Annotated in this window: 48 protein-coding genes and 1 pseudogene; 7 read left to right on the top strand and 42 right to left on the bottom strand. The window is 36.3% G+C overall.

Annotation, left to right across the window (positions count from 1 at the left end; translation table 11 throughout):
- Nucleotides 1-115 precede the first annotated feature (115 nt).
- From J7E16_RS00005 to J7E16_RS00020, 4 genes are all read right to left on the bottom strand, one after another.
- Nucleotides 116-1,273, bottom strand: a complete 1,158-nt coding sequence (locus tag J7E16_RS00005; protein WP_251005987.1) for a cation diffusion facilitator family transporter — start codon at nt 1,271-1,273, stop codon at nt 116-118.
- Nucleotides 1,274-1,297: 24 nt separating this feature from the next.
- Nucleotides 1,298-1,615 carry an ArsR/SmtB family transcription factor gene (locus J7E16_RS00010; protein ID WP_214887273.1) on the bottom strand — a complete coding sequence of 106 codons (318 nt, stop codon included), beginning with the start codon at nt 1,613-1,615 and terminating at the stop codon, nt 1,298-1,300.
- A 151-nt stretch (nt 1,616-1,766) separates the two neighbouring features.
- The gene (locus J7E16_RS00015; RefSeq protein ID WP_214887274.1) at nt 1,767-2,483 is read right to left on the bottom strand and encodes a hypothetical protein; all 717 of its coding nucleotides are present in this window, start codon (nt 2,481-2,483) and stop codon (nt 1,767-1,769) included.
- A 118-nt stretch (nt 2,484-2,601) separates the two neighbouring features.
- On the bottom strand, nt 2,602-3,513 hold the full coding sequence (locus J7E16_RS00020) for a competence protein ComK (protein WP_214887275.1): 912 nt from the start codon (nt 3,511-3,513) through the stop codon (nt 2,602-2,604).
- A gap of 233 nt (nt 3,514-3,746) precedes the next feature.
- On the opposite strand from J7E16_RS00020, the gene J7E16_RS00025 reads away from it, so the two are divergent.
- From J7E16_RS00025 to glmS, 5 genes are all read left to right on the top strand, one after another.
- Entirely contained in the window at nt 3,747-3,950 is a 204-nt protein-coding gene (locus tag J7E16_RS00025; protein WP_214887276.1) for a DUF1659 domain-containing protein, read from the top strand.
- 54 nt (nt 3,951-4,004) lie between these two features.
- Nucleotides 4,005-4,229 (top strand): DUF2922 domain-containing protein, encoded by a 225-nt coding sequence (locus J7E16_RS00030; protein ID WP_034545192.1) that lies wholly within the window; start codon nt 4,005-4,007, stop codon nt 4,227-4,229.
- A 95-nt stretch (nt 4,230-4,324) separates the two neighbouring features.
- Nucleotides 4,325-5,428: a peptidoglycan-binding protein gene (locus J7E16_RS00035; RefSeq protein WP_214887277.1), complete on the top strand. Its 1,104-nt coding sequence runs from the start codon at nt 4,325-4,327 to the stop codon at nt 5,426-5,428.
- A gap of 118 nt (nt 5,429-5,546) precedes the next feature.
- Nucleotides 5,547-6,215 carry a deoxynucleoside kinase gene (locus J7E16_RS00040; RefSeq protein WP_214887278.1) on the top strand — a complete coding sequence of 223 codons (669 nt, stop codon included), beginning with the start codon at nt 5,547-5,549 and terminating at the stop codon, nt 6,213-6,215.
- A 480-nt stretch (nt 6,216-6,695) separates the two neighbouring features.
- Nucleotides 6,696-8,504: a glutamine--fructose-6-phosphate transaminase (isomerizing) gene (gene glmS / locus J7E16_RS00045; protein WP_214887279.1), complete on the top strand. Its 1,809-nt coding sequence runs from the start codon at nt 6,696-6,698 to the stop codon at nt 8,502-8,504.
- A 145-nt stretch (nt 8,505-8,649) separates the two neighbouring features.
- Here glmS and J7E16_RS00050 read toward each other — a convergent pair whose 3' ends face one another.
- The 22 genes and pseudogenes from J7E16_RS00050 to J7E16_RS00155 all read right to left on the bottom strand — a co-directional run bounded on the left by J7E16_RS00050 (nt 8,650) and on the right by J7E16_RS00155 (nt 34,215).
- Nucleotides 8,650-9,198 carry a dihydrolipoamide dehydrogenase gene (locus J7E16_RS00050; protein WP_214887280.1) on the bottom strand — a complete coding sequence of 183 codons (549 nt, stop codon included), beginning with the start codon at nt 9,196-9,198 and terminating at the stop codon, nt 8,650-8,652.
- Nucleotides 9,199-9,305: 107 nt separating this feature from the next.
- Nucleotides 9,306-10,697 (bottom strand): dihydrolipoyl dehydrogenase, encoded by a 1,392-nt coding sequence (gene lpdA, locus J7E16_RS00055; RefSeq protein WP_214887281.1) that lies wholly within the window; start codon nt 10,695-10,697, stop codon nt 9,306-9,308.
- A gap of 118 nt (nt 10,698-10,815) precedes the next feature.
- Nucleotides 10,816-11,766: a glycosyltransferase family 2 protein gene (locus tag J7E16_RS00060; RefSeq protein ID WP_214887283.1), complete on the bottom strand. Its 951-nt coding sequence runs from the start codon at nt 11,764-11,766 to the stop codon at nt 10,816-10,818.
- Nucleotides 11,767-11,860: 94 nt separating this feature from the next.
- The gene (locus J7E16_RS00065; protein WP_214887285.1) at nt 11,861-13,687 is read right to left on the bottom strand and encodes a polysaccharide biosynthesis protein; all 1,827 of its coding nucleotides are present in this window, start codon (nt 13,685-13,687) and stop codon (nt 11,861-11,863) included.
- Nucleotides 13,688-13,745: 58 nt separating this feature from the next.
- Nucleotides 13,746-14,468, bottom strand: coding sequence for a CpsD/CapB family tyrosine-protein kinase (locus J7E16_RS00070; protein WP_214887287.1), 723 nt, complete (start codon nt 14,466-14,468; stop codon nt 13,746-13,748).
- Between the two features lie 2 nt (nt 14,469-14,470).
- Nucleotides 14,471-15,220, bottom strand: coding sequence for a YveK family protein (locus J7E16_RS00075; RefSeq protein ID WP_214887289.1), 750 nt, complete (start codon nt 15,218-15,220; stop codon nt 14,471-14,473).
- A gap of 81 nt (nt 15,221-15,301) precedes the next feature.
- The gene (locus tag J7E16_RS00080) at nt 15,302-16,762 is read right to left on the bottom strand and encodes an oligosaccharide flippase family protein (RefSeq protein ID WP_214887291.1); all 1,461 of its coding nucleotides are present in this window, start codon (nt 16,760-16,762) and stop codon (nt 15,302-15,304) included.
- 91 nt (nt 16,763-16,853) lie between these two features.
- Nucleotides 16,854-17,900, bottom strand: coding sequence for a glycosyltransferase family 2 protein (locus tag J7E16_RS00085; RefSeq protein WP_214887293.1), 1,047 nt, complete (start codon nt 17,898-17,900; stop codon nt 16,854-16,856).
- A 27-nt stretch (nt 17,901-17,927) separates the two neighbouring features.
- Nucleotides 17,928-18,761 (bottom strand): glycosyltransferase family 2 protein, encoded by an 834-nt coding sequence (locus J7E16_RS00090; RefSeq protein WP_214887295.1) that lies wholly within the window; start codon nt 18,759-18,761, stop codon nt 17,928-17,930.
- Nucleotides 18,730-20,052: an O-antigen ligase family protein gene (locus tag J7E16_RS00095; protein WP_214887297.1), complete on the bottom strand. Its 1,323-nt coding sequence runs from the start codon at nt 20,050-20,052 to the stop codon at nt 18,730-18,732. The genes J7E16_RS00090 and J7E16_RS00095 overlap by 32 nt, the downstream gene beginning before the upstream one ends.
- A gap of 38 nt (nt 20,053-20,090) precedes the next feature.
- A complete protein-coding gene (locus tag J7E16_RS00100; protein WP_214887299.1) occupies nt 20,091-21,308 on the bottom strand; it encodes a glycosyltransferase family 4 protein in 1,218 nt (405 codons plus the stop codon).
- A 40-nt stretch (nt 21,309-21,348) separates the two neighbouring features.
- Nucleotides 21,349-22,548, bottom strand: a complete 1,200-nt coding sequence (locus J7E16_RS00105) for a DegT/DnrJ/EryC1/StrS family aminotransferase (RefSeq protein WP_502756774.1) — start codon at nt 22,546-22,548, stop codon at nt 21,349-21,351.
- Between the two features lie 47 nt (nt 22,549-22,595).
- On the bottom strand, nt 22,596-23,339 hold the full coding sequence (locus J7E16_RS00110) for a sugar transferase (protein WP_214887301.1): 744 nt from the start codon (nt 23,337-23,339) through the stop codon (nt 22,596-22,598).
- 318 nt (nt 23,340-23,657) lie between these two features.
- Nucleotides 23,658-24,626: a GNAT family N-acetyltransferase gene (locus J7E16_RS00115; RefSeq protein ID WP_214887303.1), complete on the bottom strand. Its 969-nt coding sequence runs from the start codon at nt 24,624-24,626 to the stop codon at nt 23,658-23,660.
- A gap of 545 nt (nt 24,627-25,171) precedes the next feature.
- Complete coding sequence (locus J7E16_RS00120) at nt 25,172-26,140, bottom strand: GNAT family N-acetyltransferase (RefSeq protein ID WP_214887305.1); 969 nt, start codon at nt 26,138-26,140, stop codon at nt 25,172-25,174.
- Nucleotides 26,141-26,869: 729 nt separating this feature from the next.
- Nucleotides 26,870-27,838 carry a GNAT family N-acetyltransferase gene (locus J7E16_RS00125; protein ID WP_214887307.1) on the bottom strand — a complete coding sequence of 323 codons (969 nt, stop codon included), beginning with the start codon at nt 27,836-27,838 and terminating at the stop codon, nt 26,870-26,872.
- A gap of 603 nt (nt 27,839-28,441) precedes the next feature.
- On the bottom strand, nt 28,442-29,254 hold the full coding sequence (locus J7E16_RS00130) for a Cof-type HAD-IIB family hydrolase (RefSeq protein ID WP_251005988.1): 813 nt from the start codon (nt 29,252-29,254) through the stop codon (nt 28,442-28,444).
- Nucleotides 29,255-29,305: 51 nt separating this feature from the next.
- Nucleotides 29,306-29,563: a hypothetical protein gene (locus tag J7E16_RS00135; RefSeq protein WP_214887309.1), complete on the bottom strand. Its 258-nt coding sequence runs from the start codon at nt 29,561-29,563 to the stop codon at nt 29,306-29,308.
- Between the two features lie 165 nt (nt 29,564-29,728).
- Complete coding sequence (locus J7E16_RS00140; protein ID WP_214887311.1) at nt 29,729-30,595, bottom strand: MurR/RpiR family transcriptional regulator; 867 nt, start codon at nt 30,593-30,595, stop codon at nt 29,729-29,731.
- A gap of 134 nt (nt 30,596-30,729) precedes the next feature.
- Nucleotides 30,730-32,226: pseudogene (locus J7E16_RS00145) on the bottom strand (PTS transporter subunit EIIC).
- 17 nt (nt 32,227-32,243) lie between these two features.
- A complete protein-coding gene (gene murQ / locus J7E16_RS00150; RefSeq protein ID WP_214887313.1) occupies nt 32,244-33,134 on the bottom strand; it encodes an N-acetylmuramic acid 6-phosphate etherase in 891 nt (296 codons plus the stop codon).
- Between the two features lie 4 nt (nt 33,135-33,138).
- Complete coding sequence (locus J7E16_RS00155; RefSeq protein ID WP_214887315.1) at nt 33,139-34,215, bottom strand: DUF871 domain-containing protein; 1,077 nt, start codon at nt 34,213-34,215, stop codon at nt 33,139-33,141.
- A 282-nt stretch (nt 34,216-34,497) separates the two neighbouring features.
- Between J7E16_RS00155 and J7E16_RS00160 the strand changes: the two genes are divergently transcribed.
- Nucleotides 34,498-35,121, top strand: coding sequence for a histidine phosphatase family protein (locus J7E16_RS00160; protein ID WP_214887317.1), 624 nt, complete (start codon nt 34,498-34,500; stop codon nt 35,119-35,121).
- Between the two features lie 360 nt (nt 35,122-35,481).
- On the opposite strand, the gene J7E16_RS00165 is transcribed toward J7E16_RS00160, so the two are convergent.
- The 8 genes from J7E16_RS00165 to J7E16_RS00200 all read right to left on the bottom strand — a co-directional run bounded on the left by J7E16_RS00165 (nt 35,482) and on the right by J7E16_RS00200 (nt 47,786).
- Nucleotides 35,482-36,102, bottom strand: a complete 621-nt coding sequence (locus tag J7E16_RS00165) for a VanZ family protein (protein ID WP_214887319.1) — start codon at nt 36,100-36,102, stop codon at nt 35,482-35,484.
- A gap of 1,173 nt (nt 36,103-37,275) precedes the next feature.
- Nucleotides 37,276-38,037, bottom strand: a complete 762-nt coding sequence (locus tag J7E16_RS00170) for an alpha/beta hydrolase (protein WP_251005989.1) — start codon at nt 38,035-38,037, stop codon at nt 37,276-37,278.
- Nucleotides 38,038-38,053: 16 nt separating this feature from the next.
- A complete protein-coding gene (locus J7E16_RS00175; protein WP_214887626.1) occupies nt 38,054-39,007 on the bottom strand; it encodes a LacI family DNA-binding transcriptional regulator in 954 nt (317 codons plus the stop codon).
- Between the two features lie 74 nt (nt 39,008-39,081).
- Nucleotides 39,082-42,414 carry a GH36-type glycosyl hydrolase domain-containing protein gene (locus J7E16_RS00180; RefSeq protein WP_214887320.1) on the bottom strand — a complete coding sequence of 1,111 codons (3,333 nt, stop codon included), beginning with the start codon at nt 42,412-42,414 and terminating at the stop codon, nt 39,082-39,084.
- Between the two features lie 19 nt (nt 42,415-42,433).
- Entirely contained in the window at nt 42,434-44,578 is a 2,145-nt protein-coding gene (locus J7E16_RS00185) for a glycoside hydrolase family 3 N-terminal domain-containing protein (RefSeq protein ID WP_214887322.1), read from the bottom strand.
- A gap of 21 nt (nt 44,579-44,599) precedes the next feature.
- Nucleotides 44,600-45,430 carry a carbohydrate ABC transporter permease gene (locus tag J7E16_RS00190; protein WP_214887324.1) on the bottom strand — a complete coding sequence of 277 codons (831 nt, stop codon included), beginning with the start codon at nt 45,428-45,430 and terminating at the stop codon, nt 44,600-44,602.
- Nucleotides 45,431-45,462: 32 nt separating this feature from the next.
- Nucleotides 45,463-46,347, bottom strand: a complete 885-nt coding sequence (locus tag J7E16_RS00195) for a carbohydrate ABC transporter permease (RefSeq protein ID WP_214887326.1) — start codon at nt 46,345-46,347, stop codon at nt 45,463-45,465.
- A gap of 188 nt (nt 46,348-46,535) precedes the next feature.
- Nucleotides 46,536-47,786 carry a sugar ABC transporter substrate-binding protein gene (locus J7E16_RS00200; RefSeq protein WP_214887328.1) on the bottom strand — a complete coding sequence of 417 codons (1,251 nt, stop codon included), beginning with the start codon at nt 47,784-47,786 and terminating at the stop codon, nt 46,536-46,538.
- A 264-nt stretch (nt 47,787-48,050) separates the two neighbouring features.
- On the opposite strand from J7E16_RS00200, the gene J7E16_RS00205 reads away from it, so the two are divergent.
- Nucleotides 48,051-49,565: an AcpB/EbpR/MafR family transcriptional regulator gene (locus tag J7E16_RS00205; protein WP_214887330.1), complete on the top strand. Its 1,515-nt coding sequence runs from the start codon at nt 48,051-48,053 to the stop codon at nt 49,563-49,565.
- Nucleotides 49,566-49,768: 203 nt separating this feature from the next.
- Here J7E16_RS00205 and J7E16_RS00210 read toward each other — a convergent pair whose 3' ends face one another.
- From J7E16_RS00210 to J7E16_RS00245, 8 genes are all read right to left on the bottom strand, one after another.
- Nucleotides 49,769-50,704: a D-ribose ABC transporter substrate-binding protein gene (locus J7E16_RS00210; RefSeq protein ID WP_034545264.1), complete on the bottom strand. Its 936-nt coding sequence runs from the start codon at nt 50,702-50,704 to the stop codon at nt 49,769-49,771.
- Between the two features lie 14 nt (nt 50,705-50,718).
- Nucleotides 50,719-51,684, bottom strand: a complete 966-nt coding sequence (locus J7E16_RS00215; protein ID WP_251005990.1) for an ABC transporter permease — start codon at nt 51,682-51,684, stop codon at nt 50,719-50,721.
- Nucleotide 51,685: 1 nt separating this feature from the next.
- Nucleotides 51,686-53,167, bottom strand: coding sequence for a sugar ABC transporter ATP-binding protein (locus J7E16_RS00220; RefSeq protein WP_214887332.1), 1,482 nt, complete (start codon nt 53,165-53,167; stop codon nt 51,686-51,688).
- Between the two features lie 12 nt (nt 53,168-53,179).
- Nucleotides 53,180-53,578, bottom strand: coding sequence for a D-ribose pyranase (rbsD, locus tag J7E16_RS00225; protein ID WP_214887334.1), 399 nt, complete (start codon nt 53,576-53,578; stop codon nt 53,180-53,182).
- Nucleotides 53,553-54,458, bottom strand: coding sequence for a ribokinase (gene rbsK / locus J7E16_RS00230; protein WP_214887336.1), 906 nt, complete (start codon nt 54,456-54,458; stop codon nt 53,553-53,555). Before rbsK ends, rbsD begins: the two co-directional genes overlap by 26 nt.
- The gene (locus tag J7E16_RS00235; RefSeq protein ID WP_214887338.1) at nt 54,451-55,434 is read right to left on the bottom strand and encodes a LacI family DNA-binding transcriptional regulator; all 984 of its coding nucleotides are present in this window, start codon (nt 55,432-55,434) and stop codon (nt 54,451-54,453) included. The genes rbsK and J7E16_RS00235 overlap by 8 nt, the downstream gene beginning before the upstream one ends.
- A 546-nt stretch (nt 55,435-55,980) precedes the next feature.
- Entirely contained in the window at nt 55,981-56,502 is a 522-nt protein-coding gene (locus tag J7E16_RS00240; RefSeq protein WP_214887340.1) for a dihydrofolate reductase family protein, read from the bottom strand.
- A gap of 20 nt (nt 56,503-56,522) precedes the next feature.
- Nucleotides 56,523-57,416 (bottom strand): VOC family protein, encoded by an 894-nt coding sequence (locus J7E16_RS00245; protein WP_214887342.1) that lies wholly within the window; start codon nt 57,414-57,416, stop codon nt 56,523-56,525.
- Between the last annotated feature and the right edge of the window lie 255 nt (nt 57,417-57,671).

The raw sequence follows: 57,671 nt of genomic DNA on the forward strand, positions 1-57,671 counted from the left end.
AGCATACATTTATGATAGAACTCCTTCTTTCTTTTTGCTAGTAAAAAATAAAATCATCTCGAGAACTATTTTACACATACGCCTTTGTTTGTAGTATGAAATAAGTACAACTTTTTTATTGGATGAAAAATTCTTCGTCAACAACGATTTCAATAGTAGAGTGAGTCACATTTGCATCTTTGATTAAGTAGCGAATATCTTCTTTAACTTGTTCTTGTTTTTGGGTATCCTCTGAGTCGAGATAGACTGTAACTACCAGAGCATTTTCTTCTCCATCGATCGACCACATGTGCAAATGTGAAACGGCATGAACATCTGGAATGAACTTTATTTTGTCTTCTAATGCTTTCATATCAACTCCTGTTGGCACAACTTCAAGAAAAACTGCTGCACTTTCTAAAAAATTTGGAATGGCTTTCGATAAAATATAACTCGCTATCACTAGTGATAAGATTGGGTCTAAAATAAACCAATTGGTATACTCTAACGCGATGCTGACAATTAAAACACCTACCCAACCTAAAACATCTTCTAACATATGCAAGTTGAGTACTTTTTCATTTTTCGATGTACCCTTGCTGATCAACCATGCGGCATAACCATTGATTCCAATTGCTACTATTGAAAGCCAAAACATCCCTCTTGAATTGACAGGCTGAGGATCAAACAACAATGGAATACTATTCATGATAACTAAAATAGATCCCCCTATTAAGATGATCGAGGTGATCAATGCACCCAGAAGTGAAAAACGCCTATGTCCAAAACTGTAACGCTCATTTGCTTCTTTCGCAGAAAAATTTTGAAAAAATAAAGCTGATCCGATAGACAAAGAATCGCCTAAATCATGGACGGCATCAGATAAGATAGCTGCACTATTAAATAGGGCTCCCAAAATAAATTCAACTACTGAAAATGTTAGATTTAAAATAAAAACAAATTTTATATTTTTGACTGCTTTACTACTGCCGGTAACAGGATGATCATGAGAATGATGATGATGCTTTTTTGTGATTTCTCTTACTGAATGGTGTTGGGCCTGTTCCTTTTCAAAACCCGATTTCCGGTCGGTTGCATCATTTTCTAAAATTTGTATTTTATCAGATAATAAAATCTTTTTGACAGCTTTGAGATCGATTTCTTCTGGAAGATATATCTGACTAGTAGCATAATTTAAACGGATAGTATCACCATTTTTTAGTTGGTGCAATTTAGCTTCCATAATTTTAGTACAATTAGCACAATGTAATCCCTGAACAGTATAATTGTTCATTTTGATTCCTCCTCATCATAAAACCTATTGATTTTCTTCCTGCGAGTGCAAAATTACTTGTTTTAGAATACTGTGAACATGATCATCTGTTTGACTGTAGAGCATCATTTTTCCTACTCTTCTAGACTTTACTAAACGAGCAGCTTTCAAAATCTTTAACTGATGAGAGATCGCAGATTGCTCAATGGATAGAATCGAAGCCAATGTTCCCACGTTTATTTCTTTACTTTCTAGTAGATACAGGATTGAGAGTCGCGTAGGATCACTTAATACTTTAAAAATTTTGCTAACCGTTGCAAGAGTCTCGTCATCTAGCAATACATCTTTATCGTTATTTAACATGTACTGTATTCTCCTTTCATATCCATTTTTATTCATATGAACATTTTATCATATGTTGAACAATAAAAAAAGTCGGAATCTTTTCTTCCGACGGTTTAACTTTTTTAAAGGGTCACTCATTTTCATCCGTTTCACTTATGATCGTCTCATCTTATTTGTTTTTCTTGGTAGATTCTATTGTAATAATGATCTCATCTTTTTGTTCTTCTAAATACACTTTATTGTTAATAAATTCAGCAACTTTAAGGACGACTTTTTGACTGTAAAAATCAACGGCAAATGCAATAAGTTTATCCGCCTCTAAATGATATTTATTCATATGATGAGTCAGTGTATAGTTATATTGAATATTGTCTCCTTTGATCAAATCATTTTTTATTAGGTCCAATATTTGCAAATAATTATAATTTTCATTCGTTACAGTTGTCGGAGGATTGACCAACTTAAAGTTCATATCAGCCGATTCAACATTCCCATTCCGCTTTTCATTTGTTGCTATGACGATCTCGCTTGGATTATTTCCAATCAATCCTAGCTTATGTAAATAAGCTTCACCTGTTAAATAGCCATAGACATTCCCTATTTTGTCCTCTACATAAGTTCTCTCGATCAACTCGACACTATCAATACCTGATTCTTCTGTCTGATCTGTGTCGTCACGATAATAGACACCCGTTCCAAAACGCTTTAAACACTTGTCTTTTTTTACCATTCTCATTAAAATTACATTCACATTTTTTCTTATTTGTTGGTGATCTTTATCTTCGTCAGCATGCTCTTCTATGTATTGCATAATGTCAGAAATGAAGATTGGACTACCAACGTTTTGACTCAAAATATATAGTTGCACTAGTTTCTTTAAATTCATAAGGACCTCCATATTCATTCGTCTGATTTGAAAATCATAATCGCTATAAAAATCCTAAATAAAGAACGCTTTTTTTATTTTACATAAATAAATTGCATTCTGCAAGAAAAAGTAGCTTTTATTCATTTGAAAATGTAAGCAGAATGTCATTTAAACTAGGATGTTCCTCACCTAAGAGTGCTATTAAGGACTGCTTTTTTATGATTGTTTTAAGATCATTGCACTGACTTCGGATGAAAAGTGCATATCGTCTTAGTGTTGATGGGTCAATTTGGTTAAGGAATAGTTCGGTTTCTTTAAAATTAAACAGATTTTGTCCAGTGTTTTTATCAAGCACCATCTCTTCTGCAAATAGCTGTTGACAAAAACTTAATGCGGTCCCTTTTTTTGCTTGACTCAAAAAACACGTTCGTTTAGTCATTACACTGATATTTGACTGGTTCTTAAAATATAAACGGATAGTATTTGATCGCTCGACCACTTCATATCGACTGACATGATGCAACGCAAACCAGCTGCTGGTCCCCTTCAGTGAACTTTTTTCAGGTATAAAGACTAATTCGCCTAATACGTAAGGGATTTTATAATGAAAGCCCATCGATTGGCTGATCAATCGTATTTTTTCATACGGAACACCTTTATGATCAATAAAACGTTGCATTAGATCCTTTGACGTTTCTTTGGTCTTAAGTGGGTATAGATCGGACTGAAAAACGATCGTATTGAACGGTGTTGATGAATGCTGACTAATATCCATCACATAAAATGTATGGTAATTGAGCAGAATTTGATTTTGCTCGATACTCCTTTTCAGCCATTCCTCTATCGTATTCGTTGTTGTGCTCATTTTTTCTGATATGTTTGTCATAATAGTATCAACTAATTCTTCTTCATCAAAATAATTTTCTTGTAAACGATTCTCTCTTTGATGCTGCAATTCTTCTAAGAAATTACAAATTATATCCTCTACTTCACGGTTCCAAGTCATTTTATTGAAAAAACAGTTATCTTGAATAAAGGAATCTTTCAAGCATGCATCCTCACTTCCATCACCCTTTTTTATATGTATAACAATTGTAATCGTTATCAAACTAAAAAGCACTATCATTTGGTTGAATTCAAAAAAAATTTATCGATTTTGTGTTATTTTCTTCACTTTTCCAATACTAGGTAACACTCTTTGCTTTCTAGACGTTATTAAAAGTGTAAGACGTCATGACAAAAAACTTACACAGCAACTTATTTTACAAGGAGGAATTAATTATGCAAAAAGAATGGACAAAAGGGTCAATCGAAGTACATTTTGAAGATGCTGCAAATGAAAAAATACTATCACGCGGCTATTCTAATACGATCAACAATGTCACTCCTGAACAAGTTGAAGGCTTTACAGCTGCTTTAGAATCTTTAACTAGTTTCCCTTATTTAGAAACAGTCATGGTGGAAGAATATACCTATACTCGTTAAGCACTAAAAGCACGTTATCTTTACTCAGTTTGACCATTAAAGGAGGAAAATAGTATGGCAAAATCACTAGAATTAAGATTTGGAACAAGTTTAGGAAAAACAAAAACGATGAGCGTGAAGGATCCGATCCTTAACTTAACAACAGAAAAAGCTCAGCAAGCAATGAATTCCATCATCTCATTAAATATGTTTCAAATCGAGGGTGCTAATCCCTACGCTACTGTGGTAGGCGCACGCTACGTTGAGCGAGTCGTAGATGATATCTTCGAAGCAGAATAGAATGTGACAAAAGTTAGGTAGACTAATTATTCGAATATACAAATGGGATGAGACAAAAGTCTTATCCCATTTTATTTTTCAAAGGAGGAATACAAATGAAATATCCGATTGAACAGCAACTATTGCCGATCACTCAAAAAAATTTGATCAGTGCTAGTCTGATCATCGCTCATGAATCTGGCAACGCCAAAAATAGTGGTCCGCTTTCTTTAGAAAACGAGGTAGCTTATATGAAACGACAAGCTCAAGCAAATGGCGCCTTCACAAGTCATTGGGTCGGTGGCGGCGGAAGGATCATCCAAATTGCTCAGTCAGGAAAAATGCAATATGGTGCAGGGGAAAATGCAAACCCACATGCATATGCCCAAGTAGAGTTAGCTCGGACATCAAACTTGGATTGGTTCCAAAAAGATTATCAGGCTTATGTTTGGCTTTTACAAAAACTGGCAGCTGAAGCGGGTATCCCTAACACGTTAAATTCTGGTACTACTCTCGCTTCTAAAGGTATCAAAACCCACCATTGGATTTCTAGTAATTTAGGAGGCACTAACCACACAGATCCTGATGCTTACCTTTCGCAGCAGAATATTTCACTTGAACAATTTTCTAAAGATTTAGGTTTTACCGATCAAACTACCCTTATACCTATTCCCAACTCTTCTGAGCCGCATCATTTATACCACAGTGTTTTAAAAGGCGATTCTTTATGGGGTATCGCCAAAAAGTATCATACTACCCTTACTTGGCTAAAAATGATCAACAACTTGTCCTCTGAAACGATACTGATTGGCCAAAGACTGATCATTTCGATAGAACAACCAAAAGCAGCTGCAACCTCTCAAATCGAACTGATCAAACTAGTTCAAAAAAAACTTGGCATCAAGCAAGATGGACTCTTTGGAACAGTAACAAAACAAGTCTTAATAAAACTAGTCCAAAAAGAAGTTGGTTCTAAAATAGATGGCTTTTGGGGACCTAAAACGGCTTCTAAAATGAGGATCCTAAAAAGTGGATCGACCGGATGGGATGTCTATGCCGTCCAAGTCTTTTTATTAAGTAAAAAAAACTACTTGATGTATAACCCAGATAATTTTTTTGGACCTAAAACAGTTCAAGCAGTCAAAAAATTCCAGACCACTTATGACCTTCTACCTGACGGCATTGTCGGTCCAAAAACATATCAAAAATTATTTTCCTGAATATCTTAGCCATATGGTTTAGAAAATTCACAGAACTGACACCTTAAAATATGGTATACTAGCATTCGAAAAGAAACCAGAAAAGGACATCGGTCTTTGATAGGAGTGTGACCGTTATATGGAAGGGGAAAATAAAGCTGTGATTGTTTTAGCTGGTATGATTGGTGCTGGAAAAAGTACCTATACAAAATTTATTTCAGACGCATTAGGAAGTGAACCTTTCTATGAAAGTGTCGATGATAATCGGATTTTAGAAAATTTTTATGAAAATCCTGAACGATGGGCTTTTTCCTTACAGATTTATTTTTTAAATACTCGTTTCAGAAGCATAAAGGCAGCTTTTAAACACGAAAATAACGTATTGGATCGTTCTATTTATGAAGATGCTTTATTCACTCGTATCAATTATGAAGAAGGAAACATGAGCGATGCTGAGATGGATACTTATTTAGACTTATTGGACAATATGATGGAAGAACTTGACAATATGCCTAAAAAATCTCCGGATCTTTTGATCTATTTACGCGGTTCTTTAGATACTGTTTTAAACAGGATCGAAAAACGTGGCCGTACTTTTGAACAAATTGATGGAAACAAAGGTTTATTAGACTATTATACTCATCTTCACGGTCAATATGACGGCTGGTTTAACGAGTATGATAAAAGTGAAACGCTCATTATTGATATCAATCAGTATGACTTAGAGAAATTAGAGGATGCTGAAAAAGTGATCAATATGGTTACCGAAAAATTAGCAGAAGTTCGAAATAAAGCGTCTATCAAATGAAAAACAGAGGTCGAGGATCTTTAGCTCGACCCCTGTTTTTTTGTAATTAGTTGGATAAAAGAAAAACATTCGCTTTATTATACAGTATCTTCTCCTCCAAATTTTTTTGTTACATTAAAGTAATTTCCATTTGTATTCGGTTACAAAAAATGCAACATTACGTTTAGTAACATGCTATTTATCAAGAGCATCGCTAACATTTCATTGTTGATTCAAATCAGTTGACATTGTCTTTAAAAACACTATTTCCCAACTGATATAGACCATTAGACCACTTCATACAAAATCGTTGACATTTCTTTTTCATTCCTTTATTATTAACCTGCTTGATAGATTAAAAATTTTTTTTGATGTCTATACCAATTTTAATTACACCAAAAAAATCAACCTAAGTATTCTTTACTCTTCCTGGATGATAAAATTTAAGAAGTTAACTTCACTATGTAACACTATAAAGAAAAAGAAAGTAGGAATTTAAAAATGTGCGGAATCGTAGGCTATATTGGAAGACAAGATGCAAAAGATATTTTATTACAAGGGCTTGATAAGTTAGAATACCGTGGATATGACTCTGCTGGTATTTATGTGATGGATGATCAAAATGAAGGACACTTATTTAAAGAGAAAGGACGTATTGCTGCTTTAAGAGAAAAAGTAGACCATAACGTTCCTGCAAAAACAGGTATTGGACATACTCGTTGGGCTACTCATGGCGTACCAAGTATCGAAAATGCTCACCCTCATCAATCAACTAGCGGTCGTTTTACAATCGTGCATAACGGAGTAATTGAAAACTACAAGGCTGTAAGAGATGCTTTTCTTACAGATACTATGTTACACAGTGATACAGACACTGAAATTATTGTTCAATTGATTGCATGGTATGCTGAAGAAGAAGGTTTAGATACAATCGATGCTTTCAGAAAAGCAATTGTTGCCTTGAAAGGTTCTTATGCACTAGCTTTAATTGATAATGAAAAACCTGATGTCATTTTTGCAGCGAAAAATAAGAGTCCTTTGTTATTAGGCACAGGAGACGGCTTTAATGTTATCTGTAGCGACGCTATGGCAATGATCCAAGAAACGAATCAATTTATCGAACTGATGGATGGCGAAATCGCTACTTTAACAGTAGACGATATCAAAATTGAAACATTAGCTGGCGATGTGATCATTCGTGCTCCATACACTGCATTACTAGATTTAAATGATTTAAGCAAAGGTACTTACCCTCATTACATGATAAAAGAAATTGATGAACAACCTGCCGTTATTCGTAAAATCGTTCAAAATTATCAACATGATAATGGCGAATTAGAGATCGATGCAGCTATTCTTGAAGAAATGACAGCTAGTGATCGTATTTATGTCGTGGCTTGTGGTACAAGCTACAATGCTGGTTGGGTCGGCAAACAGATTATTGAAAACTTAACGAATATTCCAACAGAAGTTCATATATCTAGCGAATTCGGCTACAATATGCCTTTATTAACTGAAAAACCATTCTTCATTTTCTTATCTCAAAGTGGAGAAACAGCTGACAGCCGTCAGGTGCTAGTAAAAATCAATGCTTTAGGCCACCCTTCTCTAACTTTAACAAATGCACCAGGATCAACTCTTTCTAGAGAAGCAAAATATACCTTGTTATTACATGCAGGTCCAGAAATTGCTGTTGCTTCAACAAAAGCTTATACAGCACAAATTGCCGTTCTTGCTATACTTGGAGAACTTGCAGGCCGCAAAAAAGGGTTTGCTCTGGATTTAGACATTGCACACGAATTAGGTATTGCAGCTACAGCAATTGAATCGATCATTGATGAAAAAGAGATTTTCGAACAATTATCTGTTACACATTTAAGCACTAGTCGTAACGCCTTTTACATCGGACGTAGTATTGATTACTATGTTGTGATGGAAGCTGCTCTTAAATTAAAAGAAGTTTCATATGTTCAAACTGAAGGCTTCGCAGCTGGAGAATTAAAACACGGAACGATCGCATTGATTGAAGAAGGTACTCCTGTTATTTCGATCATTACTGATCCAACAACAGCTGGCCATACTCGTGGAAATGCACAAGAAGTTATCTCTCGTGGCGCACACAGCATGATCATTTCTTTAGATGGTTTAGACCAACCTGGGGATGCATATGTATTGCCAAAAGTACACCCCCTATTGACTCCATTAGTGAGTGTAGTACCAACTCAATTGATTGCTTACTATACAAGTTTACACCGTGGAAATGACGTTGATAAACCAAGAAACCTAGCTAAGAGTGTAACAGTCGAATAAAACTTAATCTATTCAAAAGCCCTCAATCTTATGAAGAATTTCCTTCATAAGATTGAGGGCTTTTTTTAGTTATCATTTGAGCTACTCGAACTAAGGCCTGTTGTGCACTTATTCAAATGCAAATGGCAAATGCTAAATGAAATTTTTAGACTGTTGCTTCTATCCATACACAACCAATTGTTTGTGATGCTGGTATAATTGCTTTATATCTCCCGTGATTATCATAAGCTTTAAAAAACAGCTTCCCCTCCTCATTGTATCCATAAGCATAAACGACTAGCCAATGATTTTTATAAGGGCTGCCAAATAAAGTTGCTGTGCCGACTGCAACTGGGATAGGTTTCTTTCTGTTTAATAAAGCTACTACTTTTCGTTCAGGAACAAAGTGCATTTTCACTTTAAAATCCTGGTTTCCTTTTAATACCCAATTCAAACCATGCCAAACATCCCAAGGAAATGTACCTTTGTAAACAAAGGTATCATCAATGATCGTCTTTAATCCGGTGATCAATTTTTCTTTAGATAAATCGATGCCGTACTTTTGGTTAAAAGCATCATGTAGAATCACTGCACCTACATAAGTACCACATATTCCTGGTTTAACAGCATTGATCCAAGTTCTGTATTTTCTAAAACGAGCTGGTTTAAGCCCAATCCAACTTACTGGGTAAGCATTTTTCATTTGTTCAGACATGTTATCACCCTTTATATATCTGCCATCTTTTGCTTTACTATCATTTAAATACAAAAAAGCTTGTAAGTAAAGGGTTTCCTTTACTTATAAGCCATTAGCTTATTGCTTCATATGTGGATAGGTAACCCCAGGGCTAATTCAGCTGTATCCATTACTGATTCTGCAATTGATGGATGTGCGTGGATCGTTAATGAAATATCTTCGGCAATCATTTCTAACTCAATAGCTAATGCTAATTCAGCAATAACATCTCCAGCACTTACACCAACAACTTGTGCTCCAGCAATTTTACCTGTTTTTTCTTCGGTAATCATGCGAATAAATCCTTCATTTGCATTTAGAGATAGTGCACGACCATTACCTGCTAACGAAAACTTACTGACTTTGTAGTCTTTATTGCCTCTCACTTCGTCTGCTGCTAAGCCCACTTTTGCGATTTCAGGTTCAGTATAAGCAGCAATCGGCAACGTTTTATAATTCACCACTGCTTCTTTACCCGAAATAACTTCTGCCACGACTTTTGCATCATGACTTGCTTTATGCGCAAATGCTGGACCTGGAGTGATATCACCAATAGCATAAATGCCTTCTACATTAGTTCTCAATGAAGCATCCACATCAATTCTGCCGTTTTCTAATCGTTTGACACCAGCTGCTTCTAAATTTAATTTAATTGTATTAGGTACTCGACCTGCCGAAACTAAAACAAAGTCAGATTTAATTGTTTCTTCTTTACCGTCTTTTATATAAGTAATCATCACTATTTCATCTGTTTGCATCGATTTAATGATTTCAACACTTTCTATAACATCAACACCCTTGTCTGCATAATTTTTCTTAACTAATTTCACTATATCCTCGTCAAAAAAGTTGATGATACTAGCTTCTTTTTCAAGAATCGTTACTTTAGAACCAAAATTACTGAAGGCAAATGCTAATTGACTAGAAATATACCCGCCACCGATGATCACTAAATGTTTGGGAATTTCTTTTATACTTAATCCGCCAGTTGTATCTAAAACGCGTCCGACCATTGGAACCTCAGCAATTTCAAGTGGTGAACTTCCTGTAGCGATCACCACATTTTTGAACGCGATATCTTGAGAGCCTTCTTTCGTTTCAACAATCAAATGATTTCTATCTTTAAAAATAGCTGTTCCGTGAATAATTTCTACTTTATTTTTTTTCAGTAAAGCTTCAATACCACTTGTTAACCTATTTACTACTTTAGTCTCTTTCCATTTTTGCATTTTTATAATATCCAACGAAACCTTTGAAGCTGTGACACCAAATGTTTCAGAATGCTGTATATTGTAAAAGTGATGTCCAGCAGTGATCAATGCTTTAGAAGGTATGCAACCGACATTTAAACATACCCCACCGATAAATTCTTTTTCAATGATGGTTACTTTTCGTCCTAATTGTGCTGCTCTGATTGCCGCAACATAGCCTCCTGGACCAGCTCCAATTATAACGATTTCTTTTTGATTAGTTTCCAAAATAGTTCAACCCCTCTTTTATTTTCATCTATAAGTATAAGGCTTGAATAACTGGGTCTACTAGCATTATTATTGTATTTTGATATAAAAAAAATATAGTTACAGTTGATCAAATGGATCAGCCACTCTTCATTTTCCAAATATTAAAATAAAAAAATGTCATATTTCTAGCCAATAAACAAGACGTTTTAACTTTTTGGCTTCTCAGCTCATTTAATGAAAAATGATACAGCATTTGCCTCGCTCCATCAATTAACTGACGATTTTGATTGTCCTCATCTAAAAGATGCATCAATAATTGGATTGAATAATTGACATGTTGTTCTTTTATGATAGAGACATCAAAATTGTTTACATCCTTCGTTAACTCAATGACTTTCAACAGTCCTTTTGGCCCAGAAAGTTTTTCTTTTGTAAGCCCGTTAAAAAAAGATGCATGCCTATAGGCAATATAGTGATAATGTAAATTAGGATCGTAAATAATTTTTTCGCTTTTTAAAATACATTGGACTGACATCACTAGATCTCCAAATGTATCCAATGTTAAATCAAATTCAAGCATAGGTTCAGAACGGAATAAATCTATGGTATACAGTTTGTTACATAAAAAACTTTTGAGCTGAAATTGATCGATGATCTTATTTAAGGCCGTTTCTTTTGTCCAAATGACTGTTTCAGAAGATTCAATTATTTCTTTTTTATTTATATCCAACTCTTCTCCGTAATTAGCTATGACCATATCTGCTTTATTTCTAATGATTGTTAAGATTAATTTTTCAAACATGAGCCCATCCATCCGATCAACCGGATCAATAAAACTAATAAATTCTCCTTTAGCCATCCCTAGCCCAATATTTAAGGCTTCAGAAATATTTTCAACTTTTTTATGGAGTACTTTAAATCGAGAATCAACTCGCGCAAAGCGGTCACATATCGTACCACTCTTATCTGAGGATCCTTCATTGATTAAAATGATTTCGATATTCCGATAGGATTGGAATCTCAAGCTATTCAAACAGTGGCTTAATACATTTTCAACATTGTGAACAGGAACAATAATCGATAACATCAACTGTTCCTCCTTCCCAGACAGCATCATGGATCGTCAGTCTATTCCATATTTTTCCCTTTCTGATTTAACTATTCGTCTATCAATTATCGCTTTAAGCTGCTTTTTGATGAGCCTTAGCAAATGCAATCAATTGGTCTTTTAATGAAGCTTCCGTGCATCCTTCTACTGTTTTTAAAAATAACATTACTTCTTCCATAGAACGTTTTGCAGCTTTTCCTACAAATATTTTATCGTATACTTTTTCACCAGTATTTTCACTAGCAATCAGTAATTCTTCATACAGCTTTTCTCCTGGGCGAATGCCTGTTTCGACTACTGTGATCTCATCACTACTAAAGCCGCTTAATTTGATCACTTTTTTAGCTAAGTCAACGATTTTAACAGGTTTCCCCATATCTAATACAAAAATTTCTCCGCCTTTTGCTAAGGTTCCAGCTTGGATCACTAAACGACTTGCTTCTGGGATAGTCATGAAGTAGCGCGTCATCCTAAAGTCGGTTACCGTCACAGGACCTCCAGCTTTGATTTGCTCTTTAAAAAGTGGAACTACACTGCCACGACTGCCAAGCACATTTCCAAATCGAACAGCTGCAAAATTCGTTTTTCCTTCTCCTTCTTCATTTAAACTTGTCACGATCATTTCGGCGATCCGTTTTGTTGCACCCATAACATTAGGAGGATTAACGGCTTTGTCAGTAGAAATCATGATAAAGGTGCCCACTTTAGCCGCTTTAGCTGCTTCAGCTATATTTTTCGTGCCAAAAACATTGTTTCTCAAAGCTTCAAATGTATTCAATTCCATCATCGGGACATGCTTGTGAGCTGCTGCATGATAAACGATATCTGGTTTATAGATTTCCATAATATCAAACATTCTTCGTCTATTTTGGACATCCGCTATAACAGGAGTGATCTCGATTTTCCCAACAAATTTTTTATTCAACTCGCGATGGATCTGATAGATCGAATTTTCACCATGCCCTAATAAAATGATTTTTTTTGGTGAAAAATCAGCAATGATCCGACAAATTTCTGAGCCAATAGATCCGCCAGCCCCGCTGACTAAAATCGTCTTGCCAATTAGATCTTCAGAGATTTGTTTTGTATCTAACGTTACTTCATCCCTGCCCAACAAGTCGACGACATCGATTTCTCGGAAGCGGCTGACCGTAAGTTTTCCATTCATCACATCTTCGATCGATGGCATTAAATTCACTGGTAGATCGATTTCATTACAAATTTCCAATATTTCTTCGAGTTGTTTGGGTTTTAGAGAAGGAATAGCAACTGTTATTTGTTCGATATTCAATTTTTTTGTAAAAAGTGGGATATCGATAGTATTTCCTAGAATAGGAATGCCATAGAGCCTCATGCCATGCTTAGTTTTATTGTCATCAACGATACCCACCACTTTTATCTCTGTTGAATTTTTTTGAATATTTTTTATAAATAAATTCCCGCCATCTCCAGCACCAACGACTAATGTACGAATTCCCTTGACCAATTTTTTTTCTGGAGGGGTAGTTGTCTTATATTCATGGAAAATTCTAAAAACGATGTGCCCACTACTAACGAGTAACAAAGAAATAAGGTAGACTAACAAGATATATCTAAAACTCATTTGTTCTAACAGCAGTATAGATAGAGTCGTCGTTACTCCGAAAGATATGGTTATCGAAATAAAAATAATCAGCATGTCCTTGATGCTTGTGTAACGATAAAGGGTAGCACATATGCCTGAATAACTAGCTAAGATACTGTAACCTGCTATCCCAAAAACTATCATGAACACGTAAGAGAATACCGGGAGGGCAACATAAGGATTTAGAAAGAAATAAGCTATCACACCTGCTAAAAGGATCACTAAACTATCTAAGAGCATATAAAAACCTTTTTTGTTTAGAATTGTTCGAACCATTTCAATCACCTCAATTTTTTTAAATTCACAAAAAGTTGACTTGATTTTCACATTATCTTTAGTAGATACTATCTGATTCTTTGTCTTTAGCATAATACCCATATTTCAAACCTTTTATGCGTTCTTTACTGTTGAATATAGCACCTATGACGTTCGCATGTACTAAGTTTAATAGCTCTTTAGCTTTTAAGATATCACTTAAATCAGCAACTTCTTTGCGAATGACAAATACCGTTCCATCTGTTTTGTTTCCCATAACTTGTGCATCAGTCACGATATTAATGGGTGGTAAATCAAAGATAATCAGATCATACTCGGTTTTTACGGCTTCGATAAATTGCGTCATTCGTTGAGAAGACAACAATTCTGAAGGGTTTGGGGGTATGATCCCACTAGTCAGTAGCACTAAATTTTCTTGACTTGTTTTGTATACAAGATCATTTAATTGTCTATTCTTAGCAGTCAAAATACTAGTCAGACCTTGTTGATTGCGTACTTTAAATAATTTGTGTAGCGACGGATTACGCATATCTGCATCTACAAGTAGTACCTTGTCCCCTTGAGAAGCAAAGACAACTGCTAAATTAGCTGCAATTGTAGATTTCCCTTCTCCTTGTCTTGAAGAAGTGACCATTAAGGTTTTTAATTCTTTATCGATCATAGAAAACTGGATATTGGTCCTAAGTGTTCGAAATTCTTCTGAAATAAAAGAGGAAGGATCTTTTAACGTGATCAAACTTTTCCCTTCGTATTGGTTGTTATTTATTATTTTTTTAAACATAATTAATCTCCTCCCAAAACTTTTTTAGAGTGATTTGTCGCTACTGTAACGACCTGTTTTTTTTCTTCTTCAGCTACTTCTCTTAGTGTCATTTCGGTGATATTTCCTAAATGGATCCAACCTAGTTTTTCAGTAATAATTTTTTCATCATGTACTTTCTTATCTCTCGTTTCTAAAATAATAGATAAGATCAAACCTAGTAGAAAACCAACCAATACACCTACTACTTGATTTAACATTAGATTAGGTGAAACAGGAGCAGCGTTTGCCTTAGCTTTTGAAAGAATTGCGACATTTTCAACATTAATGATACCGTCTATATTTTCTTGGAATGTAGCTGCTACAAGATTGGCAATCTCAGCAGCACGATTTGGATTTGTGTCTGTCACTTTTATACCAAAAATTTGGGAATCTTCTTGGGTAATAATTTCAATTTTTTTTTGCAGCTCAACCCCAGTCAACGTGTTCCCTAACTCATTTATTACTTTATCAATAACCACCGGGTCTTCTATGATATCTCGGTACGTATTGATCATTTGAATATTGGTTTCAATTTCCCCTATTTCTATTGATTGCGTGTTTACATTTTTTCTACTAACTAAAAGCTGAGTTGTAGTAGCATATTGAGGAATAAGTACATAATTCGTCAATATCGTTGTAAGTGCAATTCCCACTACACTTACCAGTACAATTACCCACCAACGTTTCTTTATCATTTTATAAAGGTCTGCCATTCCAATCGTATTCATCATCTTATGTTCCTCCTCGTAAACTTTATTTTCTAAGTGCCTTAAGTATGCGACTCTAGTTTTTATCTGCCAAAATATTCCAACTTAATTTTTGACTTTGTATCTCTTAAAATGATAAATTTTTCCTTTTAACAGTACAAATAGATCTTTCAAATAAGGAACTTTTAGAGCTATTGAACAACCTCCATAAGTTACTCCTCCAATTGTAATTTGAATTAATGTCGTTATAAAATCATCGTCCATTCCGTTAGTAGTCAATTTAATGGTGACTGCCATTATTACCGCTGAAGCAACCATTTTTAAAATCAAAACTATATCAAATGTGAACTTAGTCTGTCTGTTTAAATAAATTAATCTAAAAACAGTAACAAATGTTTCTACTAATAAACTTGTTATGATCGATCCTATAACACCTAAGATTGGGATCAAAGAAAAATTCAATATAATACTGATTGCTGCACCACCAAAGGTAGAATAAGCATAAATTTTTGTATTCCCTCTTGGCAACAAGTATTGGTTACTAATGGCTATCCCTATCGGCATGATAATAATGACTGGTGCAATAATAGGAATATAAATTTTTAATATTTCGAAGTCACTACCAAAAAACCAAGGGACCATTGTTGCGGCTAGCGCACTTACACCAAAAGCTGCTGGTATAGAAATAAACATTTGAGCATGGATCAAGCTGTGGAGGGTTTTATTTATTTCATCAATTTTATTTTTTGAAAATAGATTACTCATTTTCGGGAGCATTACTAAATTAATAGTTGAAATCATCGTAATGATGATCGTACTCAGGTTAAGTGTGTTTGTATAGATCCCAACAGCTGTTGGGCTCTCCAAGATGCCTAAAATCGTTTTACTTAATGTAGTATAAAAAATCACGGCAATTTGAGGGAAGAAATACGCTACCATCGGAAGCAAATGCCTCGTCATTTGCTTAATAGGTACCAGCTGGATAGAAATTTTTTTATAAACAAAGCTCCACATCACTAATTGGGAAAGAAGATTCCCGAAGGATTGAAACAGCAAATATAAAGGTAAATCATCATAGTCGTTGATAAAAAACAAAATCCCAAAAAACACCATTGTTTGAACAGCTAAGTTGCTTAAACTCACTTTTTTAAAATCTTCTATCCCCATAAAAAACCAAGAAATATCAAACAAAACGGCTATAATGTGCAGCGATTGAATCAAATAATAGAGTAGGTCTCTTTGAAAAAAAACTAGCACAACAACTGAATAAAGGATAAATGAAACAATCGTTGTCGCTAATTTCAAGCTAACCAGTTCAGAAAAAGTTTGTTTCAACTTTTCCTTATCATCTCTAACCATTGCAATTTCACGATTTCCATACAATGTGATGCCTAAGCCGGATAGTAAGATAAAGTACTCAGCTATCGAATTAGTAAAAGAATAAATCCCAATTCCTTGTGCACCCAATGCTTTAGAGATAATTGGAATAGTAACGACAGGCATTAAAATCCTAATTCCTTGAAATAGTGACTGATAAAATAAATTTTTCGCAACACTTGATGTCATTTTTAGCACCTCGATCTTATCGACTCAGCTTTGCAGAATAAATACCTTATTCACTAAATTGAAGTGATTTATTCAGCCCATTAAAGTCTTGCTATCTTTTTAATAGCTCAAATACATGATAATAGTTATTGCTTAATTGATTTTTAGCTCTTATTACTCTTAACACTAGTTGATATTTAGCGTTTTTTAGCAAAAAAATCAATAACTGAATATGAGGTTTTTCTTCTAATCCTGAATTTAGGGAAAATAATATTTCTTGAATTTTGGGGTGGTGTAAAATTGCTACCATGCGTTGTTCCTTCTGGTGGTTGTTAAGGGGGCAATCTTTTAAAACTAAATTATTTAACTCTACGTATAGAGTACTCCAGTAAGCTAAACTAATTAAATCGTGATAGATTTGTTCATATTGCCAATGCACCAACAATTTTTCAAATTGTTCTGCAATAACGTATTCTAAAAGAAAGCGATCTGAGTGGTAACGGTTCATAGCTGATCCAATTCGTGTTACGTAATGATAATAAGGAACCGGATTAAAATAGACAGACTCTAAATCGCGATAAACTAGATGGTTGAACAAAGCATCCTGTCCTACTCTTTGGCCAGTAAAGCGGCAATTATTTTCAAGTAAATAACGATGTCTATAAAACTTGTTCCATATTATATTAGAATTTAATTTTTGAAATACTCGAAAACTTTTCCTGAAATCTTCTTTTGTAGCTAACACAGATAAATCCGGAAGCTCTTTAGTCTGTTTAATTTTTCCATTTGAAATTATTTCTTCATAATACCCAAAGACGACCATATTTGCTTGATTCTCTAAAGCAATTTTTAAATTTTCTTTAATCAAATCAGCTTCTACGTAATCATCGGGATCAGAAAAGTAAATATACTCTCCAACTGCTTGATCAAGACCGGCGTTTCGAGCAAATCCAGATCCGGTATTTTCTTGGTGAATGACCAATATCCGATTATCTTTTTTTTGAAATTCATCACAGATACGGCCCGAACTATCTGTTGATCCATCATTAACTAGGATCAATTCAAAATCCTTGCAGGTTTGGTTCAACAGACTTTGAATGGATTTCTCTAATGTATCCATGACATTGTAGATTGGCATAATAATAGACACAGCAACCATAGTAGTCTCCTTTCTTAAAAGTGATGATTATTTGACAATTGGGCGGGTTGCTTCATCATCCTGATTGCTATCTAAACCTTGATGCCGTAATAAAGTCAGTATTCTTTGTGGGATTAGTCCTACGATTAAAGGTTTGATGACATAAAGCAATCCTAATGGCATGAGCTTCATTTTTTTGAAACCGTTATACCGCACCTTAGCTTCATCTAATCTGAATTTATAAGCTCTTCTTTTAAATGCTGTGGCATCTTCTCTATAGTTGAGTAAGACTTCTTGCAAATTATGCCCTCTAAATCCAGCAGCATATAATCGCATAAATAAATCATAATCTTCTGCTCTTAATGTGGCTTTCGAAACAGTGTAATTGCCAACTTGATTAAGGATAGCTTTTTTGATGACGATCGTTGGATGAACAAACTGTGATCCAAATAAAAAATCTTTTTTTAAAGGATCACTTTTTGTTTTTCGGATTCCCCAAACCCCTTTATCATTAAATAGAAAAACATGACTACCAACTAATGCGCATTCTGGATGAGACTCTAAATAGTTCATTTGTTTTTCTAGTCTATTTTTATAAGAAATATCATCTGCATCCATTCGTGCGATATATTCGCCATTTGAAATATCAATACACCTGTTCAGCGAATACGCTAATCCTTTATTTGTTTCATTTTGGATCAATCGTATTTTTTCTGGATATTTTTTTAAATAATCTTTTGCAATCTGTAAGGTATTATCCTTTGAACCATCATCACATAATATGATTTCAAAAGATTTATACGATTGGTTTAGAAGTGAATCAAGACTTTCTTTTAATGTCTTTTCACAATTATAAATGCCCATTATCACGGATACTTTCATACTGATCCTCCCCCTTGCCTGACTGAGTACCTTGATAGTTGTATTTTGTTTGAAAGACGCTTATTCCTAATACCAACCAAAATATTCGAGCATTGTTCAATGATAACGAGATTGAAGCAATTAAAAAGATAATCAATATATCTCGAATAATTTGTCTAATTTGATCATCTTGATCATTTTTAGAATTATTTTTCTTATTATGAATCAGAGTTGATCCTACATATATAAAGAAGAAAACAGTCAACACGATTCCCCATTCAGCAGCGAGCTGAAGATACGTATTATGTGCAACACTTGGGACATCAATAGATTGGTCGGCAATTGTAATATAATTTCCTAATCCGACTCCTAATAATGGAGCAGTTCCAATCATGTGTAGCGCTGTCTCCCAAACTTGCGCTCTTCCAGATCCTCCATCAGAAACGGCCGAGGAGAAGTCAGTAAACAATAATTCAACTCTTGAAAAAGTGGGAAATCGATCAATGATCATTGCCATCAAACTATCTGAGTAACTCAAAAGAGTTGGAGCAATAACTGAAAGCCCTAAGATCAAGAACAATAAACTAACAACTTTCAATGGAGTTGTTTTTTTTATTTCTACTGCTTTAACGATCAGAAAATATACGCTGTAAAGAGCGATTAAAATAATCGCAGACTTTGAACCGGAGCTGATGATTGATAAAACAATGATCCCAATTGATCCAATTCGAACGACCATATTTATAGGTTTCATTCTTAACAGAATACTTAACGCACAACATTGAATTACTGCGAAAAAATTTGGATCATTCATAAAACCGATCAATCGGCTTTCTCCAAACAACATGATCGAAGATAAGTAAGGAATTTGAACAAATGAAATCAGGATACCCAAGAAACCAATTCCAACCGCTCCAACTAGAAAGCCTTTTAGAAAAACTACTGTTAATTTTAAGCGGGAAAGATTAAATCCAATGATGTAATAAAGGAAAACAACTAACAGTTTTGTATAATCGATCAGTGTGGCTACTGGATCAGCTACAATCATGTATTGATTAGGGATGATAAACAAGGAATGAAATAAAATTAAGATTGAAAAAGCACTAAATACCATAATATGTGTAAGTGGTAATTTTAGTTCCTTTTTTATGATCAAACTAACCACTAAACCTAGAATTAAAAAATCAGAAAGCGATAAATTGATCCCAAATAGCACATTAGATTGATTTAAAAAAAATGAAAGTAAAAATACGATAACAATAATAATTGGTGTATCACGTTTTTTTTCTACCATTAAAGAATTTACGGCCATATTTTTCACCTCCAGTAAGCTCTTTTTTCATATAGAGCTCATTTGATCAGAGCTTTCGCTGCTTTTTTATTGCCAATGAGCGATGGATCTGAAGGATAGTTAACGCTTTGATAAATTTGAGTCATGCGGCTCATAATAGACTGAACAGAATATTTCTCGAGATTCTCTAAACTTTTCAGTCCGAAGGCTTCTCTTAGACTACTAGAATGGTAAAGTGTCTCTACATAACCAGCCAAGCGCTCTTCTTCTTCTATCCCTACTAGATAGCCATTTTCACCAGGATGAACAAGGTCTCGATTTCCTCTGCAATCAGTAGCGATAATTGGCAATCCAGTTCCCATTGCCTCTAAGAGGTTAACCGGCAACCCTTCTCGTTTTGAAGCAGAAATAGCGATATCTGATATACTCATCAGTTGGTCAACGTCATTCCTAAACCCAAGCGAAAACACATTTTTTTCTAAATGAGAATTTTTAATTTGTTGAATGTAACTTTCTCTTAACATACCATCTCCGACCAATAATAATTTGGCCTGTGGTATTGTTTGAACAACTTTCTTCATCATGTTGATAGCTAATTGCTGATTTTTTCCTTTGTTAAGTTCTCCAACATAAATCAACAGAAAATCATCTTTTTTATAGCCCAGTAAGCTTCTTCGCTGGTTTTTCAATTCCGTATCTATCGGCTTAAATTTATTTTCATTGATCCCAACCCCATTGATTTTTTCAATCTTATTGGCTTTAAAATGTTTATTTCGAGTTGCTTGGTAATCTTCTTCATTGATCGTTATTAAACAATCAGTATATCTAGATAACCACTTTTCAATTGGATAATAAATCAGCCAATTTTTCATTGGTGCCCCTTTAAAAAAGTGGAACCCGTGTGCTGTATACACAACTTTGGTATTTTTTTTCCGCGCTTCTCTTGCTGCAAGTCTGGCCAATACTCCTCCAATTGGTGAATGACAATGAATAAACGCATAGTCTTCGTGATCAATGATTTGCTTGATTTCTTTATAAGCTGTGTAATTTATCATTTTGAAAGGATTCCGATCAATAGGTACATCGAATACCAGTACGCCCTTAAATTCTAATTGATTTCTAAAATGATTATTTCGCTCATTTGCTTCTACATTTTCATCTTTAAAATTTGCTAAGACATGGACTTCATATCCTTCTTTTTGTAACAAATCGATATTCGGTATATTGAAGCCTTCTATCATCGGAGCTATCGATGCCAAAATCAATACTTTATCCATAATTGAATCCTCCAAACCGTTTATTTACTTCATCTGATTTTCAAACTTGACCTACTTGTATTTTATTCAACGAAACCTGTACTTTATCAACAGGTGCGAGAATTTTTTTCACCTCTTCAATAACTCTAAATTGATTCTCTTCAGTCAAATTAGAACCGGAAGGAATACAGATGCCCATTGCAAACAGCAATTCAGAAACGGCAGGTGTTCTTTCGTTATGCTTATAAAATTTATTATGTTTAAATAATGGTTGCAGATGAAGAGGTTTCCATAAAAGACGAGTTTCAATGTTTGTTTGGTTCATTCTATCCATAAATTCAAAAGGGGTAACCTTTGTCATAAATGGATCAATCACGAACGTCGTCAACCAGCGGTTAGATCTGGATTCTTTGAGTTCAGGCATAAAATGAACTTCCTCAATTGAACCTAATTCTTTATGGTAGTTGCTAAAAATCTCTCTTCTTCTTTCAACCCGCTTATCTAGGACTTGCAATTGAGCTCTTCCAATTCCAGCTAGTACATTACTCATACGGTAATTGTAGCCAACAAGTGAATGTTGATAATAAGGGGCTATATCTTTTGCTTGAGTAGCCAAGAAGAATGCTTTATCCAACAATTCTTCATCGTCACTAACGATAGCTCCTCCGCCAGAAGTAGTAATGATCTTGTTGCCATTAAATGAAAAAATTCCTATTTTTCCTAATGTTCCACTTTTTTTATTCTTGTATTCTGCTCCTAAAGATTCTGCAGCATCTTCAATAATGGGAACTCCGAACAAATTGGCAATATTCAATAAGGTATCCATATCTGCGCTTTGTCCATAAAGATTTACCACAATGATCGCTTTTGGCAGCTTATTTTCTTTGCTTGCATCAAACAATGCTCTTTCTAATGCTTGCGGCGACATATTCCAACTGCTAGGTTCAGAATCAATAAAGGTTAATTCAGCTCCTAAATATAGTGCTGGATTGGCGCTTGCAATAAAAGTAAAACTTGAACAGAAAACGCTGTCTCCTTTTTTTACTCCCAAACAGGCAAGAGCCAGGTGAATAGCAGCCGTCCCGGAACTCGTTAATGAAGCCCCTTTTTTATTTGTATATTGAGCCAGTTCAAGTTCAAAATTAGTGACATTCGGACCTAAAGGAGCGATCCAATTGGAATCAAATGCCTCCCTGATGTATTTCTGTTCATTTCCAGACATATGTGGTGAAGATAACAAGATTCGGTCTTGGTTCATCATTGAATTTCCTTCTTTCTATCGCTGATTCCCATCAAATTTCGTTTGAATCAGCGATTACTATTTTTTAATTCATTAGACTTAAATTCTCTATTTATCGCTATTGAAATTGATTTCGAAGAAACTATTTTAGTAAATAATGGAGTAACATTACCCAATGACTTCTTTTGTTCCCATTGTTTTTTGCGGTACTCATCAAAAGCAAGGATATACTTATCTTCATTTTCGACGATGTCTGCTTTCATCAATACTTTTTGGATCGTCATAAGGACAATTTTTATATCAAAGAGAAATGAGTATTTTTCAACATATTCCACATCTAAAGCAAATCGGTCTTCCCAACTTAAGTGGTTGCGACCATTTACTTGCGCCCACCCGCTGATTCCCGGCTTCACATTGTGACGACGTAATTCCGTTTTGGTGTAGAAGGGCAAGTAGCAGACAAGCAACGGTCTAGGTCCGATAAAACTCATATCTCCTTTCAAGATATTAATGAGCTGGGGCAATTCATCGAGACTTAGCTTCCGAATAAATTGTCCGATTTTCAACATCCGATCATCATAAGATAATTCTTTACCGTTTATGAGTGTTGGATTTTTCATACTCCGTAATTTATATATATTAAAAATCTCGCTATCTTTTCCTACTCGTTCTTGGATAAATAAAATAGGACCTGTAGGATCTTCTATTTTTATTAAGATTCCTAGAACAATTAGGATAGGGGAAACCATTAGGAACAATGTACCTGCAAAAATCCACTCGATAACTGACTTAACTGAGTAGTAACTTGTCATAATCTTCTCTCCTCGCGTTGTATTTTTACGTTTCTGTAACTTGCATTTCAGAAAGAGAGGTTCAGAAATAAAATCTATTGGAAGTTTATTAATAAAAAATTTATTAGAGGATAAATCAGAGGGATCGTTCTAATGGTGAGATAATAAGATTTAAGGCATTATCACGAGGTCGAAGCACTGGAGGTGTATGTTAGGGGAATAGCTGATAATAAAAAGGAAGTTAATTTTTTTAAATGCTAAAATCTGATTTCTTGCTACTTATCAATCTTTTCATACAATTTATTCATGTACCCGTATAAAGCTAGCCTTACATTTTCTTTAAGTTCTGTACTTTGGAAAGAAGGAAGTTTCTATATCGAAATTACCAAATGTCTTGCGGAGGTCAATTAATTTTTCATAAATAATTGGATCATGTACTTTTTTTCCTACATAAAATAGATGATCCCCATTTCTTGCGTACCCTTTTTTATGAAGGTATATGTTATCTTCTCCTTTATGTCCTCCACCTAAAATATATTTCGTTAATCCTTTGTCTTTTAACCATTGAATAGTCGTTAATTGAACTATGGCTTCTGGATGATAGTCATAATAATCTCGAAGGGTTCCTGCTAAAAATCCAAAGGAGCTTTTATTGCCCAGCAGCACCAGGGCTGTTGAAATAATTTTTTCATCCTTAATCGCATGGATATAGATGAATTGATCTTTCATTGTTTCGTGGATCTGTTCAAAAAATGTTTTATCAAAATAATAATACTCTTCTGCCCCAGTACGTTCCATTGTTGAATAATAAACTTCTAGAAAATCATCAATGTATTCTCCTGTTTCATCTAAAATAATTTTTATGCCATTTTGTGTAGCTGTTTTCGCATTTCGCAAGATATTTGTCCGAATATCTTTAGTTGTAGGTAGATTCAGGTCTCTTACTATATTTTTACCAACCATCATTACATCTCCATAAAAATTATCTCTTACTTGTGTATTTTCAAAAAGGTCAAATCGGATGAATTCAGTGATGATATCATTTGTTTGACAATAATTTGAAAATGCTTCAAAGTATCCTGCTAATAATTTTTCTTCGTCTGTCGTTTCCTGGATAACTGGTCCGCCGTACCCATAAGGTGTTACGATATCAAAAAATACCTTATTTTCAAGATCTAATGGTATTTTTCTTTTAATAAACATATTTTTCACTTTTCCATGTTCATTTTCGAAATTGAAAATTTCTAATTCTCCATCTTCGATTGTTTCGTATAATCTTCCGTAAGGTTCGGTAAAATTAATTTCCATATAAAATTCTCCTTCACATTTTTAATAATTTCTTATAGAAAAGTATCTCAAATAAACCTGCGTTAAACTATTTTTCCTGAAATAATTTGCGGATTAGTTTGAAAATTGATAAAGATAAATATGGTGATAAAAAAACGAAAATGATGATTAAGAGGGGTAAGTAAAAATAGGTAGAATAAATAGGAGGGGCTTGATGTTTTACTTGAAAAATCAATCTAAACTAAAAGTGTGTAAGACGGTCAGAACGACCAAGGATAAAACTGGAGATCTTGCTTAACTGGTGGGAAATAAGTACTAAGTGAAATGTAGAGCGGTTATTAAATTCTACTACACTAATTATTATCCAAATTATAAACAATTAGTATCTTAGAGGACTAACAATTCAAATTTCAAAAAATATTTCATTATCGGTTTGTGAAAAAAATATGAACAAACCCAATGTGAACGTTCGATTGTAAGCCCTTTAATGTTTGCTGATGGTTTAAATCGATTAAATAAATTTTCTATATGAATAGAGTTTAGGGTGAATTACTTTTCTTTTATCTTCAAATTCTGTACTTCGGAAAAAAGGAGGTCTCCATATCAAAATCACCAATTGCCTTGCGGAGTTCAATTAATTTATTATAAGTATTTCGATCATGTACTTTTCTACCCACATAAAATGGATGATCCCCATTTCTCGCATAACCTTTCTTATGATGGTATATGCCGTCTTCTCCTTCATGTCCTCCACCTAAAATATATTTCGTTAACCCTTTTTCTTTTAACCGCTGGATAATCGTTAATTCCACTAAAGCCTCTGGATGATAATTATAATACTCTTCAAGTGTTCCTGCCAAAAAACTAAAAGATCTTTTCTCACCACTTAAAACTAAGGCTGCTGAAATAATCTTTCCGTCTAAAGTAGCAAACACATATAAAAATTGATTTTTCATTGTTTCGTGAATTTGTTCAAAAAAAGCCTTGTCAAAATAATAGTAATCATCCGCTTTATTGCGATCCATCGTTGAATAGTAAACTTTCAAAAAATTATCAATACGCTCTCCAGTTTGGTCTATACTAATTTCCACACCTTCTGATTCAGCCTTCCTGGCATCTTGTAAGATTTTCTTCCGAATATCTTTTTCAATAGATAAATTTAAGTCTCTCACAACGGCATTTCCAACTAATGTTACATCCCCATAAAACTGATCTCTTACTTGTGTATTTTCGAATAGATCAAATCGAATAAATTCAGTAACAATATCATTTGTTTGACAATAATCAGAAAAAGCTTCGAAATATCCTTCCAATAATTTTTCTTTATTCGTCGTCTCTTGAATGACCGGTCCGCCATATCCATAAGGTGTTACGATATCAAATAACACTTTATTTTCTAAATTGAATGGTATTTTCCTTTTAATGAACATATTTTTTACTTTTCCATATTCATTTTTAAAGTTAAAAATTTTTAATTCTCCATCTTCTATTGTTTCATATAATCTACCATAAGGTTCGGTGAAATTAATTTCCATACAGCATTCTCCTTCATATTTTTAATAATTCTCTATAAAAAAGTAGCTTAAATAAACCTATATTAATTATTTTTTTCTAAAACTAACTTACGGCTTGAATAAAAAAATGAATAGATAAGATTAGGTAAATAAACATTATGGACTGATGATTTCGGTGCGTGGGGTAAAAATGGGTGAATTAAATAGGGATCAGGATTTACCACTTAAAAAAGCTAAACTAAAGGTTTGAAAGGCGGTCAGGATGACCAAGGATAAAACTGGGGTCTTGCTTTTAGGAGGAAAATAAGTACTGAGTGAAAGCAGATCGATCAATAAACTCTGCTGTCTTAATTAATAACCAAAGTATAGCAATTAATATTTGAGAGGGCTAACATTTCACATTAAAAAAAACCTTTTGTTATTGGTTTGTGACAAGAATATGTACAACTCTATTGAAAATGCCTACATATAGGCTTTTATAGTTGTACATATTTGTGAAATTATTAGTTTTTTTGATTTTACGTAACCAGGAAAAAGGATCTACGCATTTGAGTTAAATCGATTAAACAAAAATTATAAAAGAATAGTTAATAACAAAGTGTCAGTAAATGATTTGAATACAGTAGTCTGGTAAAAGCTGAACTCGTAATATTAATCACAGTTCATACTGTCAGCATTTGATTCCCTCCTGCTTTCCAATCTTTCCTGCAACTCCTTGATTTAAACGGATAAAGTTAAAATCCTTTTTTTTTAAGTTCTGTACTTTGGAAAAAAGGAAGTTTCCATATCAAAATCACCAACTGTTTTGCGGAGTTCAATCAATTTTTCATAAATAACCGGGTCATGTACTTTTTTGCCTACATAGAACGGATGGTCGCCATTTCTTGCCAAACCTTTTTTATGAAAGTATATCCCGTCTTCTCCTTTATGTCCTCCACCTAGAATATATTTTGTTAATCCTTTATCTTTCAACCATTGAATAATCATTAATTCCATAGAGGCTTCTGGATCATACTTGTAATATTCTTCAAGTGTACCACCTAAAAAAGAGAATGCTCTTTCCTCACCAATTAAAATTAAGGCTGCTGAAATAACTTTCCCCTCCAAAGTAGCAAAGACATATAAAAACTGGTCTTTCATTGTTTCATGGATTTGTTCAAAAAAAGATTTTTTAAAATAATAATAATCATCAGCCTTATTGCGGTCCATTGTTGAATAATACATTTCCAGAAACTCATCAATGCGCTCTCCAGTCTGATCTGTACTCATTTTGACACCCTTTACTTCAGCTGCCCTAGCATTTTGAAATATTTTTTTTCGAACATCTTCTTTTACGGGTAAATTCAAGTCTCTAACGATCGTATTCCCAATCAAAGATACATCCCCATAAAATTGATCCTTTACTTGTATATTTTCAAATAGATCAAATCGAATAAATTCAGTAATGATATTATTCTTTTGACAATAATCGGAAAACGCCTCAAAATATCCTGCAAGTAATTTTTCTTCATTTATCGTTTCTTGAATGACTGGTCCGCCATATCCGTAGGGTGTCACGATATCAAAAAACACCTTGTCTTCTAAATCAAATGGTATTTTTCTTTTAATAAACATATTTTTTACTTTTCCATACTCGTTCTCGAAGTCAAAAATAACCAATTCTCCATCTTCTATTGTTTCGTATAACCTTCCATAAGGTTCAGTGAAATTAATTTCCATAAGGCATTCTCCTTCATATTTTTAATAGATTTCTATAAAAAGGTAACTCAAATAGACTTACGTAAATCATTTTTTTCTAAGGTGATTTACGGCTAAATGTAACAAATGGATCAAGAAAAGTAGGTGAATAAAAGATAATAGACTGTTGGTTACTGTGCACGGGTTAAAAAATGGACACATGAAATAAAAAGGTCAAAATACTCTACTTGAAGAATGCTATACTAAAGGTTTGAAAGGCGGTCAGGATGACCAAGGATAAAACTGAGGGTCTTGCTTTTAAGAGGAAAATAAGTGCCAAATGAAAGCAGATTATTTAATTCTGCTATACTAATGGATACTCAGAGTATAGCAATTAATATTTGAGTGAGCTACTATTCTCCATTATAAAAAATCTTTCGTTATTATTTTGTGACAAGAATATGAACACGCCTATTAACAATGCTTGTCTACATGCTTTTAATGTTATAAATGTATTGATCATAGACCAAACTTCCGCTGATGGACTTCAGTTCTAAAAAATAAAGCTATCTGAAGGAAATCCTTCAAATAGCTTTATTTTAATTTATATTATTGAACTAATTCCTACGATACTAAAACTGATAATTACCTTTTTAGTGCCCATTCATAAATAGCATGTGCAACTCCATCTTCTTGATTTGATCTGGTTACATGTGTCGCTGTTTGCATGATTGAATCTACCGCATTTCCCATAGCTATACTTGTACCAGCCACTTTCATCATATCCAAATCATTTTCTCCATCACCTATAGCCATCACTTCATCCATCGAAAAACCTAATTTTTTAGCTAATCCCGTTAATGCTTCGCCTTTATTGGCTTTTTGAGGCAATAACTCTAAAACGTAAGATAAGCTTCTGATTGGATAAAAATTTTCAGAAATAAAGGACGGCAATGAAGCAGCTAAACGATCGAGTTCTGTTGCTTCAGCCACATACATAGCCTTAAAAACTTTCATTTCTTTAGGGATCTCTTTGATTGGTAGATGCTTAGCTTCCATACCCAATAAATCAACATCATAGTGCATCATTTCAGTCGGTTCACCCGTATAATAGTAATTATTTTCATCAAAATAGGTGAAATTCATTTCAAATGATTTACTTAATTGCTCAGCAGCTACCAAATGGTTGTGGTCTAATTCGTGTGAATACACAATTTCCCATGTCGTCGTTTTTTGAACGACCGTACCATTTAACGAAATAACGTAATCTTCTTCATCTTGAGGCATCTCTAATTCTTTAAGGTATTCATAAACGGCTTGCACAGGTCTTCCCGTACATAAAACAATTTTAATACCCGCATCACTGGCCTCTTTGATAGCTTTTTTCACCTTATTAGTCACTAGGTGATGTTCATTTAATAGTGTTCCGTCCATATCGATTGCAATTAACTTGATCAATTTTGTTCTCCTCCAATTACCAATTCGTTATTAATAGTTGACGCTTCTTTATTAATATTCTACGTATTCATAGTCTACACCATTCAACGTTTGTTTGACCCATTGATTATGGATCACTTCTTTTTTAGGACCGGATAAATTTTCAATCGATTTTTCAATAGCTAAACAAGCTTGATAAAATTGTTGAGCATCCTCTTCTAGTTTAAATTGGAATTCTTGAGCCAACTCTTTCGAGTTTGCATAGTGCAGAACGACTTCTTTTTCATTTATATAAACACTGAAATAAGTTGAAATTATTCGCTTTTTCACTCCAAGTCAACTCCTAGACTGCCTTAATTACCAGACGAATGATTTACCTTTATCATAACACTAATTTAGAGAAATCTGTAGGTTTGTTCCGCATCTTCACTCAAATGAATTGAAAAATAGAATAAAAATCAGACTATGAACAGCCGATTTCCATTCTATTATACCTCACATTTTTGTGTCGAAATTTTGATTGTAGCGTTGGATAGCTGCCTTTGATTTTTCTAAATTAGTTACACTCAACTCATAATATTTAGAAGCATAATCATAAAATAAAATATCGACAGCATACATTTGGGTCAACAATGAAATTGTCGCACCGCTTCTTAATGGAGCTTCATGAGCAAAAGCTGTTTTCAAAGCAATATCCGCTTCAAGACTCAACGTATTTTCTGTATTGCTTGTAAGCGACACTGTTTTTAAACCCAGCTCTTTTGCGATGGTCATTAAGGCTAACACTTCTTTCTTTTCACCACTATTTGAAACACCAAAAAATACCGCACCCTCCGAAGCAACGGCCATTGAGGTGACTAAAAAATGTTGATCAAGAGAACAAATAATTATTTTTCCCATCCGGCTAAACTTTTGCTGGATATCTGAAGCAACAATGTGCGATGCACCTAGACCATATAAATAGATCACTGAACTTTCGTATAACAGTTTCGTTGTGCGCTCGATTTGTTTTGTACTCAGTACATTATTGGTTTCATTAAACAAGTGATTGGTGTTGATCAGCAATTTCTTTTTAACTTGATCCAAGCTTTCGTCTGATTGAATATCGGTGTACAAATTATCTTTGATACCTTGCGAATCGGCCGATAATTGCAGCTTTAATTCGGTAAAGCCTTTTACTCCGATCGACCGGCAAAAGCGAATCACAGCTGCCGAACTGGATCCCGCTTCAGCTGCCAAGTCAGTAGCGCTCATTTTAATAACTGATACTGGGTCTTTAAGGATCGTTTCAGCAATCTTTTTTTCCGATTGCGGCAAGGCAATTATTTTTTCTCTGATAGTTAATAAGACATTATTTTGCATAACCTGCAACCTCCGTATTTTTTAAAGAACAAACTTTTATTTAATTTTAGGTTAAAAAAACATGCGAATCGTTAGACTCACATGCCCCTTCAAATGTTATCGCCATATTGCTAGTTTACAATTTATACCTCTAATTAGCCAACAATACTTTCTGTTACAAACTCTTCTTCTTCATCATAGGTTACTAATTCAGTTGGTTCCATTGCTGCTTTTGGAACACCAAATAGGTAAGTTGCTACGAATCCTCCAGCATAAGCTGCTAATAATCCGACAACGTAACCCCACCATTGACCATTTGCAATCAACGGGATCAAAGCTACTCCGCTTGGCCCAATTGCAGTTGCACCGTTGCCGCCAAATAATCCAATGACAGCTCCACCGATACCTCCGCCGATACAAGCCGTAATGAATGGACGACCTAAAGGCAGTGTGACAGCATAGATCAGTGGTTCGCCAATGCCTAAAATACCAACTGGTAATGACCCTTTGATCATATTTGTTAATTGTTTGTTTTTACGACATTTTACCCAAAGAGCGATCGAAGCTCCCACTTATCCAGCACCAGCCATTGCTAATATTGGCAATAACAGTGTCGTGCCTTGAGAAGCAATCATTTCGATATGGATTGGTGTTAAAATTTGGTGTAAACCGAACATAACCATCGGTAAGAACAATGTGCCTAAAACAAATCCGGCAAATGCTCCACCTACATTTAATACCCAAGTGATTGCTCCAACTAAACTAGTTGAAACAGCACCTGCGACTGGCATGATCAAGAATATTGTGACTAATCCAATCACTAATAGAGAGACGGTCGGTGTTACAATAATATCGATTGAATCTGGAACAATTTTGCGTAAACTTTTTTCTACTAGTGATAAGAGGTATACAGCAAAGATAACGCCGATGATCCCACCTTGTCCTCCAGCCATCGGTGCACCCGTAAAGATATTCGTCAATGGTGCTTCAATATTCATTCCTGGAAGGTATATGATCCCAGCAACGACCCCACCGAGACCTTCTGTGGCACCAAATACTTTGGCTGCATTGATCCCTACGTATACATTCAAGTATAAGAATAAGCCGTTTTTAATGATGTTCAATACAACGACACTATTCTCCCAGTTTGCTCCACTGATGGTTTCAGCAACTAACATATTACCAAAAATAGAAGCGATCCCGCCGATGATTCCAGCTCCTACAAATGCAGGAATCAAAGGAACAAAAATATTTGCAATATCTTTTAAAACACGCTTAAATGGTGTATTGTTTTTCTTTTTCAATTCAGCTTTATTTGCTGCAGCTTTTTTTTCGGCTTCAGAACGGCCAGATACAGTTGCCGCTGATTTACCAGCTGGGATTTTATCGCCTAAACGAACGCCCGCCATAGCGACCATTTGATTCGCAACTTTATTTACAGTCCCCGGTCCAACGACCACTTGCAAGGTATCATCTTCTACGATACCCATCACACCGTCAATTTTTTTCAGTCCATCAAGATCCACTTTAGCATTGTCTTTGATATCCATCCGAACGCGTGTCATGCAGTGAATAACTGAATCGACGTTCCCCATACCCCCAACTTGCTCATAAATCTGTCTAGCTATACGCTGTTCTTTAGTTTCGGCCATTTTTTTATCCTCCTAGTTTAGGCTAAGGTTTCGCGAATGAACCCTTTAGCTGTTGTTAATTTTTGTGCTGCTGTTGTTTTATCTGAGTCCGTTAGAATCATAACGATGGCTAATTTCACTTGCTGATCTGCTGCTTCAAATGCTTCGCCAGCTTTTTCATACGTACATTCTGTCGCTTGCATGATGATGCGTTTTGAGCGTTCTTCTAATTTTTTATTAGACGGATTTACATCTACCATTAGGTTTTGGTAAACTTTGCCAGAACCGATCATTGCCCCTGTTGACAACATATTTAAAATCAGTTTTTGAGCTGTACCTGCTTTTAATCTTGTAGAACCCGTTAAGATTTCAGGGCCGGCATCTACTTCGATCGGCATTTGGGCAAATCGGCTGATTTCAGCATTCTTATTACATGAAATCGTAGCGGTTTTTGCTCCGACACTAGCTGCGTATTCTAATCCACCGATTACATATGGTGTACGTCCGCTTGCTGCAATCCCTACGACAACGTCTGTATCATTTAACTGGATAGCTTTCAGATCTTCTGCACCAAGTGTTTTTGAATCTTCCGCTCCTTCAACAGCAATCGTCATTGCCTTCATTCCGCCAGCAATCAATCCTTGGACCATGCTCGGATCTACGCTAAAGGTCGGCACACATTCAGCTGCATCTAAAACGCCTAATCTTCCGCTTGTCCCAGCACCCATGTAAATCAATCGCCCACCTTGACTGAATGATTCAGTAATAGCTTCGACTACATTCGTGATCATTGGCAATACTTCTTCAACAGCTACAGCTACTTTTTGATCTTCTTGGTTCATTAACGTCATGACTTCGCTTGTTGAGAGCTCATCTAAATTCATTGTTTGCGTGTTTCTTGTTTCGGTCGTTAATTTAGCTAAATTCATTTCCTTAACCTCTTTCATTGTCTTGTATCGGTTGAAGTTCAAATAATTGACCTTCTTTGCACCAGTCGATTAATTGGATGTCCTCTGGGATAACGTGTGCCACAATATTTACCTTTTCATCGTTGAATAATGGTCGCTTGACCACCTGGATTTCTCCCATATATCGTCCATATAATTTGTTATCTAGTGTGATGCTTCCTTTTACTCGATCATCCGTGTGTTGTGGTTCAATTGTCGCAATAGTTCTAAAGCGCGCATCGGCACTTCGAATCACATCTCTTGCTGCATCCCAACGATTTTGATGCTTTCCAACAATGACGGATAAATGGTTTGTTTCAGGGACTTCTTTAATTGCGAATAATAGCGTTTTCTTTTTAATATAATAAAAAAATTGCTGTTTTGTTCTTTCATCGATTGTGGGATCGCCAATATAAATATCATTGACTGCACATTCTTCTAACAACTCGATCGTACTAGCTAAAGGATGCATTCCGCGATGCTTTTCTAACGTTGGCAACTGGCAAAACAACGGCCCTCTCAACTTTTCATTTCCTGGGACAAATGCCATCACATTGAATCCTAGTGCTTTTAACCATTGATTTTTACGGATAAACAGCCTTTTTTCTAAGCCCGTTTCTGGACGCGGATAATAATTATGCCACACTTCCATTTTATCAAAATCTGCGTTATATTTCTTCAACTCTTCAACATCTTCTTGAGTGATCGTACTAGCATTAATAGCAACCGTCATTGACCGGCTTACCTGAGCACTGATCTGGTTCGTGATGCCGTAATCCATTCTTAAACCTGTGATCCCAATCGCCAACATTTCCTCAGGTCGGTCAAATGAAAAACCGATTTTCTTCAAGGCTTCCCCTGAAATATCGACCATCAATCGCATGCCTAATGCTTTAGTCCATTGCCCTAAAGTCTTTAACCGTTTTACGTATTGAGACGTATCTTCTTCTGGAATATGCAACGATGAAAATACACCTTCAAAACCGCTGTCTTTCATCGCTTGCAGATAGTCTTTTGTCTCAATGGTTAACTCATCTCCAAGAAAGACAGATACACCAAACATTGCACCACTCCTTTGAAATCGTTTTACTAACTGAATCAATCATAACATTTTAAAATAAAATTTCAATAACTTTTCCTCATTTTCATAAAATTAGACCACCTAGCATTAAAACACCTTTTAACCCATACAATATCTGATTAACGGAATGTATACCTTTACATTCGAGTTCCATTTCACAGGTTATTTTTTTAATTTATGCTTGAATAATTGTTTTTATCCTTTCTTTTTTTAGCAACTCGTTTATGTTAAACTGAAATTATATTTCAACATAGGAGGACGATTATGCAACGACTATTTTTTATCCGTCATGGAATGACCGAATACAATTTAGCGGCTCGGATCCAGGGTGGGAGTATTGATTCTCCCTTATTGCCGCAAAGTTTAGAAGATGCTAAGAAAACGGGCCAGCATTTTAACGATCATGGATTTGAACATATTTTCGCTAGCCCTCAAGAACGGGCGGTCGAAACCGCTCGTCTGATCACTTCACAATTTGATCAAGCATTCACTATGCATTACACAGATGATATCAAGGAATTTGGCTATGGCTCACGGGAAGGAACCTTTACGACTGATTGGCGTGAAACATCACCTGACTCATTTTATAATTTGCGTAATCGGCCAGATCGGTATGATCCTAGTGACTTTGATGGAGAAACGTACCCAGAGTTGATTGCTCGAGGAAGCGAAGCGATCCATCGCGCTATTGAACAATTTCCTGATACTGATTTATTGTTTGTTGGACACAGCATCATCTGGACAATGACGCTTTTATCACTGATCGGAATGGATCTGAAAGATCTTCGTTCCCAAGAACCTCTAGCAAATACGAGTATTTCTGAACTAGGTTACGCTGATGGGAAATTCACCTTGACTGCTTGGAACCAGATCGGTCATTTGCAATAAATTATTAACAGTCTCATAATTGATTGTTTAATTAAGTGTGTTGGTGTTCTAAAAGAAATTTCTTGTGGAATAACGGGTTTGCTTGTGGAGAGCCATGGAAGCGCCTGAAGCCTTTGGTCTTCCAGGCTTTCAAGCCTCAAATAAAGCTTAATCGCTAAAGCGTTAAAGCTTTGTAATTCGCATTGAATTCTTTACATGGCTACAAGCAACCCTATTCCGCCTGAAATTTCAATTGAGTAGTCAAACGAATCTATTAACATCAAAAAATTTAGTTTGTTATACCACTATTTTTATCAGGCAACGTAAAAAAAGAAGCTGTGCGATTTTTGCACAGCTTCTTTCTTACGATTGATTCATCTTTCAATTTGTTTCTAGCAGTTTATTTTTTGCTCTTAGCGACAACAATTTGACTGATAAGGTGTGTAAAGCTATACCTAACCCCGCGCCCCAACTGTCAATAACCACATCACTTAATTGGCCGCCTCTTCCCGGAACCAATAATTGATGGGTCTCATCTGAAAAAGCATACCCAATACAAATCAGCAACCCGATCCCTATCGCTTTGACTCCCTTGATACCACTACTTTTCAAGGCGTATTTCACTAAAACACCTAAAATGAGATAAATAAAGAAATGAGCATTTTTTCGGATAAAATGATGTAAATCTGGCGGAACTAATGCTTGCCGTACCCCAATCGATAATAGATAAAGCAGATAAGCTGTGATAAGAATAAGCATGAATTCTTTTATCCCAATGGTCACGCCGCGTTTTTTTAATTTTATGATTACAAATCCTGCTAAACCGATCATGATGATCACTTGACTGATTTTTATCGCTTGGATACTGATTCCTAAAACGGTATAACTCAAATTCCAGGATTGTTGTTGAACTTGCTGTGAGAAATAAAAAATCAAAGTCATCCATAACAACACGAGTAACCAAGACCATCCTTTTGCTAATTTTTTATTTTTACCATTCATTTTACATATCCCCTATATCCGGCATCTAGTTTAATCTTTTCATTTGTGTTTGATCTGATTTTTCTAGTATACCGATAAGACCTGGGCGATTCAAATAAAACTCATTTATGGGTGATAGGAATATGAACCACCTAAAAGAAAAGGGTCTATACTTTTTAGAGTTGATAAATTCATTAAATTTCTCACCTAAAATTTATTTGAAAATAACTAGGATATGTTTGAAAACTAATAAAAGGGTTTCGATTTTTGGGCTAACTGGGGAAAATAGGGGTGATTAAAATGACTACTGAACAACCAGAGCGATTTAATGAATCATGGAATTAAATAAATAAATCCTCTATTTTGAAGTTACTCTAATTAACGCTCGTTACGGCTACCCAAATAAAAAATCGAATCTCAGTTACTCGAACTAGCACTTGTTGCAGATACTCAAATAAAAAATCGACTCTCAGTTACTCGAACTAGCGCTCGTTGCGGCTACTCAAATGAAAAATCGACTCTCAGTTACTCGAACTAACGCTCGTTGCGGCTACTCAAATAAAAAATCGACTCTCAGTTACTCGAACTAGCGCTTGTTACGGCTACTCAAATAAAAAATCGACTCTCAGTTACTCGAACTAACGCTCGTTGCAGATACTCAAATGAAAATCGACCTTGAGTTACTCGAACTAGCGCTCGTTGCGGCTACTCAAATGAAAAATCGACTCTCAGTTACTCTAATTAACGCTTGTTACGGCTACTCAAATAAAAAATCGACTCTCAGTTAATCGAACTAGCGCTCGTTACGGCTACTCAAATTAAAATCGACTCTCAGTTAATCGAACTAGCGCTCGTTACGGCTACTCAAATTAAAATCAACTTTGAGTTAATCGAACTAACGCTCGTTGCAGATACTCAAATGAAAATCAACTTTGAGTTAATCGAACTAACGCTCGTTGCGGCTACTCAAATGAAAAATCGACCTTGAGTTAATCGAACTAACGCTCGTTGCAGATACTCGCCTCTTAACAAGATAGTTTTAAAACACACACTACAAACTATTCCAGAAGAAATTTTTTTGAAGCATCCCCACCATTTGACGTAGAACGAAAAAAGTTGAGAATAGCATATAAAAATAGACTCTATAAAGGTCTCTTTTTTAGAGTTCACTTTATAGGGTCCATATTATTCAACTCAACTTCTTTTTTTATGGATATTTTTTTGGATCCATTTTAATACCACTTGTATTTCTTGATCCCAGAATGCCCAATCATGGTCTCCTGGATTTTCAAGATACGTATAATCACTAGCTATCGTTTGAAGATGCTTTTTAAATTTCAAATTATCTGCATAAAGGAAATCTTCCATACCGCAAATTTGTAAAAATGATGGTTGAACTGTTTTCTCTTTTAATTGTTCTAGCAATGCATACAAGTCATTTTCTGACCCTTTTAAGGACTCTTTTGATTCAAATATGGCTGTGAAAAGCTTATCTCTGTCTGGATCCTCTTGCCATATTCGATAAGGATCTACAGCAGCTGACAAAGCAGCAACACCTGCTACTTGGTCTGGATGAGACAGTCCCCACTTCAATGCTCCATACCCACCCATCGATAAACCTGCAACAAATGTCTCCTCGCGTTTGTGAGAAATATTAAATACATTTTTCATTTTTTGAGGGAACTCTTTCGTTAAGAAGCTCCAATAATTAGCCCCCATATGCATATCTGTATAGTAACTTAAATGAACTTGCGGCATAAAAATGGCTATATTGTACTGCGCGGCATAGCGCACTAACGATGAATTATAAAGCCAACTGGAATCATCGTCTGATGATCCATGCAATAGATACAAAACAGGATATGGTCCTGTTTGCTCCTCAGGCAAAATAGCTTTATACGAAATCGTGAAGCCTAGTTCTGAAGAATTGATTTGACCAGAAATAACACTCATCATTATTCCCCCCAACAGTTTAGTAAGATTGGCTCTTCACCAACGTTGTTTTAAGCACTTTGTTTTCGACTGGTTCTTCTTTGATCAGATCGATCAATGATTGAGCCGCAATAGAACCCCATTTGTGCTTAGAATACGCGATACTTGCTAATCTTGGTTCCATGTAATTGCTGACTAGTAAGTTGTCGAAACCAATTACCCGGATATCTTTTCCAATTTTCAACTCAGTATTCTTAAAGTAATTATACATTCCAATAGCCATCTCATCATTAAAAGAAAATACAGCAACCGTTTCAGTCCATTTTTCATGGATCATTTTCCCAATTTTTTGTCCGGATGCTTCTGAAAAATCACCTTCGATAACTTCATAGGACTGGTCATTTTCAGTCAACTTCTCGATTGCAGCTTTCAAACGCTCACGGCTATCAAATGAATCAGGTGGACCAGTGATCAAATAGACTAAAAATACCGGCTTTTCCAAAAGAGCTTCAATTGCCGTTTCAGCTCCAAGTCGATTATCGACCAATATTCTGCGGATATTTTCATGTTCGATTTTACGATCCATTACCACGATCTTATGTCCTCGATCAGCGTAATCGATCAGCTCATTATCTGAAAAACCAGCATCTAGGATGATCGCACCATCGATCATTCGTTCTGGTAGAAACAAATGCGAACGACCTCCTGAGCAAACGATCATGTCATAGTTATTTTCTTTTGCGGTACCCATGATTCCTTCCAGTAAGTCACCATAAAAAGTACCCCCATATGTCGCTAGGTAAACTCCAATGATGTTCGTCTCTTTTTTACGAAGATTTCGACCAGCTCTATTTGGAATGTAATTTAAGTCATCCGCAATTTTCACGATTCTTGCACGTGTTTCTTCGGTTACCTTAGTACTCCCATTTAAAGCATATGATACGGTCGAGATGGAAACATGTGCTTCTTTTGCGATATCCTTTATTCCTACCATTTTATTTTCCAACTCTCTAACCTTCATTTTTTAATAAAATCAATTAGTTCATTAAAAAACGACTTCATCTTTTATCAAAGGTAAATATCGATCCGGTTATTCTCGGCTTTCAACCGTTTTTCAACTTCGGCTTTCAAAACGATAAATCCTCCAGAACGGTACCGATTTGAGTGATCAACTTTTGCAACTTTTTCTTGATTGATTTCTAAATGCGGCTCTTCACTATTTAGGTGATAATAAAATTTTATCGGTTTATTATAAAGTTCAAACTCAAATACTAAGCCGTTTAATGAATCAGGCAGCACAGGATCGATGGTCAGTTCAGTTGCCGTTGCACGGATCCCTAGAATATTTGTGATCAATTGATTCATGTAGATCCCCGGGCCGCTTGAATAAATACGCCAACCGCCCTTAACATCTACCGTCCCATCTTTTAGCTTACTAAAGTTTTCAGCCGCTTCATACCGCGTCTTGAAAGCTCCATCTGAACTACTGAAATAAGCATTGCTTTGACGTCGTTGTGCATTAGGAACAACGGTTTTGATATTGATTGGGTTCACGATCTCTAATGCGTGCCATGCTTCATCTCGTTTGCCGATTTTAGCCATAGCTTCAGCAAACCGGATGTGAGCATGCACATATTGCAGCCCTACTTCACGGCCAAAGTTTGCCGCTTGTTCGGCCCGTTTGAAATAGGTACTGACCCCTCCATCATAGCGTGCAGGTTCACTCATAAGACGTACACCATCTGGGTGGCTCAATTCATTTTTGATCACTTGATAATGCTGTTCTGCCTCTTCTGGGCTGAACAGTTCAGCGATCATCGATTGCTGCATAGGCAACAATCGATAAGCAATACCGGTTCGGGTGTCCGTTGGATGGATCATCAGTTCGACTTTATCCGGTTCTTCCATAAATACAAAACCCGGGATCACATCCGTTGAAAGCATATATTTTTTATAATCTGCTTCAAGATTTTGATACATCTCTTTCAGTTTATTAGAAAATACTGGATCGTATGAATTTAGAACAGTTGCTAATTGCTTTAATGATTGATACATCAAGGCTACTGTCCAGCTGCTTGCCATATGACTCTTCAAACGAGAGTCGTATGGTTGCAAGGTGTCGTCCCAATCGCCATCACCGTAACCAGGTAGATTCGTGCCCTCTAATAAATGCTGTTTAATATAATCGATAGCTTTAACGATATGTTCAAATACCGTAGCAGCCTGCTCGGTCTTATCACATGTTTCGCGGTCTGTATAAACGATCGCTTCGTCTAAAAATGCATGATCATTTGAAGCCTTTAGATAATCGCCTATCACTTTAAGCGGCCAGACAATGACATCACCATGACTTTCTTTAGCTTTCAAATGGGTGTACCGATCAAACATAAACCATTGCGGCCAGTTTCCATCATCCGCAAATTGGTTCGCAAACACGACCCGCAATATTGCTTTGATGCTGCTATAATTTTGTGTTGCCATGAAATATTCTGTCGGGCCTTGCATCACATCTCTCGTACCCCAAGCTGCTCCACCATATTGCTCTAATCCATGAGGCATCAAGTAGTGGACCAGCATATTGTGGGTGTACCACCAAGCAAGTAGATTCACCCGGTCTAATGACTTGTCGTTTTTAGAATCGATCGATAATGCGAACCCATTCATCACTTGTTTAAAATGGCGATTGTATTTTTTGACTTCATCAGGAAATGAGCGCTTCACAAATGCGCTTTTCTCATCCTCTAAATGGCCTTGGATAGCGATTGTGAAATGGTCTGTTTTAGCCATTTTCAATACCACTAGCGGACTATCTGAAGAAGAACTGTTCTCTAAGAAAAACTGTTCATCGGTAAGAGCGAAGTCTGCACCATCAATCGTCATTGTATAGCTTAGTTCTGGATAAAAATCGAACATGGTCGATTCCTTTTCTGAACGAAATTCAAGTTGATTTTTTTGTTTAGACAGTGAATAAGGCACTCTATTTTCGATTTCATTCATGATCACTTGGTTGGTCACAACAAAACGATACGTTTTGTTGTTTTCGCTCTCTACTTCTAGAAAGAGTTCAGGCCCATCGATCGTCGTATAATTTTTGATTTTTAACACATCATCTTGTATTTTATAATACCATATCGCATAATTAAATCCCATTTCAAATGCACTTGGCATCGTTAGAAGATGATAGATTCCATCTAATTCGACATACAGCCTTTGTCCAGCCGTTTTAGGAATATTCAAGTCATTCCGCACATTGCTGATAAATTTATTGTTCGATGTATTTCCCATAACCACCTGCGAATTAAAAATACCATACATATAAGCGGTGGTTGTCAAAATCGTTTCATCGATGGTCAGTTGAGCACCACTCAACAAAATATGTCCATGAGGTCGTTCCATTAACTGTTCTTTTTCTTGTAACACGACATGGGCTTTCTTAGCAGTGAAAAAAGATAACAAGGTTTCCCCTTCGTATTCTTCTTCCACTCGTTTTGGAAAATAGCTTTCAACTTCTGTTTTGGTGAAAGTTTGTGTTTTTAAAGACTCACCGATCACAGCCGCTTTTTTCACCATCGCAACATCTGTAAATGCATCCTTTGTTTGGATCGTCTCTTCCCAAAGTTGCTGGATCGTTTTTAATGCGACTGGTTTTGTGATGGCTTCTGGATGATCAAAGGCTGTATAGCCATAAAACACTATGGTGTACTTGCCGTTTAATGCTATTTGTTCAGATTGTAACGCGCTATAGGCCATTTCATATTGATAGATTTCATTTTCTAAATGGTCTTGGGTCAATACAGCTGGTTCATTGGTCTTTTTATAACTTTTTCCAAAAAATTGGAAACCATCTGTTGAATACCCTACTGTTTTACTCAATGCGCCTTGTTGCAAATACGGATGATTCCCCTTGCTTTGCGGTTGATTCTGGCGGCTGCAAATAGTGTATCCATTCGCTTCTGTTTCGACTACCACGTGATCCAGGTACTGGGAGTTGTAAGATTCATTTGACTGGACCGTCCCTTTGTCTGCTAGACCAATATCTTGACCATAGACAATATCGATGGTGACGTCTTGTCCCTCTACTTCAACATTCCAAAACCAGGCCTGATTCGTTAACAAGAATGTGACGCTATATGCAATGTCTTCCCATACGCCCGTCCAACGAAACTTATTTTTAGATTGAGCGAACTTACTGGTCGATTGCAGTCCGATCAATGGCGTGTAAGAAACTTTACCTGCTTCAAATTTTCGCAGATAAAGATTCATAATGGAGGAATCGATAGCTCCAAGATTTAGCTGGTTCAACATGGTCCCGTTTGAATTTAATTCAAATAGATCACCGCTCATTTTAAATTGAGCGGTCATTTCGCTTTCAGTTATACTGATCAATTGATTTATCGTCATATTTACCCCTCGTCTTTTCCTATTTAGTGATCAATCTAATGGTTTCACTTTGGACAGTCTCACTATCAGAACCCACCATAATTTTGAATGTCCCGTTATCAGCAGCAAACGTCAAGTCTGGGTGCACATAAGCTAACGCCTCAGCTGTTAACGTAAAAGTCACTTCTTTTTGGGCTTGGGGTTCCAACGTGATTTTTTCAACTCTTTTCAACTCTTTTACCGGTCTGACAACTTTTGCGACTTCATCTTGAATATACAATTGGACAATCTCAGCTCCCGCAACTTTCCCTTCATTTTTCACGGTAACACTCACCGTGACAGTTTCATCTTTAGTAACGGTAGTGTGCGAAAAGTTTAGAGCTGAATATGAAAACTTGGTGTAGCTTAAGCCGAAACCAAATGGAAATAAAGGTGTGTTCTCGACATCTAAATATTTAGATAAGTATTTTTCAGTTTTATTAGTTTCATTTATCGGTCTACCAGTTTTGTCTTGATTGTAGTACATCGGAACTTGTCCAATCGTTCTTGGAAAAGACATCGTCAATTTCCCAGAAGGATTCACTGCTCCAAATAGCACATTTGCTAAAGCTGCTCCCCCTTCTGAACCTGGGAACCAAGCTTCTACTAAACCATCTACTTCCTCAACAATAGCGGATAGATCCAAAGGACGTCCGTTAAATAAAGTCGCTACAACGGGTTTAGCTGCTCTGCGAACAGCTTTCACTAATTCGAGTTGATTGCCTGGTAAAGTAAGGCTTGTTCGACTAGCTGCCTCACCACTCATTTCAGATGTTTCGCCAAGCGCGAGTACGATCACATCTACATCCGCTAATTTTTCATTAGCCGACTGATCTAGCATATCCGCTTCTGCTATTACAACTAACTGTTCGGCAGACACATGTTGCAGTATTCCTTCATAAAGCGAAGGTGTTTGGGCTGTATCACCTTTCCAAGACCATGACCCCAGTAAATCATGGGTTTGACTGTTTGGTCCGATCAAGGCAATTTTCAGATCATTTCTCAAAGGTAGAACGTGTTCATTTTTTAGCAATACGATCGATTGTTCTGCACTTATTCGGGCAGCTTCACGGTTTTGATGACTAAAAATTTCCTGTGCTTCTTTTTGGGCATCTGCTCCACGGTATGGATTTTCAAAAAGACCTAAGTCATTTTTCAACTCTAAAATACGTAAAACAGCCATATTTAATTTGGTTTCATCCAATGTACCGCTTTCGATCAAACCTTTCAGCTCACTTGAATAAGCCGCTGACATCATTTCGATATCGACTCCAGCTTCGAAAGCTAACGTTCCGGCTTCTTTCAAATTTTCGGCAACGCCATGGGCAATCAATTCGCCAATCGCGCCCCAGTCTGAAATGAGAACACCATCGAATCCCATTTCTTTACGCAACACTTCATTCATCAACCAGCTATTACCCGTAGCCGGTATGCCGTCTACAGTATTGAAAGCTGTCATCACTAAACGACTGCCTTCATCAATAGCTGCTTTGTACGCGGGTAAATAATTTTCACGCAATTGTCGTTCCGACATATTGACGGTGTTGTATTCTCTGCCAGCGATCGGTGCTCCATAAGCCGCAAAATGTTTCACACATGCAGCTAGTTTAGTCACATCCTTTTTAAGGTTTGGACCTTGATAGCCTCGTACAAAAGCTCGTGCCATTTGTTGGTTTAAATAAGCATCTTCGCCAGTCGATTCCATCACTCTGCCCCATCTTGCATCGCGGACTAAATCGACCATTGGGGAAAAAGTCACATGCAAGCCTGCAACTGCTGCTTCTTTTGCTGCGATCGCAGCCGTTTGTTCCACTAATTTGGGATCCCAAGAACTGGCTAAGCCTAGAGGTATTGGGAAGATAGTCCGGTACCCGTGTACAATATCGGCCATAAACAATAAAGGTATGCCTAATCGGCTGGATTCTAAATGTGACCGTTGGATCTCTTTTACTTGGTTCGCTCCTGAAATCCCAAGAACCGACCCAACTGTCTTCATTTTTTCGGTTGTCAAATACATCTCGTTCATTGGACCTGTAATTTCATTTTCTGTTGTATTGAAGAAATCGGATGATAACTGGATCATTTGACCGATTTTTTCTTCAACCGTCATTTGATTTACAAGTTCTTTTAATTTTGTCGATTCCATAATATCCTCCTTACAATAAGATTATTTCAAGCCTGATACGTTGAAGCCTTGTAAAATATATTTTTGGAATGTTAAGAAGATAATAATGATCGGAACAACCATGAAAGTTGAACCAGCCATTTGTAAAGCGAAGTTATTGCTGTATTGACCTTTTAGCAAGTTTAACCCAACTGAAAGGGTATAATACTTTTCATCGTTCGCAATGATCAAAGGCCACATGAATGAATTCCAGCCAGCAATAAACGTTAAGATCCCTTGTACAGCTAAAATAGGTTTGGATAAAGGTAAGATGATGCGCGTGAAAATGTACAATTCGCTAGCTCCATCTAAACGTGCTGCTTCTAATAGTTCATCAGAAATGGTAGTCATAAATTGACGGAATAGAAAAATCCCATAGGCTCCCACTAATCCTGGTAAAACGATCCCAGCCAAAGTGTTCGTCAATCCCATCTTGTTTAAAATCAAATAAACAGGGATCATCGTTACTTGTCCAGGAATCATCATTGTTGCCAATATCATGATGAAAAGGCTTTTTTTGCCTTTGAAGCGGTATTTGGCAAAGCCATATCCGGCCATAGCATTTAAAAACATTCCCCCGAAGGAGAAAGCTGTGATGATCAATGTATTTTTTAAATAAACACCAAAATTCATTTTTTGGAATAAATCAATAAAATTTTGAACGGTCCATTCTTTAGGTATCAACCCTGATTCCATCGAAACAATTTCAGCATTTGTTTTAAATGCCGAAAGCATCATCCAAATAAATGGCATAACGGCAATGATTCCTCCGATAGCCAAAATAATGCCTACGATCCATTTATTTATTTTTTGCGTATTCTTATACGAATTCATACGTCCTGTTCCCCTTTCGCTTACCTGTCATTTCAATCATTATTCAACTGTCCTCTAAGTTGGAATAAGGTTATCAGAATGATGACCACAAATAGGATCAGTGATCCAGCTGCTGCATAACCAAATTCATTTAATTGGAACCCATTACGGTACAAGAAGAGGGCAATACTTGTCGTACTGTTTAAAGGTCCTCCTTCAGTCATAACAAATGGTTCTTCAAAGAATTGCAGCCAACCGATAACGGTTGTGATACTGACAAAAAAGATTGAAAATTTAAGCATCGGGATCGTAATGAATCTCAACTGATTCCATTTTGAAGCGCCATCTAACTCTGATGCTTCATAATATTCTGGTGGGATCCCTTGTAAAGCTGCTAAGAAGATCAACATATTGATCCCTGTTCCTCTCCAGAGAGCCAAAATGATCAATGAGGCTTTGGCTACTGCCGGATCTTGCAACCAAGAAACAGGAGCAATTCCAACCAAATCTAAAATTTGGTTAAATAATCCTATCGCAATATTTGGATTATACAAAAAGGTCCATACAACGGAAACCGCAACAATATTGGTTATCGAAGGAGCATAAAAAATCAACCTCATGAACGAGAAAAACTTTCCGTCTCCAACATTTATTAAAATTGCCAGCCCTAAGGAAATGATTACGACTAAAGGAACTCCAATCACAACATAATACAACGTATTTCCTGCAGCTTTAATAAAAATTGGATCCTTTAAAATATTTTGATAGTTTTCTATCCCAATAAAATTGATTCTTGACCAGTCGGCCAATCCTGCTAAACTCAAATCGGTGAAGCTAATGAACAAGGCGATAAAGATTGGAAGAATCGAAAAAACCAAAAGTAAAATAATGGCAGGTGAGATAAAAAGATAAGGGGCATTTTTGTTTGCTGATTTCATACTATTTTCATCCTTTCTAACATTGACTAATTTGATACAAGTATTTGTTCCTGATTTTCTGATAGTAAGAAATAATAAAAATTCAGAAAAATAAATCAAGAACCGATTCGTTTTGATTATTTTTCTGAATCTCTACAACACATAACTAACCACTATTAGCAACACAACGGCTTATGCTAAGCTCTTGCTTATTTAAGCAAGCCTTCCGTTTCACCATTGAATTCATCCATTTTTTCTTGAATGTCAGCTCCGCCTAAATAAATTTCTTCCCACTTTTCTAAATAGATGGCTGCAATTCTTTCAAATTCTGGCATCAATGGCATTGACGCTGAATTTTCAAGTTGTTTGCCAAATGTCGCAATTTTTGGATCAGCTAAAGCTTCATCTTCCCAAGCAGCTGTTGCTGATGGTAATGAATTTGACGTTTCAAAGAATGCCAATTGATTTTCAGGACGAGATAAGAATTCAATCAAATCAACAGCATTTTCTTCATTTTCGGTTCCACCAAATACGGCTAAGTTAGCTCCACCAGTACTTGATAAATTGCTTTCAGAACCAGTAGGCAATACAGCTGTTGCCCATTTGTCTTCTATATCTGTTGTGCTGTCATTGATAGCATTGATCATCCAAGGTCCACTGATGAACATTGGCACAATTCCGTCGCCACCAAAGGTTTGAGAAATATCTAACCCTAAATCTTGTTTAGGAGAAGAACCCTCTTGGATAAATGTATTTAAGTAGTCTACGGTTTCTACAAAAGGTGCTTCATTAAAAACGGGTTTTCCATCTTTATCAAATAATTCGGATCCATTTTGACGAGCAAACATAAAGGCAAATGATTGGTCGTTAGAATCAACTTGGAAACCATACTTATCATCGCCGCGTTCAGATAATTTCATAGCTGCGTCTTCTAACTCTTCCCAATCTTTTGGAGCTTCAGGATAGCCAACTTCTTCTAATAAATCGGTACGGTAGTAAAGAGCTCTCGTTTCTGTGTACCAAGGTACGGCATAGTAAGCATCATCAAATTTAGTTGTAGCAACGGATCCTTCAAAGAAGTTTGCTGAATTTAAAGTTTCCTCTGATTCAACATAAGAAGAGATATCTTCCAACGCACCCGCATCCACAAACTCAGACATCCACGTTGTACCCATTTGAACCACATCCGGGCCGTCACCTGAAGCTACTGCTGTCAATAATTTATCATGCGCACTATCCCAAGGGATACTTTGGATATCAACTGTGATACCTGTTTCTTCAGTATATGCATCTAAAATCGGCTGAATTTGTTCGTTCCCATCCCCCATATACCAAAAAGATACCGTATCATTTGCTGCATTGTCCGCTGTATCTGCACCATCACTTGAACAAGCCATCAATAATCCGGCTGAAGCTACTGTCAAGGCCCCAACTACTGCTTTTTTACCCCATTTTTTCATACCTTTATTCCTCCTTTTTTTATTGGTGAAACGTTTCTATAATCATAATATAACTTTTATTTTATAAATGCAAGCGTTTTACAGAAACGTTTTTATTGATAAACCAATTTTATGAATTATATTAAATAACATTCATTTCCCTATATCTTTTTTTTGAATTAATCGGTAAAATGAAGATAATGAATTCCATAACAAGGCTTACGTATTTATGTTAGTTCTGCAAGTGCCAATGATTAAAGATCCTTAAAGAGATGAGGGATATTTATGCGTTACGTATTGGAAACAAATGAACGTAGACGTTTAGAAGTGATCGAGCACCTTTATGCCAGTAATAGATGGTTGACTTTAAAAGAAATTGCGCAAAATACGGCAAGTTCTGAGCGAATTTTAAAACAAGATATGGTTATGCTGCGCGAACAATTTTCTAAAAAAGTGTTACAAACGTCTCATCGCGGCATCAGATTAGTCTTGCCTTCGAATAAAGATATTGACGACGTTTATCGTCTTATTTTAAAAAATAGTCTGGCCTTTAATTTTATTGAACAGTTGATCTATGATGAAACAAAGACCGTTACTGAACTGGCAGAGGAATTATTTATCAGTCCTTCCACATTGATTCGTTTGATAAAGAAGATCAATCTCTCATTAGGAGCTTATTATATTCAAGTACAGACAAATCCTTGTAAAATGATTAGTGAAAACGAAGAGAATATCCGCTATTTCTATATCAGCTATTTCTCTGAACGGTACAGTAATTTTGAATGGCCTTTTAAAACGATTGATCAAAGTTTTTTTGAACAATTTTTACTGTCTCTAGCAAAAATGGTCTACCCTCCTTTAGATTTTGCGGATTTCAAACGTTTAAAGCATTGGACAGCTATTCCTTTTTTAAGAACACTACAAGGACATTATGTAGAAATCAAGTCTGACCGCTACTCAAAGCTGATTCCCGATTCAGCTGATTTTAGGTCCTTAATAGAACTGCTTGAAAATAAAATAGCTGTCACTTTGGATGTCCACTTCATTGAACAAGTCTTTTCGATCTTTATCAATAATCATTTCGCATTAAGCTATGATTTTTTAATCGAAGAAGCAAAAAGTGACCCTATTGTTAAACAAAAGATCTCTTATCTTGCTATGTTGCTAGATCATTTATCCCATGAGGTGAAAATCTGCATACCAAACCGCAGTCATTTAATAAAAGAAATGTACAATATTTCTCATTTTGCATTCAAAACCAAACAAGGACACTACCCGCTTCCTTATATTTTATTTAACCCTAAAAAACTTTTCATCCAATCGATTGAAGAATTATTTCCTGATTTTATAAACGCTGCTTTTTTAACTTTAAACATGTATGAACAGAAAATACATGAGTGCTATAGTGAAGCTGCCCGTTATGAAATTATTTACACACTGCTCATCCACTGGGATCGCTTAGTACCAGAACTGTATAACCAAAAGGCAACATTTCATTTGCTGATTATAAGCGATCTTGATTTCGAACACGCTAAAATGATCCAATCCTTATTTCATCATTACTTTAAACAAGAAATCACAACTGAGATTTATCTAAAATCAGATATCTCAATAGACCAAATCAAAAAGCAGCCGCATGATCTTCTGGTTACTACTTTTACATTGGAAACAGAAGATCATGCCCTTGCAGAAAAATGTATCTGTATCCAAAATATTCCAACTAAACGCAATATATATAATATCCGCCAAGCTATCGAAAAGAAATATAAACTAAAAGAAATCATTTCAAACATTCAGTAAATAGACCACATTTATTCTAACGAATAAATGTGGTCTATATTTTTTGGTGTTGATAGGTTAGTTGGATCACTTACTTGAAGTTTCTTTTTGAAGCATCCACACTATTTGACGTAGAATCAATAAATGACAGCAAAAAATGCTCAAAAAAATAGTCTTGGTGGTCACATCAAACGTGACCACCAAGACTATCTTACTTATCCTTATTATTCGCCTTTAACCAATTCTAATGGTGAAGCAATATATTCTTCGATCGTTTCGCCAGCAAAGTAATCAAAAGCTGCTTGCATTGCTAATTTACCCATTTCACTAGGTTGTTGAGCAACCGTTGCACTTAATGTTCCTGCTTCTACAGCTTTGATCCCGTCTTCTGTTCCATCAAAACCAACAACTTGGATCTCGCCTGTTTTTCCTGCAGATTGGATGGCTTGGATTGCTCCTAGAGCCATTTCATCATTTTGTGCAAAGACAGCTTGGATCTCTGGGTTTGATTGCAACATATTTTCCATAACAGTCAGTCCTTCTGCACGGTCAAAATTAGCTGTTTGACTATCCACTACATTTAATGATTTTTCGGCTACATTAGTGAACCCTTCACCACGTTCTCTAGTAGCTGATGCTCCGGGAACGCCTTCTAATTGAACCGTATTTGCGTCTGTTCCTGAAATTTCTGCAATATATTCAGCAGCCATTTCTCCACCTTCAACATTGTCTGAAGCTACTAAAGTTACTACTTGTCCGCCATCACTTGAACGGTCGATCGTAATGACCGGAATTCCTGCTGCATTAGCTGATTCAACAGCTGGTGTAATAGCAGATGAGTCTACTGGGTTGATCAGTAAAATGTCTACTCCTTGTTGGATCAAATCATCAATATCATTTGTTTGTTTAGCCGTATCATCTTGAGCATCGACACTTTTCACCGTCGTGCCCTGTTCGTCTGCTAAATCAGTAATGCCTTCTTCAAGTGAAATGAAAAACGGATTATTTAATGTTGAGATCGAAACGCCAACCACTAATTCTGCCGTATCTTTCTCTTCAACTGGACCACTCTCCGTTGTATTTTCGCCTTCCAAAGTTGCTGCTCCACATCCTGCAATAAATAACGCTGCTGCTGTTGCTAATCCGACTAATTTTTTCATAATGGTAATTCCTCCTATTTTTTGTTTTTTCTGTCTAATAATACAGCGATAATGATGACAATACCCTTAACAACTTGTTGATAGAAGCTTGAGATACCTAATAAGTTCATACCATTGTTCAATGTCCCAATGATCAATGCCCCAATCAAAGTCCCAACTAATCTTCCGCGTCCGCCTGATAAACTCGTTCCGCCCAATACGACAGAAGCAATGGCGTCCATTTCATAAGACGTACCAGCAGTCGGTTGTGCAGAATCCAATCTAGACGTAATAATGATCCCCGCTAGAGAAGCCATTAAACCAGATATAGCATAAATACCTGTTTTGATTCGGTCGTTCTTGATCCCTGCAATAAATGCTGCTTTTTCGTTCCCTCCTATCGCAAATGTTTTTCTACCAAAAGTCATTTTGTGTAACAGGATATACAATAAGATAAAACTGATGATCATCAATACAACTGGGAATGGGATACCGAATAAATATCCACGTCCGACAAATTTGAAAATGAAGCTGTCGCCTATTCCAGTGATTGGATTTCCATTCGTATAAACCAATGTCAATCCACGATAAATCGTCATCGTTGCAAGTGTTGCAATAAATGGTGCCATCTTGCCTTTAGTGATCAACAAGCCGTTGACTGCTCCAAAAGCTGTTCCTGCAAATAAGCTTAATACCATAGCTAATATCGGATCCAGACCAGAGGCGATCGCACCAGCCATCAAAGCACTGCTTAAAGCTAACGTTGAACCGACTGATAGATCGATCCCACCGGTGATGATGACAAATGTCATCCCGAAAGCGATCAGTGCATTCGTTGATACTTGTCTCAATAAATTCAATAGATTATTGGGTGAGATAAAACCTGGATTGACGACTGTGACTAAGATAACTAGAACGACAAGTGCAAGCAATGGACCAAGTTTTCCCATGTAATCTTTTGGGTTCTTTTTTTTCGTTTTTACTGTATCTGTTTGTATCATTTTAGTACCCTCCCGTTGCGAGTTTCATTATTTTTTCTTCTGTTGCTTCTGTTTTAGCGAGTTCACCTGCGACATGGCCCTCGTGGATCACGATCACGCGATCGCTGACCCCTAAGATCTCCGGTAAATCACTGGATACCATGATAATAGCCACACCCCTATCAGCTAATTCATTCATCAGTTGATAGATCTCACGTTTTGCTCCAACGTCAACGCCTCGTGTCGGTTCATCTAAGATCAAAACTTTTGAACCGATCCCGATCCATTTAGCTAACACGACTTTTTGTTGATTTCCGCCTGACAAACTCGATACGCTGTCAAATTGATTTTCTGCCTTAACATGCAGCCGTTCCATCAATAATTTAGCAAAATCGGATTCAGCATGTGTATCGATCAGCCCTTTTTTACTAAAGCCATCGATCGATGGTAAGCTGATATTGTCTCGAATCGAATAATCTAAGATCAAGCCTTCTTCTTTACGATTTTCGGTCAAGAACCCGATCCCTTTTGCAATAGCCATACTTGGATTTTTGATCGTAATTTTTTCTCCTTCAAGGTAAATTTCGCCTTGATCCAACTCATCGATTCCGAATAAGCTGCGCATGATCTCTGTTCTTCCTGCTCCCATCAAACCGGAGAATCCAACGATTTCACCTGATTTGACAGTAAAAGAAATATTTTCAAAGCGATTTTCTTTTGTCAGTCCTTTTGTTTCGAATACAACTTCACCGATTTTAGAGTGTTTCTTCGGATAATAATCTTCCAAGTCACGCCCAACCATTTTACGCACCACGTCATCATTCGTGGTTTCTTTTGTCAGTGATGTATCGATCGATACCCCGTCTCGCATGACGGTGATCCGATCACTGATTTTAAAAATTTCTTCCATTCGATGAGAGATATAAATAATAGCAACATTTTTTGTTTTCAATGTATGGATGATTTTAAACAGCATATCGATTTCTCTTTCTGTCAAAGCAGCTGTCGGCTCATCCATGATGATCACTTGAGCATTGGTCATCAATGATTTGGCGATCTCGATCATTTGTTGTTGGCCTACTGAAAGTTTTTTAACGTCTTCATCTAACTCGATCTGAACACCTAAATCAGCAAAAGTTGCTTCAGCGAGTGTTCTCATTTCTTTGGTTTTGACCCAACCCATTTTATTTTTAAGTTCTTTCCCAATAAACAAATTTTCTAGCACGGTCATTTCTGGCCAAGTATTCATTTCTTGATGAATAAAACTTACCCCATTTTCTTCTGCTTCTTTTGGATTATCAAAACGCTTATTTTCGCCGTTGATAACGATCTCGCCGGCGTCTTCTTTGTGCAGCCCAGTCAAGATATTCATTAAAGTCGATTTTCCAGCGCCATTTTCACCCATCAATGCATGAACTTCTCCAGCTTGGATATCAAAATCGACTCCTCTAAGGACCGAGTTGCTGCCAAAACTTTTTCTAATACCAGTCATTTTCACTTCCATTTGATACACCTCCTAAAATAGCACACCTGATTGCAATATGATGTTGGAATACGGTGTTGCTTCCCCTGTTCGGATCACAGCCTTAACATCCTTCAGCTGACCTTTAAAGTCTTCGTGACTCACGTACGTTACCACTTCGTCTTCGGTCAATGCTGCTTCAACAGCTGCCAATTGACCGGCATTTTGTTGTTTGATTTCTTCTGCTAAGACAACTTTTTCGACTTTCATGTCACTCAATACGACTTTTAAAACGGACAAGAAAGACGGTTCGGATAAGGTCAATGCTAAATCGATTTTTTTCACGCCATTCGGTACGGGAAGTCCCGCATCCCCGATCGCAATTTTATCCATATGTCCTAAGTCTGCTAAAACTTTGGCGATCTCACTATTCAATATTCCATGTTTTTTCATACTCTTCACTCTCTTTCATTTCTGCTAGCGTAGGCATTCCGCCTTGAGCGCCAAATTTTTGGATCGATAACGAAGCGGCTAAATTGCCAAATCGAATACTGGATTCCATATCCATACCAGCCGTAAGAGCGACTGCAAAAGCTCCGTTAAACGTATCGCCGGCACCGGTTGTATCTATTGGGTCGACCTTGTAAGAAGAAACCTGCTTTTCACTTGTTCCATCGTGGTAATAAACACCTTTTGATCCCATAGTCAAAATCAATTGATTTGGGAATTTTGCTAACCCTTCAGAAATGGTCATATCCGGGAACAACAATTTGAACTCACTTTCATTTGGTGTAAAGTAGGTTGCTTTCGCTAAAAGACCTTGGTCCACTTGTCTAGCTGGAGCCGGGTTATAGATGACTTTGACTTTCTGTTCAAAACAACTTTCGATAATTTGTTCCACGACTTCTTGCGGCAATTCATTTTGCACCACTACGATATCGCTTGATTGGATCAATTCTCTTAGTTTTGTCATTCGATCAATGCCTATCGCATTGTTTGCTCCTGGTATATAGACAATGGCATTATCTCCATCAACAACGGTGATATGAGCAGATCCTGATGGTACCTGTGTAACGGGTTCCACATAATCCGTATGAATATTATTTTCAGTCAAATTTTTGAGCAATTCTTTCCCGAACAGATCTGTTCCAACGGTTCCGGCCATATAAACGTCTCCGCCTAAACGAGCACTTGCTACCGCTTGGTTCGCTCCTTTACCGCCGAAGGTTGTTTTAAATCCGTTACCGGTAATGGTTTCTCCAACTTCTGGTCTTTTATCAGCCGTCACTACGAAATCTGTTGAAATGCTGCCGATCACTGCTATTTTACTCATCTTTATCCTTCTTTCTGACTGATTCTCTAATTTTTAATTTTACAGGTAATTGGATGCGGCTGTCCTCAACGAATCCTTTTTCAAGAATATCACATAATAATTCTGCTCCTTTATAGCCTATTTCATAGGCTGGTTGAGCGATCGTCGATAAGCCTGGGTACATCATTCTGCTAAATGGCATATCATCATAGCCGATAATTTGAAACTCTTCTGGGATGCGCTGACCTCTTTTGCTAGCTTCTTTCATCAACGCGATTGCGTAAACATCATTTGAGGCGATGACGCTATCAGCTTGAGGAAACGTTTCAAAAAATTGTTGAGCTGTTTGCTCGGCTAATTCAAATTTGTAACTCTGTGTTTGAAACAACTGATAGTCTAAATGACGTTCTTGTAAAACCTTTTCGTTACCAGCTAATCGCATAGCTGAACTTGGAACGTCTTTTGGTCCCACCATGATCACGATCTCTTTTGGATCTCTATCAGCAATAACTTCTGCAGCGAGCATCCCGCCAGTGTAATCATCGGAATGGACCGCAAGATCGCGGTCGCTTTCGACACGGTCTAACGTAACAAATGGCATTTTTTTTATTTCTTTGGCATCTCCTTGAACAGCAGAGATCACACCAGCTATGTTATTTTGCAAGAAAATTTTTAAGTAGTCTTTCTCTTTTTCTAAATCATCTTCTACATTGCCTAACAGTAAACTGTACCCTCGTTGGTTCACGCCGTCTTCTACTCCTTTAGCGATCAAAGGAAAAAACGGATTCGCGATATCTGGCAACAATAGCCCAATCAACTTTGATTTCTTTTGATATAAGGACCGTGCCACTTCATTAGGGTAAAAATTTAATTCCTCGACGGCTGCCTCTACTTTCTTGCGAGCTGCTTCACTGACGTAGCCGCTATTGTTTAGCGCCCTCGATACAGTAGCTACCGATACACCTGCTAATTTTGCTACTTCTTTTATCGTTGTCATGTCATCCCCCGCTTTTTCCGAAAGTAATGTGGAACCGATTACATACAAATCTTAACACGGCTCGATTTTATATGCAAGCGTTTTCTTATTCTTTTTTTAATTAATTTAAAAAAGTTATTTAGTTACTGTTATTGGTAATGGCGGTAGTGGTAATTCAAGAGAAATTTCTTCTGGAATGAATGAATTCTACTTGTAGAGAGTCGTCGTACAGCACTAAATTTTGCAGTTATTATAGTTATTTAATGACTGGTATTCGTATTCTAATAGAAATTTCTTCTGGAATATACGGGTTTGCTTGTGGAGAGCCATGGTACCGCCTGAAGCCTTTTGGTCTTCTTGGCTTTCAAGCCTCAAACAAGACGTAATCGCTGAAGCGTTAACGGCTTGTAATTCGCATTGAATACTTTACACGGCTACAAGCAGACCCTATTCCGCCATAAATTTCAAGTAAGGGATTGAACCAATTTACCAATATAAAGAAGGATAAACTAAAAAAACAGCATCTAAAAAAGGAACACTTCAGATGCTGCTCAAAACATGTTAAATTTAGCGGTTCACATACCTCAGGATGACGATCCCATTATCGACCATATATTCTTCCAACTTCAACTCAATTGGCGGATGCCCACCATAGAACAGCGGCCGCCCGCCTCCTAGAATGATTGGGATCAATCCGATGATATACTCATCAATACAATCCGCTTTTAAAAAAGTATTGATCAACTGACCGCCGCCAAAAAACAAGATATCTTTCCCTGCTTTTTGCTGTTCACTTTTGATGACATCAATAATATCACTGCCGTAAAATTTGACGTTATCGTAATCAGCTATCGGCGAATGGGTGGCTACATAAACGGTCTTCGTTTTGAATTCCAGATGCATATCTTGTTCATAGCACCTTTTTCCCATTACCACGATATCGACATTTTTTAACAACGTTTCATAATTGTACTGATTGTCCGTATTTAATGAACTGTCTTCGTACCCCTTGATCCATTCATAGCTGCCATCTTCATTGGCGATATATCCGTCTAAACTCATCGCTAAATTCATTATGATTTTTTTCATTCTAATTACTCCTTTTCAAGCTACCCTTCGTAGGCTTTTCTCAATTCAGCGATATTAATTTTTTTCATTGGAAGAAAAGCTTGTGTCACACGATCCAATTGTACCCGGTCTGTCGTATTCATCATGTCATTCATGATCGTAGGCGAAATTTGCCATGAGAATCCGTACTTATCTTTCAACCAGCCACATTGCTCAGCTTCTGGTACAAAAGATAAATTTTCCCAAAAATAATCAATTTCTTCTTGCGTATCGCAATTCACTAAAAATGAAATGGCTTCAGTAAACATAAACCCATGATCAATGACACTATCCATCGCTACAAAATTTTGACCTTCTAAATTGAACATTCCGTGCATTACTTTTCCACCCTGACCTTGTTTATCATCCTCGCTGTAATAACTCAACCCGTCGATGGCGGCATTCGTAAAGACTGAAGTATAAAATTCTATTGCCTCTTCTGCTTTGCCATACTGTTCACCTGTAAATAATATAGTTGGCGTAATTTTTTGCGAAATCAATTGATCTGGCAAATAGATAATTTGCCAAGAAAGGCCATACTTATCTTCTGTCCACCCATATCTCTCACTAAATGGATAAGTATCCAGTGGCATAAGAATTGAACCTTTTTTGGATAGTTGTTTCCATAAATGATTTACTTCTGCTAAAGTGTTACAAATGACTTGCAGCGAAACAGATGGATTTAATTTAAATGTTGGACCGGCAGAAATGGACATAAAAGTTTGGCCTGCCAGAGTGAACACGATGCTTTCTGCAGATCCAGAAGGCGTATCAGAGGGAGTGTCATTAAGGGTTACTACGCTGTCGATAGACGAATGATCAAATAATTTTATATAAAATTCCGCAGCTTCAAGACCTTCTTTATCATACCAAAGATGTGTAACAATTTTTTGCATGTGTATACCCTCCTTAGTTCTTCTAATTCAGTGAAAGTCTAAAAAAAATAAGTGTCAAAGCCTCTTAGTTCAGTTTAGGTAAACGTAACTAGCCTTAGTTCGAGCAACTCACTAGTTGCTTTCCATTTGAGTTGCAGTAACGAGCTTCAGTTCGAGCAACTCACTAGCCACTTTCCAGTTGAGTTGCAGTAACGAGCCTCAGTTCGTGTAACTCACTAGTCGCTTTTCAGTTGAGTTGCAGTAACGAGCCCCAGT

This window comes from Carnobacterium sp. ISL-102 (genome assembly GCF_018612935.1).
In the GTDB taxonomy this organism is placed as follows: Bacteria; Bacillota; Bacilli; order Lactobacillales; family Carnobacteriaceae; genus Carnobacterium_B; species Carnobacterium_B alterfunditum.

Coding starts and splice junctions, on each gene's coding strand:
- J7E16_RS00115 (WP_214887303.1), bottom strand. CDS start 24,626: ATGGAAATTAATTTTACCGAACCTTACGGAAGATTATACGAAACAATC.
- J7E16_RS00070 (WP_214887287.1), bottom strand. CDS start 14,468: ATGTTTAAAAAAATAATAAATAACAACCAATACGAAGGGAAAAGTTTG.
- J7E16_RS00065 (WP_214887285.1), bottom strand. CDS start 13,687: ATGGTTCGAACAATTCTAAACAAAAAAGGTTTTTATATGCTCTTAGAT.
- J7E16_RS00210 (WP_034545264.1), bottom strand. CDS start 50,704: ATGAAAAAATTAGTCGGATTAGCAACAGCAGCAGCGTTATTTATTGCA.
- J7E16_RS00170 (WP_251005989.1), bottom strand. CDS start 38,037: ATGATGAGTGTTATTTCTGGTCAAATCAATTCTTCAGAACTAGGCTTC.
- J7E16_RS00245 (WP_214887342.1), bottom strand. CDS start 57,416: ATGCAAAAAATTGTTACACATCTTTGGTATGATAAAGAAGGTCTTGAA.
- J7E16_RS00155 (WP_214887315.1), bottom strand. CDS start 34,215: ATGTTTGGTGTATCTGTCTTTCTTGGAGATGAGTTAACCATTGAGACA.
- J7E16_RS00090 (WP_214887295.1), bottom strand. CDS start 18,761: ATGAAAGTATCCGTGATAATGGGCATTTATAATTGTGAAAAGACATTA.
- J7E16_RS00235 (WP_214887338.1), bottom strand. CDS start 55,434: ATGACAACGATAAAAGAAGTAGCAAAATTAGCAGGTGTATCGGTAGCT.
- J7E16_RS00030 (WP_034545192.1), top strand. CDS start 4,005: ATGGCAAAATCACTAGAATTAAGATTTGGAACAAGTTTAGGAAAAACA.
- J7E16_RS00005 (WP_251005987.1), bottom strand. CDS start 1,273: ATGAACAATTATACTGTTCAGGGATTACATTGTGCTAATTGTACTAAA.
- J7E16_RS00160 (WP_214887317.1), top strand. CDS start 34,498: ATGCAACGACTATTTTTTATCCGTCATGGAATGACCGAATACAATTTA.
- J7E16_RS00140 (WP_214887311.1), bottom strand. CDS start 30,595: ATGCAAAATAATGTCTTATTAACTATCAGAGAAAAAATAATTGCCTTG.
- J7E16_RS00085 (WP_214887293.1), bottom strand. CDS start 17,900: ATGGTTGCTGTGTCTATTATTATGCCAATCTACAATGTCATGGATACA.
- J7E16_RS00100 (WP_214887299.1), bottom strand. CDS start 21,308: ATGGATAAAGTATTGATTTTGGCATCGATAGCTCCGATGATAGAAGGC.
- murQ (WP_214887313.1), bottom strand. CDS start 33,134: ATGAATTTAGCTAAATTAACGACCGAAACAAGAAACACGCAAACAATG.
- J7E16_RS00010 (WP_214887273.1), bottom strand. CDS start 1,615: ATGTTAAATAACGATAAAGATGTATTGCTAGATGACGAGACTCTTGCA.
- J7E16_RS00195 (WP_214887326.1), bottom strand. CDS start 46,347: ATGAAATCAGCAAACAAAAATGCCCCTTATCTTTTTATCTCACCTGCC.
- J7E16_RS00240 (WP_214887340.1), bottom strand. CDS start 56,502: ATGAAAAAAATCATAATGAATTTAGCGATGAGTTTAGACGGATATATC.
- J7E16_RS00075 (WP_214887289.1), bottom strand. CDS start 15,220: ATGATGAATACGATTGGAATGGCAGACCTTTATAAAATGATAAAGAAA.
- J7E16_RS00205 (WP_214887330.1), top strand. CDS start 48,051: ATGCGTTACGTATTGGAAACAAATGAACGTAGACGTTTAGAAGTGATC.
- J7E16_RS00165 (WP_214887319.1), bottom strand. CDS start 36,102: ATGAATGGTAAAAATAAAAAATTAGCAAAAGGATGGTCTTGGTTACTC.
- J7E16_RS00220 (WP_214887332.1), bottom strand. CDS start 53,167: ATGGAAGTGAAAATGACTGGTATTAGAAAAAGTTTTGGCAGCAACTCG.
- rbsK (WP_214887336.1), bottom strand. CDS start 54,458: ATGAGTAAAATAGCAGTGATCGGCAGCATTTCAACAGATTTCGTAGTG.
- J7E16_RS00025 (WP_214887276.1), top strand. CDS start 3,747: ATGCAAAAAGAATGGACAAAAGGGTCAATCGAAGTACATTTTGAAGAT.
- J7E16_RS00095 (WP_214887297.1), bottom strand. CDS start 20,052: ATGGCCGTAAATTCTTTAATGGTAGAAAAAAAACGTGATACACCAATT.
- J7E16_RS00105 (WP_502756774.1), bottom strand. CDS start 22,548: ATGATGAACCAAGACCGAATCTTGTTATCTTCACCACATATGTCTGGA.
- J7E16_RS00200 (WP_214887328.1), bottom strand. CDS start 47,786: ATGAAAAAATGGGGTAAAAAAGCAGTAGTTGGGGCCTTGACAGTAGCT.
- J7E16_RS00215 (WP_251005990.1), bottom strand. CDS start 51,684: ATGATACAAACAGATACAGTAAAAACGAAAAAAAAGAACCCAAAAGAT.
- J7E16_RS00180 (WP_214887320.1), bottom strand. CDS start 42,414: ATGACGATAAATCAATTGATCAGTATAACTGAAAGCGAAATGACCGCT.
- J7E16_RS00040 (WP_214887278.1), top strand. CDS start 5,547: ATGGAAGGGGAAAATAAAGCTGTGATTGTTTTAGCTGGTATGATTGGT.
- glmS (WP_214887279.1), top strand. CDS start 6,696: ATGTGCGGAATCGTAGGCTATATTGGAAGACAAGATGCAAAAGATATT.
- J7E16_RS00050 (WP_214887280.1), bottom strand. CDS start 9,198: ATGTCTGAACAAATGAAAAATGCTTACCCAGTAAGTTGGATTGGGCTT.
- J7E16_RS00120 (WP_214887305.1), bottom strand. CDS start 26,140: ATGGAAATTAATTTCACCGAACCTTATGGTAGATTATATGAAACAATA.
- J7E16_RS00190 (WP_214887324.1), bottom strand. CDS start 45,430: ATGAATTCGTATAAGAATACGCAAAAAATAAATAAATGGATCGTAGGC.
- rbsD (WP_214887334.1), bottom strand. CDS start 53,578: ATGAAAAAACATGGAATATTGAATAGTGAGATCGCCAAAGTTTTAGCA.
- J7E16_RS00015 (WP_214887274.1), bottom strand. CDS start 2,483: ATGAATTTAAAGAAACTAGTGCAACTATATATTTTGAGTCAAAACGTT.
- J7E16_RS00060 (WP_214887283.1), bottom strand. CDS start 11,766: ATGTTATCGATTATTGTTCCTGTTCACAATGTTGAAAATGTATTAAGC.
- J7E16_RS00175 (WP_214887626.1), bottom strand. CDS start 39,007: ATGGTAGGAATAAAGGATATCGCAAAAGAAGCACATGTTTCCATCTCG.
- J7E16_RS00080 (WP_214887291.1), bottom strand. CDS start 16,762: ATGACATCAAGTGTTGCGAAAAATTTATTTTATCAGTCACTATTTCAA.
- J7E16_RS00125 (WP_214887307.1), bottom strand. CDS start 27,838: ATGGAAATTAATTTCACTGAACCTTATGGAAGGTTATACGAAACAATA.
- J7E16_RS00185 (WP_214887322.1), bottom strand. CDS start 44,578: ATGGAATCGACAAAATTAAAAGAACTTGTAAATCAAATGACGGTTGAA.
- J7E16_RS00035 (WP_214887277.1), top strand. CDS start 4,325: ATGAAATATCCGATTGAACAGCAACTATTGCCGATCACTCAAAAAAAT.
- J7E16_RS00110 (WP_214887301.1), bottom strand. CDS start 23,339: ATGACAAGTTACTACTCAGTTAAGTCAGTTATCGAGTGGATTTTTGCA.